This window comes from Sporanaerobium hydrogeniformans (genome assembly GCF_002735925.1).
Lineage (GTDB): Bacteria > Bacillota > Clostridia > Lachnospirales > Cellulosilyticaceae > Sporanaerobium > Sporanaerobium hydrogeniformans.
The window spans coordinates 1-57,671 of record NZ_PEDL01000006.1; the positions used below are offsets into that span (position 1 = coordinate 1).

52 protein-coding genes, 1 rRNA gene, 1 riboswitch and 1 other annotated feature (1 of these 55 running past the window's edge) are annotated in these 57,671 nt (G+C 36.0%); of the genes, 15 read left to right on the plus strand and 38 right to left on the minus strand.

All coding sequences use genetic code 11. From position 1 onward, the window contains the following. From CS063_RS07545 to CS063_RS07650, 21 genes are all read right to left on the minus strand, one after another. Nucleotides 1–172: ribosomal RNA gene (locus CS063_RS07545) — 16S ribosomal RNA — on the minus strand; the annotation flags it as partial. Nucleotides 173–537: 365 nt separating this feature from the next. After that, nucleotides 538–1,302, minus strand: a complete 765-nt coding sequence (locus CS063_RS07550; RefSeq protein ID WP_099449093.1) for a transglycosylase domain-containing protein — start codon at nt 1,300–1,302, stop codon at nt 538–540. Between the two features lie 53 nt (nt 1,303–1,355). Next, complete coding sequence (locus CS063_RS07555; RefSeq protein ID WP_099449094.1) at nt 1,356–2,279, minus strand: hypothetical protein; 924 nt, start codon at nt 2,277–2,279, stop codon at nt 1,356–1,358. Then, nucleotides 2,279–3,394 carry a hypothetical protein gene (locus CS063_RS07560; RefSeq protein WP_099449095.1) on the minus strand — a complete coding sequence of 372 codons (1,116 nt, stop codon included), beginning with the start codon at nt 3,392–3,394 and terminating at the stop codon, nt 2,279–2,281. The genes CS063_RS07555 and CS063_RS07560 overlap by 1 nt, the downstream gene beginning before the upstream one ends. Then, on the minus strand, nt 3,363–4,289 hold the full coding sequence (locus tag CS063_RS07565; protein ID WP_099449096.1) for an ABC transporter ATP-binding protein: 927 nt from the start codon (nt 4,287–4,289) through the stop codon (nt 3,363–3,365). The genes CS063_RS07560 and CS063_RS07565 overlap by 32 nt, the downstream gene beginning before the upstream one ends. Nucleotides 4,290–4,291: 2 nt before the next feature. Continuing rightward, nucleotides 4,292–4,675 carry a GntR family transcriptional regulator gene (locus CS063_RS07570; RefSeq protein ID WP_099449097.1) on the minus strand — a complete coding sequence of 128 codons (384 nt, stop codon included), beginning with the start codon at nt 4,673–4,675 and terminating at the stop codon, nt 4,292–4,294. A 597-nt stretch (nt 4,676–5,272) separates the two neighbouring features. After that, nucleotides 5,273–5,629 carry a 50S ribosomal protein L20 gene (gene rplT / locus CS063_RS07580; RefSeq protein ID WP_099449099.1) on the minus strand — a complete coding sequence of 119 codons (357 nt, stop codon included), beginning with the start codon at nt 5,627–5,629 and terminating at the stop codon, nt 5,273–5,275. A gap of 25 nt (nt 5,630–5,654) precedes the next feature. After that, nucleotides 5,655–5,858, minus strand: coding sequence for a 50S ribosomal protein L35 (rpmI, locus tag CS063_RS07585; protein WP_099449100.1), 204 nt, complete (start codon nt 5,856–5,858; stop codon nt 5,655–5,657). Nucleotides 5,859–5,905: 47 nt separating this feature from the next. Then, nucleotides 5,906–6,397 carry a translation initiation factor IF-3 gene (gene infC / locus CS063_RS07590; RefSeq protein WP_099449101.1) on the minus strand — a complete coding sequence of 164 codons (492 nt, stop codon included), beginning with the start codon at nt 6,395–6,397 and terminating at the stop codon, nt 5,906–5,908. 297 nt (nt 6,398–6,694) lie between these two features. Beyond that, nucleotides 6,695–8,668, minus strand: a complete 1,974-nt coding sequence (gene thrS, locus CS063_RS07595) for a threonine--tRNA ligase (protein WP_099449102.1) — start codon at nt 8,666–8,668, stop codon at nt 6,695–6,697. Between the two features lie 104 nt (nt 8,669–8,772). After that, nucleotides 8,773–8,995 (minus strand) — a binding site (T-box leader). Nucleotides 8,996–9,076: 81 nt separating this feature from the next. Then, nucleotides 9,077–9,901: a sporulation protein YtxC gene (ytxC, locus tag CS063_RS07600; protein ID WP_099449103.1), complete on the minus strand. Its 825-nt coding sequence runs from the start codon at nt 9,899–9,901 to the stop codon at nt 9,077–9,079. Nucleotides 9,902–9,979: 78 nt separating this feature from the next. Continuing rightward, a complete protein-coding gene (hslO, locus tag CS063_RS07605) occupies nt 9,980–10,849 on the minus strand; it encodes an Hsp33 family molecular chaperone HslO (RefSeq protein WP_099449104.1) in 870 nt (289 codons plus the stop codon). A 3-nt stretch (nt 10,850–10,852) separates the two neighbouring features. Continuing rightward, nucleotides 10,853–11,614, minus strand: coding sequence for a class I SAM-dependent DNA methyltransferase (locus CS063_RS07610; RefSeq protein ID WP_099449105.1), 762 nt, complete (start codon nt 11,612–11,614; stop codon nt 10,853–10,855). 155 nt (nt 11,615–11,769) lie between these two features. After that, nucleotides 11,770–12,156, minus strand: coding sequence for a hypothetical protein (locus CS063_RS07615; RefSeq protein ID WP_099449106.1), 387 nt, complete (start codon nt 12,154–12,156; stop codon nt 11,770–11,772). 105 nt (nt 12,157–12,261) lie between these two features. Then, nucleotides 12,262–12,765, minus strand: a complete 504-nt coding sequence (locus CS063_RS07620; protein WP_099449107.1) for a hypothetical protein — start codon at nt 12,763–12,765, stop codon at nt 12,262–12,264. A 103-nt stretch (nt 12,766–12,868) separates the two neighbouring features. Then, on the minus strand, nt 12,869–13,420 hold the full coding sequence (rfbC, locus tag CS063_RS07625; protein ID WP_099449108.1) for a dTDP-4-dehydrorhamnose 3,5-epimerase: 552 nt from the start codon (nt 13,418–13,420) through the stop codon (nt 12,869–12,871). Between the two features lie 5 nt (nt 13,421–13,425). Next, entirely contained in the window at nt 13,426–14,292 is an 867-nt protein-coding gene (rfbA, locus tag CS063_RS07630; RefSeq protein WP_099449109.1) for a glucose-1-phosphate thymidylyltransferase RfbA, read from the minus strand. A 16-nt stretch (nt 14,293–14,308) separates the two neighbouring features. Beyond that, nucleotides 14,309–16,531: a glycosyltransferase family 4 protein gene (locus CS063_RS07635; protein ID WP_099449110.1), complete on the minus strand. Its 2,223-nt coding sequence runs from the start codon at nt 16,529–16,531 to the stop codon at nt 14,309–14,311. Between the two features lie 28 nt (nt 16,532–16,559). Then, on the minus strand, nt 16,560–17,570 hold the full coding sequence (locus CS063_RS07640; protein WP_099449111.1) for a glycosyltransferase family protein: 1,011 nt from the start codon (nt 17,568–17,570) through the stop codon (nt 16,560–16,562). Nucleotides 17,571–17,581: 11 nt separating this feature from the next. Beyond that, complete coding sequence (locus tag CS063_RS07645) at nt 17,582–19,450, minus strand: glycosyltransferase family protein (RefSeq protein ID WP_099449112.1); 1,869 nt, start codon at nt 19,448–19,450, stop codon at nt 17,582–17,584. After that, nucleotides 19,443–20,591 (minus strand): DegT/DnrJ/EryC1/StrS family aminotransferase, encoded by a 1,149-nt coding sequence (locus tag CS063_RS07650; protein WP_099449113.1) that lies wholly within the window; start codon nt 20,589–20,591, stop codon nt 19,443–19,445. The genes CS063_RS07645 and CS063_RS07650 overlap by 8 nt, the downstream gene beginning before the upstream one ends. 173 nt (nt 20,592–20,764) lie before the next feature. Here CS063_RS07650 and CS063_RS07655 point away from each other — a divergent pair, with 173 nt between their 5' ends. Then, entirely contained in the window at nt 20,765–22,093 is a 1,329-nt protein-coding gene (locus CS063_RS07655) for a nucleotide sugar dehydrogenase (RefSeq protein ID WP_330400996.1), read from the plus strand. 126 nt (nt 22,094–22,219) lie between these two features. Here the strand turns inward: CS063_RS07655 and CS063_RS07660 are convergent, their stop codons facing one another. Further along, nucleotides 22,220–22,966: a hypothetical protein gene (locus tag CS063_RS07660; RefSeq protein WP_099449114.1), complete on the minus strand. Its 747-nt coding sequence runs from the start codon at nt 22,964–22,966 to the stop codon at nt 22,220–22,222. Between the two features lie 231 nt (nt 22,967–23,197). Beyond that, nucleotides 23,198–23,392, minus strand: a complete 195-nt coding sequence (locus tag CS063_RS07665; RefSeq protein ID WP_099449115.1) for a small, acid-soluble spore protein, alpha/beta type — start codon at nt 23,390–23,392, stop codon at nt 23,198–23,200. A gap of 193 nt (nt 23,393–23,585) precedes the next feature. Beyond that, a riboswitch (Lysine riboswitch) is annotated at nt 23,586–23,772 on the plus strand. A 195-nt stretch (nt 23,773–23,967) separates the two neighbouring features. Between CS063_RS07665 and dapA the strand changes: the two genes are divergently transcribed. Then, entirely contained in the window at nt 23,968–24,855 is an 888-nt protein-coding gene (dapA, locus tag CS063_RS07670; RefSeq protein ID WP_099449116.1) for a 4-hydroxy-tetrahydrodipicolinate synthase, read from the plus strand. Between the two features lie 24 nt (nt 24,856–24,879). Further along, nucleotides 24,880–25,638 carry a 4-hydroxy-tetrahydrodipicolinate reductase gene (gene dapB, locus CS063_RS07675; protein ID WP_099449117.1) on the plus strand — a complete coding sequence of 253 codons (759 nt, stop codon included), beginning with the start codon at nt 24,880–24,882 and terminating at the stop codon, nt 25,636–25,638. Between the two features lie 111 nt (nt 25,639–25,749). Here the strand turns inward: dapB and CS063_RS07680 are convergent, their stop codons facing one another. The 4 genes from CS063_RS07680 to CS063_RS07695 form a co-directional block, all read right to left on the minus strand. Then, nucleotides 25,750–26,280 carry a cob(I)yrinic acid a,c-diamide adenosyltransferase gene (locus CS063_RS07680; RefSeq protein WP_099449118.1) on the minus strand — a complete coding sequence of 177 codons (531 nt, stop codon included), beginning with the start codon at nt 26,278–26,280 and terminating at the stop codon, nt 25,750–25,752. 19 nt (nt 26,281–26,299) lie between these two features. After that, nucleotides 26,300–26,968, minus strand: coding sequence for a M48 family metallopeptidase (locus tag CS063_RS07685; RefSeq protein WP_180270725.1), 669 nt, complete (start codon nt 26,966–26,968; stop codon nt 26,300–26,302). A 101-nt stretch (nt 26,969–27,069) separates the two neighbouring features. After that, entirely contained in the window at nt 27,070–27,801 is a 732-nt protein-coding gene (locus tag CS063_RS07690; protein ID WP_099449120.1) for a dTDP-4-amino-4,6-dideoxyglucose formyltransferase, read from the minus strand. 147 nt (nt 27,802–27,948) lie between these two features. Beyond that, nucleotides 27,949–28,593, minus strand: a complete 645-nt coding sequence (locus CS063_RS07695) for a single-stranded DNA-binding protein (protein WP_099449121.1) — start codon at nt 28,591–28,593, stop codon at nt 27,949–27,951. A gap of 272 nt (nt 28,594–28,865) precedes the next feature. On the opposite strand from CS063_RS07695, the gene CS063_RS07700 reads away from it, so the two are divergent. Continuing rightward, nucleotides 28,866–31,859: a vitamin B12-dependent ribonucleotide reductase gene (locus tag CS063_RS07700; RefSeq protein WP_099449122.1), complete on the plus strand. Its 2,994-nt coding sequence runs from the start codon at nt 28,866–28,868 to the stop codon at nt 31,857–31,859. An 88-nt stretch (nt 31,860–31,947) separates the two neighbouring features. Next, a complete protein-coding gene (locus tag CS063_RS07705; RefSeq protein WP_099449123.1) occupies nt 31,948–32,127 on the plus strand; it encodes a Spo0E family sporulation regulatory protein-aspartic acid phosphatase in 180 nt (59 codons plus the stop codon). Nucleotides 32,128–32,219: 92 nt separating this feature from the next. Here CS063_RS07705 and CS063_RS07710 read toward each other — a convergent pair whose 3' ends face one another. Continuing rightward, nucleotides 32,220–33,032 (minus strand): polysaccharide deacetylase family protein, encoded by an 813-nt coding sequence (locus tag CS063_RS07710; RefSeq protein ID WP_308415453.1) that lies wholly within the window; start codon nt 33,030–33,032, stop codon nt 32,220–32,222. A 105-nt stretch (nt 33,033–33,137) separates the two neighbouring features. Here CS063_RS07710 and CS063_RS07715 point away from each other — a divergent pair, with 105 nt between their 5' ends. Together CS063_RS07715 and feoB are read left to right on the plus strand one after the other, a co-directional pair. Further along, nucleotides 33,138–33,383, plus strand: a complete 246-nt coding sequence (locus CS063_RS07715; RefSeq protein ID WP_099449124.1) for a FeoA family protein — start codon at nt 33,138–33,140, stop codon at nt 33,381–33,383. Nucleotides 33,384–33,583: 200 nt separating this feature from the next. After that, nucleotides 33,584–35,716: a ferrous iron transport protein B gene (feoB, locus tag CS063_RS07720; protein ID WP_099449125.1), complete on the plus strand. Its 2,133-nt coding sequence runs from the start codon at nt 33,584–33,586 to the stop codon at nt 35,714–35,716. Nucleotides 35,717–35,749: 33 nt separating this feature from the next. Here feoB and uvsE read toward each other — a convergent pair whose 3' ends face one another. Beyond that, nucleotides 35,750–36,652 (minus strand): UV DNA damage repair endonuclease UvsE, encoded by a 903-nt coding sequence (gene uvsE, locus CS063_RS07725; RefSeq protein ID WP_099449126.1) that lies wholly within the window; start codon nt 36,650–36,652, stop codon nt 35,750–35,752. A 345-nt stretch (nt 36,653–36,997) separates the two neighbouring features. On the opposite strand from uvsE, the gene CS063_RS07730 reads away from it, so the two are divergent. The 5 genes from CS063_RS07730 to CS063_RS07750 are packed head-to-tail and all read left to right on the plus strand — an operon-like array spanning nt 36,998 to nt 41,479. Further along, a complete protein-coding gene (locus CS063_RS07730; protein ID WP_099449127.1) occupies nt 36,998–37,555 on the plus strand; it encodes a phosphoribosyltransferase family protein in 558 nt (185 codons plus the stop codon). Between the two features lie 29 nt (nt 37,556–37,584). After that, on the plus strand, nt 37,585–39,234 hold the full coding sequence (locus CS063_RS07735) for an ABC transporter ATP-binding protein (RefSeq protein WP_099449128.1): 1,650 nt from the start codon (nt 37,585–37,587) through the stop codon (nt 39,232–39,234). 14 nt (nt 39,235–39,248) lie between these two features. Continuing rightward, entirely contained in the window at nt 39,249–40,073 is an 825-nt protein-coding gene (locus CS063_RS07740) for an energy-coupling factor transporter transmembrane component T family protein (RefSeq protein ID WP_099449129.1), read from the plus strand. 36 nt (nt 40,074–40,109) lie between these two features. Further along, complete coding sequence (locus tag CS063_RS07745) at nt 40,110–40,937, plus strand: creatininase family protein (RefSeq protein WP_308415454.1); 828 nt, start codon at nt 40,110–40,112, stop codon at nt 40,935–40,937. Further along, nucleotides 40,907–41,479 carry an aminotriazole resistance protein gene (locus tag CS063_RS07750; RefSeq protein WP_099449130.1) on the plus strand — a complete coding sequence of 191 codons (573 nt, stop codon included), beginning with the start codon at nt 40,907–40,909 and terminating at the stop codon, nt 41,477–41,479. The genes CS063_RS07745 and CS063_RS07750 overlap by 31 nt, the downstream gene beginning before the upstream one ends. A gap of 147 nt (nt 41,480–41,626) precedes the next feature. On the opposite strand, the gene CS063_RS07755 is transcribed toward CS063_RS07750, so the two are convergent. From CS063_RS07755 to CS063_RS07775, 5 genes are all read right to left on the minus strand, one after another. Further along, nucleotides 41,627–42,370, minus strand: coding sequence for a C40 family peptidase (locus tag CS063_RS07755; protein ID WP_099449131.1), 744 nt, complete (start codon nt 42,368–42,370; stop codon nt 41,627–41,629). 143 nt (nt 42,371–42,513) lie between these two features. Further along, complete coding sequence (locus tag CS063_RS07760) at nt 42,514–43,371, minus strand: C40 family peptidase (RefSeq protein ID WP_099449132.1); 858 nt, start codon at nt 43,369–43,371, stop codon at nt 42,514–42,516. Between the two features lie 222 nt (nt 43,372–43,593). Then, the gene (locus tag CS063_RS07765) at nt 43,594–44,643 is read right to left on the minus strand and encodes an aldose epimerase family protein (protein WP_308415455.1); all 1,050 of its coding nucleotides are present in this window, start codon (nt 44,641–44,643) and stop codon (nt 43,594–43,596) included. A 168-nt stretch (nt 44,644–44,811) separates the two neighbouring features. Continuing rightward, a complete protein-coding gene (locus CS063_RS07770; RefSeq protein WP_180270726.1) occupies nt 44,812–45,948 on the minus strand; it encodes an isocitrate/isopropylmalate family dehydrogenase in 1,137 nt (378 codons plus the stop codon). A gap of 151 nt (nt 45,949–46,099) precedes the next feature. Then, on the minus strand, nt 46,100–47,467 hold the full coding sequence (locus tag CS063_RS07775; protein ID WP_180270727.1) for a 2-isopropylmalate synthase: 1,368 nt from the start codon (nt 47,465–47,467) through the stop codon (nt 46,100–46,102). A 474-nt stretch (nt 47,468–47,941) separates the two neighbouring features. On the opposite strand from CS063_RS07775, the gene CS063_RS07780 reads away from it, so the two are divergent. Continuing rightward, nucleotides 47,942–48,184, plus strand: coding sequence for a hypothetical protein (locus tag CS063_RS07780; protein ID WP_099449135.1), 243 nt, complete (start codon nt 47,942–47,944; stop codon nt 48,182–48,184). A 60-nt stretch (nt 48,185–48,244) separates the two neighbouring features. Here the strand turns inward: CS063_RS07780 and CS063_RS07785 are convergent, their stop codons facing one another. Next, nucleotides 48,245–48,658 (minus strand): hypothetical protein, encoded by a 414-nt coding sequence (locus CS063_RS07785; protein WP_099449136.1) that lies wholly within the window; start codon nt 48,656–48,658, stop codon nt 48,245–48,247. Between the two features lie 129 nt (nt 48,659–48,787). Here CS063_RS07785 and CS063_RS07790 point away from each other — a divergent pair, with 129 nt between their 5' ends. Together CS063_RS07790 and CS063_RS07795 are read left to right on the plus strand one after the other, a co-directional pair. Continuing rightward, entirely contained in the window at nt 48,788–49,300 is a 513-nt protein-coding gene (locus CS063_RS07790; RefSeq protein WP_099449137.1) for a hypothetical protein, read from the plus strand. Between the two features lie 20 nt (nt 49,301–49,320). After that, complete coding sequence (locus CS063_RS07795; protein WP_099449138.1) at nt 49,321–49,596, plus strand: hypothetical protein; 276 nt, start codon at nt 49,321–49,323, stop codon at nt 49,594–49,596. Here the strand turns inward: CS063_RS07795 and CS063_RS07800 are convergent. The 3 genes from CS063_RS07800 to CS063_RS07810 form a co-directional block, all read right to left on the minus strand. Then, entirely contained in the window at nt 49,590–50,087 is a 498-nt protein-coding gene (locus tag CS063_RS07800) for a gamma carbonic anhydrase family protein (protein WP_099449139.1), read from the minus strand. The genes CS063_RS07795 and CS063_RS07800 overlap by 7 nt on opposite strands. Before the next feature lie 42 nt (nt 50,088–50,129). Continuing rightward, nucleotides 50,130–51,740 carry a vWA domain-containing protein gene (locus tag CS063_RS07805; protein WP_099449140.1) on the minus strand — a complete coding sequence of 537 codons (1,611 nt, stop codon included), beginning with the start codon at nt 51,738–51,740 and terminating at the stop codon, nt 50,130–50,132. Nucleotides 51,741–52,022: 282 nt separating this feature from the next. Beyond that, nucleotides 52,023–57,671 carry the 3' portion of a carboxypeptidase regulatory-like domain-containing protein gene (locus CS063_RS07810; protein WP_099449141.1) on the minus strand. 1,761 nt of this gene lie beyond the right edge of the window, so 5,649 of the gene's 7,410 nt are visible here — the last part of the coding sequence; its start codon lies off the right edge, out of view — the gene reads right to left on this strand; its stop codon occupies nt 52,023–52,025.

The following is a 57,671-nucleotide window of genomic DNA, read 5'->3' on the forward strand; positions in this document are numbered from 1 at the left end:
GTATTAGCGTTCGTTTCCGAACGTTATCCCCCTCTATAGGGCAGGTTACCCACGCGTTACTCACCCGTCCGCCACTAAGCTTTGGGAGCAAGCTCCCTTGGCTTCGTTCGACTTGCATGTGTTAAGCACGCCGCCAGCGTTCATCCTGAGCCAGGATCAAACTCTCATAAAAAAGTTTGTCCATGCAACTTATGTTGCTGACTTATTACTTAGTACTTTATAGTACTCACTGAACTTACAAGTAAGTTCATGAATCGACTGGTTTTATGGTTACTATTTTGTTTTCAATGTTCATTGATAGTTCTTTTAAAAACTATCATTGTGTCAGTTGCTACCGACGACTTTTATAATGTTACACTATTTGTTTGATATCGTCAACCCCTTTTTTCACTTTTTTTAATAAAAATAGATTATAAGTCTTCTATTTACATTTTAGAACACCTATAATCTACTTTTTTAAAGCTTTTTCATCCACTTTTTTATTATTTTAAAATTTTAGTCTTTACTTTTATTTTTTATAGCAACTTGTTCTACTTTTCACTTTACTTTATAAGGATTTTCACTTAACGCTACTTGCTTTTCTTCTTCTGTAATCAAATCTTGCTCAGTCATCTTTTGCAAAACAACCTGTACTCTTTCCCAATTCGCTTCTGAATCTGAAATAGGATTATAACGCGAAGGTGCTTGCGTAATAGAAGCTAACACCACACTTTCTGCCAGAGAAAGCTGCGAAACTTCTTTATCAAAATAATACTTAGCTGCTTGCTGTACACCTACTGTCCCTTGCCCTAAAGCAATTGTATTAAGATAATATTCTAAAATCTTATCTTTATCATAAATTTTCTCAAGTTGTAGTGCCAAATACTGCTCCTGTATCTTTCTCCTTATATTTTTATCTGGAGTAAGTACACAGTTTTTAATCACTTGTTGCGTAATGGTACTTCCTCCTTGACTATAACTTCCTGTCTGTAAATTAACAGCCATTGCTCTTACTATCGCCTTTAAATCTATTCCATTATGCTCATAAAAGCGTTCATCCTCTATAGCAATAAAAGCATCTTTTAAATTTTCAGGTATTGCTTCTAGAGCAACATAGCTGTTTTCTTCCTTATTAGATAAATATTTTATACTAGGACCTAATAAAACACTCTCAATGCGGGGTCCCTCTTTTATTATATAAAAAACTGAACTCCCTATGCTTACTCCCCCTATTACTATAATAACTAATGCTATTACACAACTTATTTGCCACCATTTATAGTGTCTTACTCTCTTATTTTGCTTTTTGAACTGCTCGAGCATTCATACACCTCACTTTTGATAAGCATCTTATAGATAATTACTTTTTTAAATTATTATTTGAATTCAACCAAAACTTCAATAATGTCTTCATTTTCATATTCTCTTGCTAAATAGCGCGTAATCTTATAACTACTTTTATCCACCTTACCTTTTTCTTTATCTGTTTCGTGATTAATGACCTTATGCACCTTTTGAACGAAGAACTTTTGCTGCTCTTCATCCATTCCTACTGTATCCCCTATCTTATTTATAAACTCATCATAGCTCTCTCCAATAGGTTCTTTTCCATAGTCGTAGATAAGCATCCTTATTTTTTCTAATTCGCCACTATTGGTTTTAAAGATTTGACAGCGTGCTCCGTTTCTTACATCATCATAAGAGACATGATTATTTCTTATAAGCATAGGGGTAATAGCTTCAATAAGCTGATGGTCTCTTCCTTTATAAAAATTCCCTATTAAAAAGTCATCGTTTAAAAGCTCTTGTCTACTTTTTTGAATACCTTTTTCTTCTGTTGTTTCTTCCATAATCTTTATAACACGTATACTTACTTTACCCTGCTGATTGTTACAAATAACACCGTAGTTGTTTATAATACGCTCTTGCACCGTATTTTGGTCTTTTGGTTGCCTTTTCATCTCATTAACAAGCTCTGTTAGTTCCTTACCTATAAACTTTTCTAAGACCTCACTCGCTTTTTTACCTACACTTCCATCTACGTTCCATATTGTCAGCATATTATAGCGCGTATTATAAATCTCATGCTCACCTATTTCCACATATTGTTCCCAGTTTTGAGTTATTTCAAGTCCTATTTTATAAACTTCATTTCTTAAGTTTGTCCATTCTTCTTGAAAACCTGTATCCACTTTATTCGTTACATAGACTTCATTAGGTGATTGCTCAATTTCTTCACTGATCGATTGGCATCCTACAAGTAATATACTACTTATTGCTAGAATGATTAATTTTTTCATCATTTCTCCTCCCTTTTATAACTTCCTATGCGCCCTATTTTATAGGCAATAACAAAGCCGATTAGTGCTCCAATGAGTATTAAAACCTGTGTCATTACAAAATACTCATCCATAAAAAGAGGTAAGATGAAAAGAAGTCCCATATCTGCTAACAGCAAGCCACTGCACACTGTTACACCTATAATAAATATCCATTTTGCCAAACCATGATTAAATAATTTATCACTATCCTCCATCTTTGTGTGCTTAATTAACAAATGAATAAAAATAAGACATAACCCTATAAAAAGAATCAACCCAACTACTTTTAGACCATAGTGGTTTATCTCTTGATAGCCTATAAAATGTGCTTGTTCTTGATTTTGTCTATCCAGCGCAAAACTTCCTCCTTCTAATGTTAGAGGATAACCTGGGACAAATAAGAATTCTATTATTAAATTTCTCAGCCTATGCATTCTTCTAAAAAAACTATAAATTTCAGAACCACTCAGCACAATAAATAAAGGTGCTATCAATGTTAAAATACTCATTATAATGCTACCAAGATTATTATTGGCTACATATTGAACAAGCATTAGAAACAAATAAACCGCTATAAATGTCATATACATTAACAGAAACATTTTTAACAATTCATTTATATGGATAATACGTTCAATAACTTCTTGATTCATAAACACATTATATATCTCCTGCATTTGCCCTACAAAACTTCCATGTAAAAGTAACATGCCACCTATTAGGATCAAGAAAGGAAGAGTATAGCTCAAAATTCCCATACCTATTTTAACAAACCCTCGTTGGCGATTTGTATAAGGTAAAGCTTTAAGAAATCTTCCAACCTCTAAGCTTTTATCTTTAACAAACTGAAAATAAACCAGTAATATAATACCTCCTAGAGTAAAACAGTAAGTACCTACTAATACCGGATAGATATACTCACCATTAGGCTGGGCTATATACCAACCTATACCATAGCGTAGCTGATTTACATAATTTTTATCCATTGCAATTTTACAAGCGGCAAGTCCACACAAATTAACAACCAAAAAATAAATGCTCATAAGCAGTGTAGATCTTAACTCAATTTTTATTAAAGCTTTTAACTCTTTCATCTTTTCCCCTCTCTCCCTCTATTCTTTCTACTGTACTTGTATAAATAAAGACTTCTTCTAAGTTAAGTCCAATGGGTTCAATAAGCCTTGCTCCATTTTTCCTTAATTTGTCTTCAAAGCTATGTGAATACTGGTCTGTTACAATATAATAGACACTCCCCACATGATCTAGGTTTACAATCTCTGGCCATTTACCTAGGTCTTCAGGTGCTTTCTCCTCAAATACCACTTGTAATTTCTTAACCTTTGCTTTTAAGTCATCCACCGTACTTTGATAGGCTACCTTTCCCTGATTTAAGATTGTTACTTCATCGCAAATACGCTCTAATTCTGCTAGATGGTGTGAGGAAATAACAACTGTCATTCCTGATTCCTCTACTTCTGAAATAATAAGATCCAAAACTTGTTTTTTAGCAATCGCATCAAGCCCTGAAGTTGGTTCATCTAAAACAAGTAACCGAGGTCCTATAGCTATATTAAGCATAATAGCTAAACGCATCTGCATCCCCTTGGAAAGATTTTTGACTTTAGCATTTTTCTTTAATTTAAAGACCTTATTGTAAGCTTCAAACTTCTCTACTGAAAAGCTAGGGTAAGCAAGGTCAAAGAAATCCATCATTTGCTTTACTGTATAACCTTTAAAAAATTGATTACGATCAGCCACATACCCCAAATGACGTTTCACCTCATTATTTTCGTAAACAGGTTGACCTTCTATTAAAATACTTCCTTCATCTAATGTATAAATACCAACTAAGGCTTGTATAAGTGTACTTTTACCTGCACCATTTTCACCAATCACACCATATATACAACCTTTAGGAATCTTTATAGAAACATGATCTAAAGCCTTAAGAGTTCCAAAGCTTTTGCATGCATCATTTATCTCTATCATTTTTAATCCTCCTTTATAAGTTCCTCACAAATTTTACTTACTTCTTCTAATATCTGTTCTTTATAGAACCCCATATAGTGTAGCTCAATACAGTTTCCTTTAAGTGCTTTACGAATTTCTTCTAACTTTGTTTTATTTACTTCTTTTTCTGGAAGCACTGCTATAAAAGTCCCTCTTCCTCTTATGGTTTCAATAATGCGTTGCCTTTCTAATTCTTGGTACGCTTTAGTAACCGTATTGGCATTAACAGTCAAATTACCTGCTAATTGTCTCACCGAAGGCAATTGATCACCTGGTTTTAAAATGCCTTTTATAACCTGCTCTTTAATCTGGTCAATAATTTGCTCATAGATAGGACGTACATCTCTTACATCAATGGGAAACACTCCTTATCACCTCTCTTTTATGATTTTAATTTATTTTCAGTGTATGTTTTGTATTAAGTGTACTATATCAAATAATACACTAATTGTAAAAAAAGAAGGATAGCTTGTCAAGACTTTTTTAGCTATTTTTAATATTATTCGCATATTTATTAAGTTATCTCATAGGCTATATTAAAAGATTTTCTCTTTTAGGAGGTTTATATGAAAAATAAAACAAAAAGTAAATCGATTAATTATGTACATATTTATCGTATCTTATTAATAAGCTGTATCCTCTTTTTACTTTTTATTACATTAAATTTTTTTTTATCCGTTGCTAATTTTATCTCTATACTTTTACTTATTTTAAGTCTATGTCTTTTTTTAAGTTTTTTACTCAAAAGAAGTACAGGTGTCCTTATTGCTTCACTTATTCTTTGCTTATGTTCTTTATTACATATTCTTTTCTTTCTTTATATTTAAAATTGCATTTATTATTAACAAAAAAGAGATCAATCCTTTATTAAGGGGTTGATCTCTTTTTGGCTAAAAACAAAAATAGAGCAGATGCATTAGCAGCTTACTCTATTCCCATCATTTATTAGATTATCCTAATTATTATTTTAAATTAGCTTTTGCAGTTTCAACTAATTGTGTAAATGCTTTTGCATCTGTAATTGCAAGGTCTGCTAACATTTTTCTATTAATGTTAACATTTGCATTTTTAAGTCCATTCATAAAACGGCTGTATGATAAACCATTAAGTCTTGCTGCTGCGTTGATACGAGCAATCCATAATGTTCTAAATTCACGTTTTCTTAATTTTCTACCTGTATAAGCATAGTTTAATGATTTCATAACAGCTTGTTTAGCTGTTCTAAATTGTTTAGATTTAGCGCCTCTATAACCTTTAGCTAATTTTAATACTCTATTACGTCTTTTCTTAGTGGAAATTCCACCTTTAACTCTTGCCATTTCACTAACCTCCTATCGCTGTTTCTTATAAATGTGGTAATAAACGTTTCATTTGTTTTTCATTTGTTTTATCAACTAAACCTGCATGTCTAAGATTACGTTTTCTCTTAGTGGTTTTCTTTGTTAAGATGTGGCTTGTATAAGCTTTAGATCTTTTAAGCTTTCCTGTACCAGTCACTTTAAAGCGTTTTGCCGCTGCTTTATTTGTTTTTAATTTTAATTTAGCCATTAAAAAGTCCTCCTTTATACATTAGTTTAAAATTTATCAAAAGGTAACTATTTTGGTGCTACCACGATGACCACAGCTCTTCCTTCAAGTTTAGGTTTTTGTTCTGCAACGCCTACTTCTTCTAAGAGTTTAGTAGCTTCCTCTAGAATAGTAAAACCTTTTTGCGTATGCATCATTTCACGCCCACGAAATACAACTGAAATTTTAACTTTATCCCCAGATTTCAGGAATTTTTCTGCATTTCTTATTTTCGTTTCAAAGTCATGTTTTTCAATACTAGCTGAAAGCCTCACTTCTTTCACACTAATGGTTTTTTGTTTTTTGCGCGCCTCTTTTTCCTTCTTAGCTGCGTCAAACTTATACTTGCCATAGTCCATAATCTTACATACTGGTGGTTTAGCTTGTGGAGCAATTTTAACAAGATCTAAGCTTTTTTCACTTGCAAGCTTTTGAGCTTCTTTTAGTGGTATAATACCAATTTGTTCTCCTTCTGCTCCTATGACTCTTACTTCTTTGTCACGAATTTGTTCGTTAATCATTAAGTCGTTAATAATGGGCACCTCCTAAATTTGTTTGCCTTATTTAAATCACCCTTAAGCGTATGGGTGTAACGCTTTTATCCACAAAAACAAAGTGGATAGCCTTTAGCTATCCACTTCTTCTATGCATACTAAAATTGACCTATGCCAATTGTTTGTTTGAATTAGTATGACCTTACGAACAACTAACGTTGTAAGGTGAGAAGGAATAGCCTCTACTTGTTTCGTTCACAACACATAAAATCATAGCATAACTAAAAAGTCTTGTCAACCTTATCTTTTATTTCTTTGTAAAATCTATTTCTTTTCCTCTACTTCCATATGAAGTAAATAGTTATATCTTTCTTTAATTTCTCTTTCAACACGATCTACAAAACTTACTAAATCTTGTACCCCTTCATCTCCTTTTTGACGACTTCTTACAGAAACTGTTTTGTTTTCCATCTCATCTGCGCCTACTACCAGGATATAAGGTATACGTTCCATACGTGCTTCTCGAATTTTGTAACCAATTTTTTCTGTACGATAATCGGCTTCTACTTTAAGGATGCCACGCTCTTTAAAAGCTTTTACAACTTCTGCTGCATAATCTGCATATTTGTCAGAAAGTGGAAGTACTTTAACAGCTACTGGAGCAAGCCATGTTGGGAAGGCACCTGCATATTTTTCAATAAGCATAGCCAGAGTTCTTTCATAACATCCAATAGATGTGCGATGAATGATAAGTGGATGTTTTTTCTCCCCATCTACATCCACATAAGTCATGCCTAGTCTTTCACCAAGGGCAAAGTCAATTTGTACAGTAATAATTGTATCTTCTTTACCATGTACATTTTTAAACTGAATATCTAACTTAGGGCCATAGAAAGCAGCTTCACCTACTGCCTCAGTATAATCAATTTCTAAATGATCAAGGATATTTCTCATGAGATTTTCTGTTCTTTCCCACGCCTCTGGATCATCAATGTACTTTTCAGTATTGTTAGGATCCCATTTAGAGAATTGGTAAGTTACATCATTTTCAATACCCAGTGTAGTCATCATATAGTTAATCAATTCCACAACACCTTTAAATTCATCTTCTAATTGCTCAGGTGTACAAGCAAGGTGACCTTCTGAAATGGTAAATTGCCTTACACGGATTAAACCATGCATTTCTCCTGAAGATTCATTCCTAAATAATGTAGAAGTTTCACCATAACGGATAGGTAAATCACGATAACTGTGTTGTTCTGCATTATAAACTGTAAATTGGAATGGGCAAGTCATGGGACGAAGGGCAAATACCTCTTTATCCTTTTCCTCATCCCCCAGTACGAACATCCCCTCTTTATAATGATCCCAGTGACCTGACATTTTATAAAGATCACTCTTTGCCATAAGAGGTGTCTTTGTTAATACGTAGCCTCTTTTTTCTTCTTCATCTTCTACGAAACGTTGAAGGGTTTGAATAATGCGTGCTCCCTTTGGCATAAGAAGAGGAAGTCCTTGCCCTACCTTCTCATCTGTTGTGAAAAGCTTTAATTCACGTCCTAATTTATTATGATCGCGTTTTTTAGCTTCTTCCAAGGCTTCAAGATGTGCTGTAAGCTCCGCTTTTTTAGCAAAGGCTGTTGCATAAATACGTGCAAGCATTTTATTTTTTTCATTACCTTTCCAATAAGCACCTGCTGCTGATAAAATTTTAAATGCCTCTACTGGTTTAGTATTCATTAAATGAGGACCTGCACAAAGATCTACAAATTCACCTTGCTTATAAAAAGTAATCTTTTCTCCTTCTGGGAGTTCTTTGATAAGTTCTACTTTATACGGTTCTCCTGCTTCTTCCATTAACTTAATCGCTTCTTCACGTGGAAGTTCAAAACGTTCGATTGGAAGCTTTTCTTTAACAATTTTTTTCATCTCTGCTTCAATCTTTTCAAAATCAGCTTCTACAAAGTGTCTATCTGTGTCAAAATCATAATAAAAACCCTCTTCAATAGCTGGTCCTATAGCAAGCTTTACTTCTGGATAAAGTCTTTTCACAGCTTGAGCTAAAATGTGAGAAGCTGTATGACGAAAAGCCCATTTTCCTTCCTTATCATTAAAGGTAAGAATTTCAAGATTGCAGTCTTCATGAATTTCCGTACGAAGGTCTACCATCTCACCATTTACCTTACCACAGCAAGCCATTCTTGCAAGTCCACTACTTAGTTCTTCTGCAATACTTAGCACAGTACTACCCTGTGGACATTCTTTGATACTACCATCTTTTAAAGTTACTTTAATCATCATTTTCTCCTTTCAAATTTAAACTACTCCCTCTATTTAAGAAGATCCTTTAAGCTAAGACAACTAAAAAACCCCCTCCCTTTTTTAAATAATCCTCTTATTTAAAAAGGGACGGGGCATCTATTCCCGCGGTTCCACCCTTGTTACTCTTTACCTAAGTACTACTCAAGCAAAAGTCACTCACTTTTTTGACGATAACGGGGTCACCGAATTGTTTTGCAATTACTCCGAGGTAGTCTTCACTTAAGCCCAATAAAAATGCTTCCAGCCTTGGCATCTTTTCTCTGAAAAAGGGGTATAAGCTACTCGTCTCATCATCGCTTTAACCTATTCTTTTTAATGTAATTATTGTAATCAATCCATGGGGAACTGTCAATATTGTATTTTCTTTTATTTTCCCTTGTCTATCTAGCGGCAATAATGACATCCATTACAGTAACTAACCTGTAAACCAAAAATACCTTCTAAAGCCTTAATGAATTGTGGTTTTTGAACTCTCTCTTTTTGATGAATGATAAGTTCTCTTGGACAGATGGTAATAAGCACATTCATAATCAAATCTTGCTCACTTAAAGTACTATCTTGCAAAAGATCTTGACAATACTTCTTAATAACCGCCTGCGTTACATCCTTCATCTCTTCATCTAGAAGACGTAGTCTCCCTCTCTCTTCACAAACGAGGTGCATTGTATCCTCTAAAGGTTGTGTCAAAAAGTTGATTTCACGAATAAGTTTAATCAAATTAACAAAATCCTTTTTTACCATATACTCTTCTATAAACTGCTCCAGTATATCTTGTAAAATAATTTTATACTTACTTAGTCTAAAACATAACCACCCATCTACATTCAATTCCTTCTGTTCCTTCAAAGTCTCTAATAAGGGGCTATATAAAAAATAATAGATAAGTGATGAAATACCTTCTTGCCTTGTAATATACTGCTGTGTCATAAAGTGCCTAGTAATATCTCGCTTATCGAGTACAGATAAGTCATCTCGTTTCTTTAAATACTCTCTTGTCACCTTACTAACCGCTTCTTTTTGGATAAAGTCACATAAAATATGTGCTAAATCTTCAATAGACTCCAAGCTTAGCTGTCCACACTCTATCTTATAAACATCATTCTGACAAGTTATCTTAAAAGGATAAGGGTAATACTCCTCCCTATTTTCATTTAGTTCTTCTAATAATTCCTTCTTATATTTAGTCGTATAAAGGGTACAATAGTCCATCAGCCCTACCCCTAAATCATGTTCTCCTAATTAGTATATAACTTTTATCTTGTCAGCTTTCATTGTCTTTTTGAATCTTTAACAATTTTTAATGAGTTCAAGAATTTCTGCTTGTGTAAAAGTATATTTGTCATTACAGAAATGACATACAAGTTCCGTTTCCTCATCTTCATCTGCCATTTGTTGTAAGTCTTTTTTGCCTACACTCACTAGAGCCCTTTCCATACGCTCCTTAGAACAATCACACACAAACTCCACTTCCACTTTTTCCATCAAATCAATTTCCCCTAAAAGATCCTTCATAATATCTTCTACAGTTTGTCCTTGATCTAAACATGTTGTAAGAGAAGTAAAAGCTTTTAGTTTCCCCTCTAACTCTGTAATAGCTTCGTCTGTAGCTTCCGGAAGTACTTGAATAATAAAACCTCCTGCTTCTTTAATGGAGTAGTCCACATCCACTAATACCCCAAGACTTACAGCTGTATTAGTCTGTTCTGAAATGGCAAAATAATCTGTAAAATCTTCTGCAATCTCTCCTGAAAGCATGGCAATCTGACCTGTATAAGGTTCTTTTAGCCCCATATCCTTCATAACTGTCATGATTGCATTGCCAATGGCCCCACTGACATCTAATTTACCATTAGGTTTTTTAGGCAAATCTACTTGTGGATGATATACATAACCTTTAGTATTTCCCTTTCCATTTGCTTCTACTACAATACCACCAATAGGTCCATCTCCTTTAATTAAAATACTTACACGATCATTATCATCTTTAAGCATACGTCCCATCATGGCAGCACCTGTCATGGTACGTCCTAAAGCTGCTGAAGCTACCGGTGACGTTTGATGCTTACTACATGCTGTACTTACCATATTTTTGGTATATGCTCCAAAAAATCTAAAGTTTCTTGCTAAGTCTGTTCCTCTAATAATATAATCTTTCATCTCTTATTCCTTTCTTTTCCCACATTCTCTTGCTATAAAGGTTGCACGCTGTGTTTGCTCCGTATAAGGTAAATCACTATAATCCTCATAAATAGCCAAAAGTTCTAGTCCTGCTTCCCTTAGTAAACCTTTAGTATGTTCTACTTTATAGGCTCTTTGATAATGTTCTTCCTCTGTGCGTTTATAAGAACCATCTTCTTGCTGAATAAAAAAGTTTACAATAAACTCATTAATGCCTTCTTCTTCATCATAATAGTTCTCCCAAATATAAGCAGCATCTTCGGATTGCTGAGCAAATACATTATCACCTAATATATTTTTATATTTATAGGGCATGTTCATATCAAAAATAAAAAGACCTTGAGGCTCTAAATAATTATTTACCCATTTAAAGGTTTGCTTTAAAGCTTCTTCCTCTAAAAGATAATTAAGACTATCACAACTACTATAAATCACATCTACTGTCCCGTAAAGTTCAAATTCACTCATTTCCTGTAAGAGATAAAGAATATTAAGCTCTTCCTCCATAGCTAATTCTCTAGCTTCCATTAGCATTTCCTCTGAGCCATCTATGCCAATCATTTCGATACCTTCTTTAGCAAACAAACGACTAAGTGTTCCTGTTCCGCAACCCAAGTCACACATGATTTTAGGTATCACCTTATATTTCTTCATTTGAGCATCTATAAAGTCTTTCCATTTTAAATAGGGCGTGTCCTCCATAAAAACATCATACACCTTTGCAAACGTATTGTATGCCTCCACCTTTATACCTCCCAAGATTGATTACTATTAAGTCATTTATCTTTATTTCTGCAAATGAAAGGGGGCGCCCTAAAATAGAGTATTTTAGAACAGCCCCACTTTTTAAATAGTATACCTACTTCTTCTTGTTTTTTCAATCCTCTTGCTGCCCCTGCTTATTTTATCAAGAGTTCATCATGATATGTTTCCTCTGTCATACTTAATAAATCACCTAAATCCCCAGGACATTTGATCCTCTTTTCCATAGGTATATCTAACAGAAAGTTATGAAGGCTTATTTTTTCCTCTTGCCCAAGTGACTTATCTTCAAGAGCTTTTAGGATATTTTCCCAACTATAAATTTTACAAGCATCATCTGTAGCACCTAGTGTCGTACACATATCTTCTACATTCTTAGCTGTTAATTCCCCTATATTTAAGTCTCTTTCTTCTGCATGGCTTTCTAAATCCTGTATATAGTACTCCGCTATATATCGTTTTGTAATTTCCTCACTGTCTAAACGGACAATTTGATAGTCAGGAAGCAATAAAAGATAATTCATAGCCTGTTCCTTTCTTCTCATTAGTATTTAATTCTGTAAGTAGTATGACTGTTCTTCGTCCTTGTCATACATCTTACTAAAAATTAACTTTACCGCTCAGTCATCCTAGTAGCAACCACAGTGATGTTTTTTGCAGTAATCTTGACAATCATGCTTATCAGCACATCTATGAGCTGCTATAAATAAGCCTATAGCCTCTCCAAGAGCTTGATAGCCATCATCAAATTGATCTCCTGCTAAACCTAAGGTATTCCATGCCTGTTCTAATGCTTGAAAACCTAACTCCCATTTTCCAATAGCTCTAACTTGTAAATAATCACATTTTCTACACTTGCAAGGATATTGACTACAAGGATTTTGGCAACAGCACATACATGGGCAGCAAGAAGGTTTATGATGTCCGCCACCGCCACCTTTACCATACTCTTCTCCTTCGTTTTCTTCTTCCTCTTCTGCTACTTGGTATTCCCCTTTTACCTCAGCTTGAGAAAGTATAGCCAATTCATTTCCTAATGCTTTTAAATTTTCAAAAGCAAGTTTGGCCTGTTCCATTTGTCCTTCAATTTGTTTCATTAGTTCTTCTCTGCTTTCAAATACTTGCTCACTCATTATTTCATTCCCCTTTTCAAATAAATTCAGACTTAATGTCCTCCTATAATATATTCAAAACAAAGTAGCCTGTTACATTTTTTTGTCGAATTATATAAATTTATCATTTTTGATAAGTAGCAAAACTTTGTTGCTTTTTATCCTTTTCTGAAAGAATAAGAAGCCCTATATCCTCTATAGGCCACTGAATAGCTAAAGTAGGATCATTCCATAAGATCCCTCCTTCATACTCTGGACGATAAAAGCTGGTACATTTATAATGAAAAATCACTTCTTCTGAAAGTACTAAAAAACCATGAGCAAAGCCTTCTGGAATATAGAGTTGCATTTTGTTTTCATCCGACAAAATAAATCCCTCCCATTTGCCAAAGGTAGGTGAATTTTGACGTAGGTCTACTGCTACATCAAATAGCATCCCTTTAATGACACGTACCAGCTTTCCTTGTGGTTCCTTATACTGAAAGTGAAGACCCCTTAATACATTTTTTTTAGAGCAAGACTCATTATCTTGAACAAACTGCTTTTTTACCCCTAACCTCTCAAGAAATGCTTGATTATAACTTTCTAAAAAATAGCCTCTTTCATCTTCAAATACTTGAGGTTTAATTTGTATTAAGTCAGGTAGAGTTGTTGCTTTGTACTCAAATTTCTCCATTTAACTCACCCCTCTAATAACCCTCTAAGATAGTTACCATATTGATTTCTACCCATTTTTTCTGCCAAAGCTACTAACTGACTTTTTGTAATAAATCCCTTTTTATAAGCAACTTCTTCAATACAACCAATAGCTACTCCTTGCATCTTTTGAACCATCTCAACAAAGTTAGCAGCTTTTAAAAGTGCCTCTGGCGTTCCTGTATCTAGCCAAACTACCTTTTTATCTAAGCATTCTACTCGTAAATGATTTTGATTTAAATAAACCTTATTGACATCTGTAATTTCTAGCTCTCCCCTTAGAGAAGGCTTTAAACTTTTTGCAATTTGTACAACATCTGGGGTATAAAAATACAAACCTGGAACAGCATAGCAAGATTTTGGATTTTTAGGTTTTTCCTCTAAAGCAGTTACTTTTCCTTCTTTATTAAAACTCACTACACCAAATGCTTCTGGATTTTCTACCTTGTATCCGAAAATAGTGGCTCCTTCTTGATCTCTCATTACTTTTTCTAAAGTTTTTTCAAAATCATCGCCATAAAATATATTATCTCCTAATATAAGGCTTACTGCTTCCTGACCTATAAAACTTTCACCGATAATAAAAGCTTCTGCAATCCCTCTAGGACTTGACTGTACCTTATAGCTTATAGAAAGTCCATAACACTTGCCATCTCCTAATAAAGCTTTAAAACCTTTAATATCACGTTCTGAAGAAATAATAAGAATGTCTCGTATTCCTGCGAGCATTAAGGTAGATAATGGATAATAAATCATTGGCTTATCATAAATAGGTAAAATTTGTTTAGATAAACTTTGTGTAAGGGGAAGTAGCCGACTTCCCATCCCTCCAGCTAATAAAATACCTTTCATAGTCTCCCTCCCTCTCTTACTCTAGGTATGTTTTAAAAAGTGCTTCAAAAGCCTTTGCTCCTGCCTGTGGTGAAAACTTTTCACCTACCTCATAATAAGCATTCGTCGCAATCTTCTCTCTCATACTCTTATTGTGAATGAGCTGTTCAATTTTCTTAATCCAATCTTCAGTTGTAGCTAAAGCTAATAAACCATTTATTTCAGGTTGAATAATCCGCCTGTAAAGAGGAATATCTGCATAAACTCCAGCTATACCAAATCGCGAGTACTCTAAGAATTTGTTATAATATTTATTATTATAAAAAGGCGTATCGGGTAAGAAGGCAAGCCCTATATCCCAAGCTCGCTTCTCCATAAGCCTTTCATAGCTTTCATAATCTGTATAATGATACATGGTTGCATGAATCGCTTCTGCAAAGGAACAGTTTGGTCCACAGATTTCAAATTGAATAACTTCTTTATATTTCCTGTATATTTCAAGAAATACATCTTTTTTCTCTTCTAGTAAACGCGTATAATCAATACCTCCTGCAAAACCAATTATTAGCCTTTCTTTCTTATTATGAGGGTAATATCTTGGTGGAATGGCTACTGTAGGATGTAGACACTGTGTTAGGCAATTATAAGCTTTTTCATACGCTTCCCCTAACCAAGGACTACAAGTAATAGTAGCTATGCTATTTTTTATATAATATTCCATAAGCCTTTTTTTATCGGTATTATAATAAGCATGTGCAATAACATCTTCTGGAATAGCAAATAATGCATCATCTACATAATAAAAACAAGGCTTCTTTTTTTCTAAAACCTTTTTAAAAGTATCTAGGTTTTCAGGCTCTGCTAGTCTCACAAAAAGAACCACATCTGCCCAATCCACTTCTTCAGATGCATTTTTATGATTAGCTAACCTAAACTCTAATTTATTTTGTCTTTTTAATTCCTCTAGCGTATTAACAAGTCCTACCCTTAAGCTAGAATTATTTAAATTTTTAGCAACAATTAACCAATGCTTTAAGCGTCCCTGATTTTTAATAGTCTTTTGAGTAGTAGCCTTTTGGGAGTTAGTCTTTAAATACGGAATTTCTTTAAGGCATGTCACCCATTCTTGAAGTACTTTGTCCTGGCTATATTTTTCTTCCCAACGCTTTCTCCCTTTTATGCCCATTTCTCTTAATCGCCCTGTGTCACTCATTAAACTTTCCAATAATCCTGCCAGTTCTTTAGAGGCATTATTTTCTATTAATATGCCTGTTTCTCCATTCACAATAATCTCCTCAGGTCCTCCACTCTTTGTACTAATAACAGGACGATAACTTTGCATTGCCTCTATGGCCGTCGCTCCAAAACTTTCTAATTTAGAAGTCATAAGCATCATATGATGTGTTTCTATAAGTTTCTGTATATTTGCTTCATAAGAATGTATATGAATATACTCCTCAAGCCTTTGTCTAACAATTTCACTCTCTACCCAGTTTTTATAAACCTCATCCCCATGAATACCATAAATATTAAAAATTACTTTTTTACCTCTACTTTTAAGTAAAGCTGCTGTTTCCAGTAGCATTCCTTGGTTTTTATTGGCCTCCAAACCTGATAGTAATAGCACCTTCAAAGGACCTTTCTCTAATTCAAGAGGCTGGCAAGTGGTATTTAATTGGCACCCTAGGGGAATCACTTTGTAGTGCAAATAAAACTGATGATCTAATCCCCAGAGCTTTGCAGTATATTCTGATTGAGTAACAATGAGATTTGCATTTTCTAAAACAATTTTCTCTATTTCTCTAAACTGGGTAAAATCTTGATAGTCCTTTGGGAAATTTACTGGATTTAAAATACCTCTTATAAAAAGCACATACTTAATACCTAACTCTTTAGCTACAAAGGCTACTTCTGTTACAAGTGTACAATTGGCAACCAATATATCTACTTTGATTTTTTGACAAAGTACTTTTAAGGATTCTATATTGTTTTTTAAAGTCTGCCGTGCTTGATTTTTCACTTCTTGATTAACACTGTTAAAATATAAGGCATTACAAATAGGTGTTAAATAATACTCCACTTGATTTTCTTTAAAAATCTCATAAATAGCATCTTCTTTATTATATTCTGGGAAAATAGCTACAAACCGAATGCCCTGCTGTTTTCCTAGCTTACTTAGTCCCACTAGATACTCTACATATTTCTTATTGGGTCCTCTTTTATTACAACTGGTATAATTAACCCACCCAACTGTTAACATAACCTTCTCCCCCCTTCTTCTCTATGCCTTATTCTAAAAGTTCATATGCTTTAAAAAGCTTTTTAAAGTCTTCTGCCCCCCTATTAGGTAAAAAGTTGTTTTGAAGTGCTTGATAACTATTATTTAAAATAATCGTTCTTAAGGCTGGTTGGGTAATGAGTTCTTCAAGACATCTATACCAAGCTTCCTCTGTGTTTTGTGCTAATAATCCATTTACTTTATGCGTAATAACACGTCTATAAAGAGAAATATTTGAATAAACACCAGCTATACCAAAGCGTGAGTATTCAAGATATTTGTTATAATACTTAAAATTATTAAACTCTGTATCTTCTAAAAGAGCGATTCCTATGTCCCATTGCCTAAATCTTAAAATTCTTTCATAAATATCATAGTAGGTAGGTGCATAGTAAATGGCATTTAATGGTTCCATATAGCTTATGGCCGGACCAAATATCTCAAATTGTATTTGCTTCTTATAGTTTTTATAAATTTCTAAAAGAGGATTTTTAAGTTTTTCCAAGGATTGTTTGTAGTCAATATTTCCCGCAAAGCCAATAGTAAGCTTTCCCTGCTTATCTCTTTTAGGCAAAGGTTCTGGTAAATAAACAGTCGGCTCAATAACAATACAGTTTCTCTTAAAGCGCTGCTCATAAATCTCCTTTAACCATTGATTACATGTAATGACCACTGTTGCCTGCTCCATAAATTGTTTTAATACATCCTGTGCTTCTTGAGATCTATAATAGGTTGCACCAACAATATACTCTGGTAAATCAAATAATTTATCATCTATATAATAAAAAACTTGCTTTTTAGCCTTTAAAGCTTTCTTCATTATATCTATTAATTGAGCATCCATAATACGTGAAAAAACAAGGCAATCTGCCTCTTCTATAGCTTCTTCTTTTACATTTAAGCCTTCTACACAATAGGTGCATTTACCTTGTACTTGCAAAGCACTCAGACTGTGGGTCAGCCCTAACAGTGTGCTAGGACTTTCTGGATATTTCGCAACAATCAGAATATGAAGTGCCATTTCCTTACCTCCTAAAGCTTCCTTCCCAATACTTGTTGTAAAAATAAAATGAAGTAAGATGCAACTGCTTTAGTATCATAATTTTTTTCGATATCCTCACGTGCATTTTTAACGATTGCTTCCCTAAGACTTGGTTGAATAATTAGTTTTTTGAGTGCTTGGTACCATGCCTCTTCTTTATTTTCTATCAGTAAACCTGTTCGATTGGGTTTAACAACTTTACGCATCAATTCTGTGGTAGCATAAATACCTGCCGCTCCTACAGCTGTTGCATCAAAATATTTACAAGGACATTTGCTATTCGTATAACGTGTTTCATCTATAGGACTAATCATAATATCATATCTCCATTTACTTACTTCATTTGCATAATCCTTATAATTATGAGAATAGGAAGTTTCTATAATTCTATCTCTGAAAGGAGTAAATTCAGGTGGTAGCGGAATACCTTTAAAATACAGCTTCACCTCTGGATATTCGCTTAAAATACGATAAAGTGCTTTAAAGGCTGGACCAAAGTGTTGAAGTTTCGAGCTACTTCCTGTGAATCCAATGCGAATACTTGTATCTTCTTCTAAAGCTTCCGGTCTATAAAAATGCTCTAGATTTACATTAGGTGGGAGTTTAAACACATTATGATTATATTTTTTCGTATCTTCATATAAAATGTCGTTATACGTAATCACGTAATCTACTGTTGTAAGAATTAAAATAAAATACTGATAGTAGCTCGTATCCTTTCCTAGCTGAGATGCTAACTGTGGATAAGTTTCTGTAACATAAAACCAATTATCATCTAAAATATAAACCGTTTTAATTCCTTCTTTATAACAGTATTTAGCTAACTCTAAAGCCTCTCCTGTTCGACTTCTAATAAAAAATACTATATCATAGTTCTTTAATTCCTCCGGCATCGTTTGATTTTCTATAAAACGTCTCCAACTTATAGGATAAGTGAGCCCCAAAAATTCTAGATAATTCAGTACTTCTATTTGCACTTGTGCATTTTCTAATAGTCCTGAAACGATTCCTATTTTAATCTCTTTATGAGGTTCAAATTTTATCTCTGGAAGTAGTGTTTCTTTACGACTTCCTTTGGGCATAAGTACATTAAAAAAACTACTTGTTTTACTAATAAAAACTCTTACTAAATCATCCCATGAATAACGGAAAGGATAACCGTAATCTATATCCTGTAAACGCTTTTGTAAAACGAGATAACTTCCCAATAAACCATCTGAACGATATTGACTAAAAAGACGAAGCATCAATTCCCAGTCAGCAATTTTAGCAAACTCTCTATTTTCACAAAATCCACCCAATTCTTTCACCACTTCTGCCTTTATTATCGTATAGTTCAAAGGAATGGATGGAGTAAAGGAAAGGAAATGAATAGATAGATCTTTTTCACCGACTAAAATACTTTGTACCTTCCCATTAGCTGTAGGAAGCTTATAAACTGCTCTACTATAAGCACAGTCCAATTCCCCTGTCTTTATCATTCTTACAAGGTGCACTGAAGTATCTAAAAACCATTTGACCCCCGTCCATGTAAAAGTGACTAATTCACCTCTTGCTATTTTAAAGCCTTCATTCCACAGTGCTCCTGGGCCCTTAAACTCCTCTCCCCCTTCTATCACAATTAACCGTTCCTCAAGAGGTAAAGTGGCATGCTCTAAGATAGGTAGCTCTTGTAATTGAATTTCATCTAATAGAACAATCACTTCAATGGAGGTAAGAGGGTCTAAATATTGCTGTTTTAAATACGTATCAATCGTTAATAAAAGTTCATCTTCTCCCAAGCTTTTATGATGGTATAAAATAAAAGAAATAAGGGTTTTTTTTTCCTGCGTGGTAGGTATTCTATAGATTTTAGACATGATCCTCTACCCCCTTTAATGCTTCCATATGCCTTTTTACTTCCTCACAAATCCCTTTAATATCCTCTTTTGTTAGCCTTAAATGGAGTGGTAAAGAAATGAGATGGTCACTATAATACTTAGCCTTTGGACAACTCCCCTTAGCATAAGCATAAAGACTATACTCTGTATTATCTCTGTAATGAACTCCTGGATAAATCTCTCGTTTATTCAATACCTGTAGTAATGCATCTCTTTCTGGTACCAAGAGCATATAGAGATGCTGAGAACTTAGGCACTGTTGTGGTATAGAAATTTTTTGAATTCCTATACACTTTGCTAATTCTTCGTCATACCACTTTGCTAATAAACGTCTATAGGTATTATCTTCTTCTAGGTATTTAAGCTGTACGAGTCCTATAGCTGCCATAATGGAGTTCCCATGGTATTTATAGCCTAAATATTCTACTTCATAGTGCCACTTATAATTCCCTTGATCTCTCATATAAGTATCCTTATCAATACCTAGCCAACTGAGTTTTCTACATAAAGTATCTGCTTCTTTTTCTTTAAAGCAAATCATCCCACTATCTGCCGTAGGTAGATTTTTAACTGCTTGAAAAGAGTACACCACTGCATCTGCTTCTTTTCCTGGTATCTCTCCATTTAGTTTTGTACCTGCCATATGTGCTGCATCTAATATTAATTTTAAATGATATTTTTTACAAAGCTTTACCATTCCCTCATATTGTCCTGTACTTCCTCCTAGGCCTACAAACATAATAGCCTTTGTACGTGATGTAATGTGACTTTCTACACTTTTAGGGTCTAGGCATAAATACTCATCTACATCTGCAAAAACAACCTTTAATTTTTCATAAGCAATGGCATGATTAGTAGAAACAAAAGTTAAAGGAGTAGAGATAATCTCATCTCCCTCCTGCCAGCCTTCTAACATTTTAAAAATCTTAACTGCCAAATGTAAGCCTGCTGTTGCTGAGTTTAAAAAATGTGCATTGCAAAGCCCAGTATAAGCCTTCCATGCCTCCTCAAATTCAAATGTTTTAAAGCCTATTCCTGTCCACCCTTTTTCCAAACACTTTTCTATCTCTTTTAAACACTCTTCAATATGAAAAGTAGGTGTAAAGAGCTGAATTCCCATAAAGGTTCCCCCTAAACTTTAAGTCTTATCATCACATCATATGTCGTAATTTATCAAATCGTTCTAGTATTTTTACATCTTTTTTTGTTATTTACGTTACCTCTGTGTCTTTTATAGAATACTAATATAGAGAAATGTAAATAATAGTTTTGTATCTATAAGGAGTTGTTGAGATGATATCATTATATGAAGATTTAATTCAAAAAAAAGAAACCTTAGCTGTTACAGGCCTTGGTTATGTGGGGCTTGTATTAGCTCTTGGTTTCTCCAAAAAAATCAAGGTTATAGGCTTCGATATCAATGAAACTAAAATTAATCAGTATTTAAACGGTATAGACAAGACCAATGAAGTAGGCTCTGAAGCACTTAACCAAGCAACCCTACTGTTTACAGCTGATGAAACTTCTTTACAAACTGCTACCTTTCATATTATTGCTGTACCTACTCCTGTCCATTCGGATAATACCCCTGATCTTTCCCCCCTCATTCATGCTTCTAACACTGTAGGGAAATATCTAAAGCCTGGTAGCATTGTTGTTTATGAATCTACCGTTTTTCCAGGTGTGACAGAGGAGGTTTGTGTTCCTTTACTGGAAAAAGCTTCTGGATTTACTTGTGGTAAGGATTTTAAAGTAGGTTATTCTCCTGAAAGGGTTAATCCAGGGGATAAGGTGCATACAGTAGAAAAAATCGTAAAAATTGTTTCCGGTATAGATGAAGAAACACTTGATACCATTTCTAGGGTTTATGAATTAGTTATTGAAGCAGGTGTTTATCGTGCACCTTCTATCAAAGTGGCCGAAGCTGCAAAGGTTATTGAGAATGCACAGCGTGATATTAATATTGCTTTTATGAATGAACTTTCTATCATTTTTGAGCATTTGAATCTTGATACATTAGAGGTATTAAAAGCCGCTTCTACCAAATGGAATTTTCTTTCTTTTTACCCTGGCCTTGTAGGTGGACATTGCATTGGTGTGGATCCTTATTATCTTACTTATCGTGCCAGTCAACTTGGCTATACTTCTAAAATCATTTTGGCTGGTAGGTCTTTAAATGACCAAATGGGTTCTTATGTAGCTGAAAAAGTGGTTCGCCTTCTCATTGAAGGCAATCGTCTTGTGAAAGGAGCACGGGTAGGGATTTTAGGTATTACCTTTAAAGAAAATTGTCCAGATACACGTAACTCTAAGGTTGTAGACCTCCTAACCACCCTCCTTAGCTATGGTATTAACCTCTTTATTGTAGATCCAGTAGCAGATCCAGAAGAAGTAGCTAGTCACTACCCCTTCACACTGACTAGCTATCATGAGCTTCAGAGTCTAGATGCACTTGTTATAGCAGTAGCTCATGACTGCTTCAAAGCCCATTCACTGGAAGATTTTCTTACACTTTTTAAAAAAGAGAAAGATAAAGACTATCCCCCTCTAATAGCTGATATTAAAGGAATCTATGATAAGAAATTAGCTCATCAATTAGGCTATCTTTACTGGAGGCTTTAAGTTTTTAATCTCTCTTTTTAAAATTTTATTTTTTTAGAAATAAGAACGCAACTAAAAAGTACTTTAATGTCAGATTTTTATAATCCGATATAAAGTACTTTTATTTGTACACTATACTTATATGGTTTATGACCAGTATAAATCAGCTATTTTATAAACAGTTAAAGAACCCGCATAATAGACACTTAAATCTCCCTCTTTATTATAAGCACTTGCAATAACAATATCACCACTGGAGCGGTTTACCAGTCGGTAATCTTTGCTTCCTCCTAACTGATAACTTGTATTTTCTAGTAATTCATGGTTCATACTTGCTGTTAAGGGAATACTATCCACTAATACTAAGGCTGTTCCCGTTATAATACTTGGATTATTGGACATAGCCGCACTCTTACCATATACATTAGGAAGAAAACCTGTATCTTCTAGTCGAACAATAATGTGCCTTTCTGTCTCCAGCGGCCTTGCTATGAATTCCCAACTAAATAAGTAGTAACCCGTTGAATGAATATGAATCTTTCCATCGCTGTATGTTACTCCATTAAATCCCTCTACTACCGTATCAAAGGGAATAACCTCTCCTGTATGAATAACAAGTTCCTCTCCTGCTCGTGGTTCCTTATTAATAAGTTGGATACCTGCTGATTCCCAAACTCCCACTGGACCTGCTGGACCAACTTCTCCTTGTGGACCTCTAGGTCCTCTACAGCAACAGTAATAGCATCCCTTATCCACTGGAGTATGTTCTTCTACTGTATTTATGTCATCATTTTCTATAGTGCTTTTAACATTCTCTTGGAGATCCTTTTTCTTTCTGAAGTTATTTCTATATCCTCTTCCCCAGTAGTTTTCTTTATTGTTTTTAATTTCCATTTTCCTCCTCCTTATTCTATAGACTCCATCCTAGCCCTATCTTTTAGTGTTTCTAGTTATATACTATGTTATATTACCTCTTAGCGTGTCATAACATGTCGCTAATTGCTGTAAAAATTCGTTATTAACACCTTTAGCCACTTTAATTTAAGCCTACTAAAAAGAGCATTGCACTCCCTATCCATTTACTGTTTAGGTTTTGCAATGCTCTTTATTTACCTATTTAAACGCCTACTCTTCTGTTTGTTTAGCGAGTTCACGTTTTTTCTTAGTCATTAATCCACCAATTCGCCCAGTTTCTTTAGCTGATAAGCTTTTCCAACCACCTGCTTGCACCTTACCAAGAAGACCAAGCTCCTCTGCAATTTCTAACTTCATCTTTTCATCTGGTGATAATGCATCAAATAACTTCTCTTTGTTTTTCATCTTCCCTTACTCCTTTTTAGATTTTCTAAAGTATGTATCAAAAAAATAAATTTTATACACTAGGCCCCTATTTATTCTGTTTCGCATCCTAATAAAATATAATTATTATTGGACTTTATTATAATTTTATAAATAAATACAATTCATTCTTGACATTATTCTTTTAAAGTGCTATAGTTAGCGCAATATAATACTTAATTGTAGAGGCGCAGTGCTCAGGAGTAACTTTTTAGATTCTAGCAAGAGAAGTTGAAAAAAAGTGAAAGGGTGGATTGCCGAAGATTTAAATACCTTGCTGTATTTATTTCTGGTTGTATGGTTAATAACTATACAACTGTCACCACTTATTATACAATAGGAGGTGGAGTGCTACGTTATCATTACATCATTTTTAATGATTTTTGATTTGACCTAGTATCCAGCCTCTTGTGCTGGTTTTTTTATTTTAAAAAGCAAAAGGGGTACCCTTTACAACGTTCTATGAATAGAATGGTAGCAAAGGTAAAAGTTTACAGGTCTACTGCAGTATACGGTTAAGTCATTATAAAAAACATTATGGTGAGAGGATTGGTATTATGACAATTTTTGAAGGAGCTGGTGTAGCTATTGTTACACCTTTTCACGAAAACGGAGATATTCATTTTGGAAAACTTGAGGAACTCATTGATTTTCAAATAGCTAACAGCACAGATGCTCTTATTATTTGTGGTACAACAGGTGAGGCTTCTACTATGACAGATGCAGAACACCTTGAGTGTATCAAGGTTGCTGTGGACCGCGTGGCTGGTCGCATCCCTGTTATAGCTGGTACGGGTAGCAATGATACCCGTCATGGTATTGAACTTACTAAAAATGCAAAAGCACTTGGTGCTGATGCAACACTTCAAGTTACACCTTATTATAATAAATGTACACAAAGAGGTCTCATTGAACATTTTACAGCCATTGCAAAAGCTGCAGACCTTCCTATGATTTTATACAGTGTACCTAGTCGTACAGGTGTAAATATCACACCTCAAACAGCACTTGAACTCTCTAAAATAGACCTTATTGTAGGTCTTAAAGAAGCGACGGGTAATATTTCGCAAGTAGCTGAAATTGCAGCACTTTGTGGCGATAAACTTGATCTTTACTCAGGTAATGATGATCAAATTATCCCTCTTTTATCTTTAGGTGGTAAAGGGGTTATTTCTGTACTTTCTAATATTGCCCCAAAACAAACCCATGATATCGTTAGCCTTTATTTAGGTGGACGCACAGCTGAAGCCCTCAAGCTTCAGTTAGAATTACTCCCTCTAGCAAATTCACTCTTTTGCGAAGTAAATCCTATTCCTGTAAAAGCTGCACTTAATATGATGGGCTTTGGCGTAGGACCTTGCCGCTTACCACTTACTACTCTTGAAGAAGCTCATGCTCCAAAACTTCGTGAGGCTCTTGTAAAAGCTTCTTTAATAGCTGAGTAGTTACTCGTAGAAAGGATGAGACACATGATAAAAGTATTAATGCATGGTTGTAATGGGAAGATTGGTCAAACCATCTCTCGTATAATAAAAAATCAGCAGGATATGGAATTAGTAGCAGGTGTAGACCCTTACCTTCATATTGTTAACCCTTTTCCCGTTTTTGCTACTATTGATGAATGCCCTACTCCAGCTGATGTGATTATTGATTTTTCAACAGCTTCTGCTGTTCCTGCACTTTTAGAGTATGCACGTCAAAAGAAAATGCCTCTTGTAGTATGTACAACTGGTCTTTCTGATGAAGTTATTGAAGATCTCAAAAATAGCAGTCATGAAATTCCTATTTTCTTTTCTGCTAATATGTCACTGGGTGTTAATCTTCTCATTGCTCTTGCCAAAAGAGCAACTGAAATATTGGCAGATAGTGGTTTTGACATTGAAATTATAGAAAAACATCATAATCAAAAAATAGATGCACCGAGTGGAACGGCATTAGCTATCGCCGATGCCATCAATGAAACCTTAGATAATAGTTATACTTACCGCTACGACCGTTCTACCGTACGTGAAAAACGTCCACACAAAGAAATTGGTATTCATGCAGTGCGTGGTGGTAGTATTGTAGGTGAACATGACGTCCTCTTTGCTGGTAACGATGAGTTTATTACTTTAAGCCATCAAGCTACCTCAAAAGAAGTTTTTGCTGTAGGTGCCTTAAAAGCTGCTAGATTTTTAGTAACGAAAACACCTGGACTTTATAATATGGATCATTTATTACAGGCTTAAAGATTCCTTTAAAAAGACCTGGACTCTTTAAGTAAAAAGAACCGTGTATGCTTGTTCACTCATACACGGTTCTTTTATTTTGCTTTTTTGCTAGACAAATCTCTAACCTTTCTAAAACTCTATTCCTTTTCTAGCCGCTATACCCTTTTCCATAGGATGTTTAATAGCATCTATACAACTGATATAGTCTGAGCGTCTTGCTATTTCTTCATTTATTTGGCGCCCTGTTAAAACTAATTCTATTTCTTCTGGTTTATTATCCATTAAATCATAGAGCTGCTTTTCTGGGATAATACCTAACTGCACTGCATTCAGTATTTCATCTAAAATAAGCACATCACATTCACCTGTATCCATCACTTTACTAGCAAATTTTAAAGCGATTTGACATTCTCCTTTAAGTTCCTCTTTTTCATCATCTGTTAACTCCCAAGTAAAGCCTCTCTTTTTCTCAAAGTGAAAAACCTTAAAGTATGGCTCAAGTCCTTTTAGTACCTTACACTCACATGTATCATCATTCTTTAAGAACTGAATCATAATAACTTTATATTGATTGCCTATAGCACGCATACCTAAACCTATGGCCGCAGTAGTTTTTCCCTTTCCATCTCCATAATATACTTCTATAAGTCCATTTTCCACATCTTTTCCTCCTAAAAAACTATATACTAAAGTTTTGTCCAAATAGCTTTAAGTCATTCATGCGCTGCTTATAATCTGGCATTATTTCTTCTATCCCTTTCCAAAAACTTAAGCTGTGATTAAAAAAGCGAAGATGCATCACCTCATGAAGCACAACATAGTGTATGCAAGCTTCAGGGGCTCCGATTAAATGGAGGTTATAAGCTATATTCCCTCTAGAAGAGCAACTCCCCCACCTTGTTTTTTGCTCACGAATGGTTATACGATTCACATTTACACCTAGTAATTGCGCATAATACTTGGTAAACTCAGGGAGCAGTTCCTTAGCTTTTTCACGGAAGAATTCTTTCATTTGTAAGCGCAACCTTTCTTCTGATTGCCCTTCTTTAGTTGTTAAAATAAGCCATTCATCTTGAATTTCTATTTTCTCTCTTGAGCTATATTGGATTTTCACCTTTTTATAGTCCCCTAGATAAAGTATTTTTCCGGTTGTTAGCCAATCTCTTTGTAGCTTTTTATCTTTTTTTTGTTCAATTGTTCGCAAAATCCATGCCTCATGCTGCTCTATAAAAGTATGAAGTTCTTTTTCCTTCATGAAATAAGGGATCCTAACACTTACTGTCAAATCCTCTTCTACACGAATACTAGCGGTTTTTCTATTTTGTCTTATAATCCTGTAATTAATCACTTCTTTCCCTTCTAATTGCTTTTCTTTTATAGGTATTATTATTATAGCACAGTTTAAAAGATAGTCTAGTTGTTTACACTATGTTCCAAAAATTTATGCATTTAGTTTTCTTTATCTAAAAAGATTTTTACAAAAACTTTATTCTTCTTACTATCATAAAAATAGGCATTATTGATATCCTTATGAGTCAAGGCACGTAGTAAATCAATTGCTTCTCCTAATGTCATTTCTTGCTCTAAATCTAATGCTTTAAGCTGATGAAAATCTTTAGCATAGTTAATATTTCCTTCTTCTTCTGGTAGAAAGGTTGTAAAAGTTCCATTTAACAGGCTCTCTATATGCGCCTCAAGTACTTCTACTTCTAGCTGTAAGAGTTTATCATAGAGTGTATCCATTGTATCCCAAGCTTCTATTTCTAGTTTCTTTCTCACAATAATAGGTCCATGATCAAGTTCTTCGTCCATTAAATGAAGTGTCACCCCTAAAGCTTTTTTATTCAATATACTAAATACATAAGGGAATTTGCCTCGATTACAAGGATTATAACCAGGATGTAAATTGACACAAGGTAACTGATTGACGAGAATAGCTGGTAATTTGTCATTACAGTGTAGAGACAACACTAAATCATACGTCTTTAAAATAGCTTCTACACTTTCTTTAATAGAAATAGGACCAATATCTGTACGTCCTTTATATCTTTCTAGAAATGCCTTATTAGAGGCACAAAACCGTATATCAAACTGTTCTTTATTATAATGTCGCTCCTCACAAATACGATAAAAATTTTGAAGTAAAAACAGACTATCTGAAATAACTAATATCTTTTTCATACTAACTCCCCCTCTCTATTTGATACATTCATTTTATTCGCTCCCTTTCCATCTTGTAACACCTTTATTTTCATTACTTTTATATAACTTAAAAGGAAAGCTAGTAAATTGGATTTTACTAACTTTCCCTTTTATACATGTTAGATTTTACTCTGCCTTATTATTGTCTTCTGCGATTTCCATCTTACCTATTGAAATCTCATAAGCCACCTTAGTAGCTATTTCTCCACTTTCAGATTTTTTTTGATAAACTCTACTTTGGATGCGTCCCCATACCTCTATATGATCACCAATATTTAAACTTTCTGCAAATCTAGCATTCCTTCCCCAAGTAATACAGGGTATGTAGTCTGATTTATGATAAGAACGATTAACAGCAATTAATAAATCTGTGATTTCTCTTCCAAAGGGTGTTGTACGATAAACAGGTTGCTTACATACATAGCCATTAAGATAAATACTATTTTTATTTTTGGCTAATTCTTGTTCACTTACTTCTTTAGCTTCTAAAATAAATACTGTAAGAATAAGCCTATTACGTCCTTCTTCATATTGATTATACGAACGGAATTGTCCTAATATTTCAAGTACTTTACCTTGTATATTACCTATAGTAGGTAGTAACCTCTCTGATATTGTAAGAGGTAATATATCCGCTGAGTCACTAAGCCTCGGTACTTCTAAATCAAAGGTATAGAAACCTTCCCCATATACTTTGTGACTAAATCTTATATCACTTACTACTTTACCTATTAATATCACTTCATTGTTTTCTAATATGTGCTCTACCATCCCTTTACCCTCTCCTTATCCTCGTTTTGTTCTTTAACAGCTTCATCTGTCATTAACATAGTATTCAGACAAGTAGTACTTTATTCCTATTATCTCTTTTTGTTTTTCAAGGCTTTTAATTAAGAAGGTTTTGAAGTGTTATATGTATACCTTTCAATTTAAAAACATACAATATATTGTACTTTTGTCTTGATTAGGTGCTTAAAATATGCTACAGTAATAACACCCATAAAGTGGCATTTGCCCTTTTCGTTAAATAAGGAGGATGTATTGTGGTTAATAAATTAAAAGATTTACTTTCACCCTACTACACAAAACAATTAGATACTAGCACTCAAACAGTCTACGATTTATTTACTTGGCATACTATTGACGTAAATATTAAAGATTACAAAACAGGTGCTTCTATTATACATATGGAAAACCTCGAATTTCCTACTCATTTCTCGAGTAATGCTTGTGACATTATTGCAAGTAAATATTTTAGAAAAAACGGCCTTCCAGAAGCACCTTATCATGAAACTTCTTTTAAACAAGTTGTTCATCGTATGGTTAATTTTTGGGTTATAGCAGCTCTTGATGAAGGTCTTATTGATGAAACTGAACGTCAAACCGTTTACAACGAGCTTGCTTATATGATGCTGAGTCAAATGTGGGCACCTAATAGTCCTCAATGGTTTAATACAGGTCTTCAATCTAGCTATGGGATTACGGGTCCTAGTCAAGGTCACTTCTATTATGATACTACCCTTAGGAAAGTAGTTGAAGCTGAAGATGCCTATTCACGTACCCAAGGTTCTGCTTGTTTTATTGTGAGTGTCGAAGATTCACTTCTAGGTCCTAAATCCCTTACAGACCAATTAACTACAGAAACACGTCTTTTTAAATATGGTTCAGGAGTAGGCTCCAACTGGTCTTCTATCCGAGGTAAAGGTGAAAAATTATCTGGAGGAGGAATGTCCTCTGGACTCATGAGTTTCCTTAAAGTATTTGATCGTAATGCAGGAGCCATTAAATCAGGTGGTACCACCCGTCGTGCAGCTAAAATGAATATCCTTAATATTGACCATCCTGAAATAGAAGATTTTGTAAATTGGAAGGCCTATGAGGAGGACAAAGTAGAAGCACTTGGCAAAATGGGCTACGATACACATTTTGATGGAGAAGCCTATGAAACAGTTTCAGGTCAAAACGCCAATAACTCGGTTCGTATTTCAGATGCCTTTATGAAACTCATTCATGATGAGGAAGCATCTTATCCCCTCATTGGGCGCTTAGAAGGTAATGTTTTAGGTACCGTTTCTCCTAAAGCTCTTTATGAAAAAATGTCTTATGGTGCTTGGCGCTGTGGTGACCCTGGTGTCCAATTTGATGATACCATTAATGCATGGCATACCTGCCCTGCCGGGGAAGATGGCAAAGCTTTTGCTCCTTATAATCGGATCAATGCCAGCAACCCTTGCTCTGAATACATGTTTTTAGATGATACAGCGTGTAACTTAGCAAGTATTAATATTACCCAGTTTTATAATGTAGAAACAAATACCTTTGATTTAGAAGGCTATATGCATTGTATTAAGATGGTACAGATTGTACTTGAAGCAACTATCCACCACGGGCAGTTCCCTACACCAGAAATCGCTCGTCGTTCTCATCTTTTCCGCACAACAGGTTTAGGTCTCACTAATTTAGGCGCACTCTTTATGCTGATGGGGCTTCCTTACGATAGTGAAGAAGCAAGGCAGGTAGGTGCTTCCTTAATGAGCTTACTAACAGGCTATTCTTACTATGTTTCTAGCTTATTTGCTAAAGAAATTGGTGCCTTTGAATGCTTTGAAGCAAATAAGTCTTATATGCTAAAGGTACTTTATAATCATGCTAAAGCAAGTGCCCCTACTACTTTCTCTAAGGCTTTTAAAGGCTTAAATTATAGTCCACTTACTATTAATCATGAGCTTTTAAATACACTTGGCCTCAAAGAACTAGGAGAGTGCCTTACAAAAACCTGGAAAATGACACTGACTTCTGGCGAGAACTATGGTTTTCGTAACGCACAAGTTTCTGTTTTAGCACCTACTGGTACAATTGCCTTTGCCATGGACTGTGCAACAACTTCTTCTGAGCCATTCTTTAGTCATGTTGTTTACAAGAAACTAGTAGGTGGTAGTAGCATGGAGATTGTGAATCCCCTCATCCCAACTGTTCTAAAAAAGCTAGGCTACACCGAAGAAGAAATAACTGCTATCACCGACTATATTTTACGTAAAGAGGATAAAGGTGACTATAGAGTACTTTTAGATGGCAAGATAGAAGGAGCACCTTATCTTAAAGAAGAGCATTATGCTATTTTTGATACAGCTAATAAATGTGGCAGTGGTGAGCGTTATATTCCCCCAATGGGTCACGTTAAAATGATGGCTGCCCTTACTCCTCATGTATCTGGTGCCATATCTAAAACAGTTAATTTGCCAAATACAGCAACGGTTGCTGATGTAGCTGCTATTTATGAAGCTTCTTGGCAATTAGGTGTAAAAGCAATAGCTCTTTATCGTGATGGCTGTAAAGTATGTCAACCTCTTACGACAACTTTACAGGAGGAAGAGGCTTCTACTCGCCTTGAGAATCTTTCCTACCAAGAATTATTAGCCTATGCAAAGTCCAAGGTGTCAGTTCCTCAAGTGCCACTTCGTGTCAAACCAACGGGTATTCGTAATGCACATGTACATGAAGCAGAAATCGGAGGATTAAAGCTCTATATTACCGTTTCCTTCTATGAAGACGGTAGACTGGGTGAAGTTTATGTTTCAGCAGGTCGCCAAGGCTCACTCGTAAAAGGATTACTTGATAGTATTTCCACTACTGTTTCTGAAATGCTTCAATACGGTGTTCCAGCTCGCGATATTGCCTCTATGTATCGAGGTCAAAAATATGAACCTAGTGGTTTTGTTTATGGTCACCCTTATATCAAAATGGCTGATTCAATTTCCGACTTAATTAGTAAGATTATTGATAGCGAGCTTGGAGACTTTACTTACTGTCAAGTAAAACCAGAAGCAAGCTTTATCAAGACACTTCATGATTCCAAGCCTTCTATTCCTCAGCAAAAGACTCTTATTTCTCCAAAAAACTTAAAGTCACCCTCTTCTCAAGAAGCTGCTACGCTCCTTTATGGTGAGACATGTCCAACTTGCAAAAGTTCACGTCTTATTAAGAATGGGACATGTAAAGTGTGTATGGAGTGTGGAACAACAACTGGTTGCAGTTAAAAAGTCACTTTTTTATCTGAAGTGCATATTATATAATTAGGCAATCCATTGCCTAATCTTGCTCATAAAGGAAAGGCGAGTATCTCTCATGAATACGCCCAACATGCTTATTATCAATAAACTAAAAAAAGAACTCAATGTACTTGTTGTACAAAATAACTACAATCTTTTAGCCCCAGATGTTTTGCAGTTAAGCAGACTCCTTGATGAACTCATGTTACCCCTTTTTGAAGATCAATTAGCGTCTACTTTCTTTGAGTTCTGTTAGTATCAAAGGTACTATCCTTTAAATAAAAGCAAAGACCGTCCCTAACACCAAGTGTTTAGGAACGGTCTTTTTTATAAAGACCTTACTTTTAATTAATGAATGGGCTGACTACTCTTTTGTCTTCCCTCAAAATCAATCGAATACTCTTCATCTGCCAAAAGAAGCTCCGATACAGGTACAAAGATAAAACCTTTGTCTTGTACACCTTTTATAATAGCTTCTAGTGCCTGCGCTGTATATTTAGCACCATTATGCATTAATATAATAGACCCTGGTCTTAAATTTTTATGATTAACCACCTTATCAATAAGAGGTTGTACACCATAATTTTTCCAATCCAAAGAATCCACATCCCATTGGATGCAATAATAGCCACATTCCTTAGTTGCTTCTACTACCGTATTATTATATTCTCCATAGGGAGGCCTAAAAAGTTTTGTTTCTTTACCAGCTATTTCTTTAATAGAAGCATCTGCTGCCATAATATCTTTTTTGATTTCTTCTTTGCTCATGCTATTCATATGAGGATGTTTATTAGAATGATTAGCAACATCATGTCCTTTTTGAATAAGGAGCTTAACCTCCTCTGGATATTTTCTTGCCCAATCTCCTACCACAAAAAAAGTAGCACGTACCTGATATTTTTCTAATATCTCCACAATTTGAGTGAGGTCCTCTGCTCCCCAAGCTGCATCAAAGGTAAGAGCTACCTTCTTTTCTCCATTTGTATCTACACAATAAATAGGTAGGAGTCTTTTAGCTTCTGCTACCTCTATTTTAGACTTGTAAAACCCATGAATACTCGCTCCTTGGCTCACTAGTGAACAGCTTAGAAGAGTTCCAAATGTTAGCATAAAAAGCTTTTTTCTCAGTATTCTTTTCTTAAATAAACAGAATGATTTCATTGTTTTTTCTCCTTTGCTACCTTTCTTTTTGTAACCATTTTTTTCCATTTAGCATATAGTAGTAAAGAAACACTACTTTATTATCTGCTTGAGGAGATACATCTTATGCAAACTTCTTTATTTTCTCTTAATCAACTTGCCATTGGACAGAAAGCTCAGATTGTTAATGTAGAAGCACTAGGACCACTTATGCCTCGGATGCTAGACTTAGGCGCTATTAATGGAACGCCTATTGAAGCTTTACATCGTAGTCCAACTGGTGACCCTACTGCCTATTTCATTCGAGGTACTGTCATTGCTTTACGCCAAGAAGATGCCCAAAAAATAGTTATTCAATCTTTCCTCCCTTAAATAAAATAGTTATTTGCTAAAAATTTTCATACCCTCCTACTCCTCAGATGCCTTGTCTTATCCTATGTTTTTCCACAAGGCATCTTTTTTATTGAATACTTTTAAAATACGCATCCTCACTTACCTTTTACTTTTGTATGTTATACCTTTAAAACTTTCATTTTAATCCCATTTTTTATTTTTACTTAAGGAGGTCATTTATGGGACTTACCAATCAATCTACAGGCTTTAGCCTTCATTCTACAACCTCTGAACTCCTCACGTCACACCCCGTCATTGCTTTAGCTGGAAATCCTAACGTGGGCAAAAGTACCCTTTTTAACGCTTTAACAGGCCTTAATCAACATACTGGTAATTGGCCTGGAAAAACTGTATCTAACGCTCGTGGTACAACTACTTACAACAATGAGGTTTTTTCCCTCGTTGATTTACCTGGTACTTATTCTTTAATGGTCAGCTCTGTAGAAGAAGAAATTGCGAGAAACTTTATTTGTTTTGAAAAACCAGACGTTACCATTATCGTTGCTGATGCTACTATCTTAGAACGTCATTTGAATTTAGCTCTTCAAATTTTAGAGGTTACTCCTTATGCTATCTTATGTGTTAATCTCTTAGATGAAGCCCAAAAAAAAGGAATTCATATTGATTTAGATAAGCTTTCTAGTTGGCTTCATATCCCTGTTGTAGGAACAAGTGCCCGTTCCTCTGAAGGGTTAACTGACCTAATGGCCACTGTAAGTATGTGTTGTAAAGAAAAGAAAAGTACCTTCTTTAAAGTTGACTATCCAGCACCTGTTGAAAAAGCTATTACTTGTTTATTACCTGCCTTTGAAGAACTTGCTCCTCTCTTTCCAAGCCGCTTCCTTGCTCTTCGTTTACTTCTTCAAGATCAAAGCTTTTTTAACTCTCTAGAAGTTTACCTAGGGCAAAACATCTTAGATACTCCCACCTTGAAACACGCGCTTAGTACAGCCAAATGCATACTTGAACAACATACTCTCTCTAGTGAAAACTTACATCCTCTTTTAGTTGAAAGTCTCGTATATACTTCTGATAAAATCTACCATCAATGTGTTACCTTGGAAAATAGTAACTATCACCAAAGAGACCGCCGCCTAGACCATCTTCTTACCTCTAAACGAACAGGACTTCCCATTATGCTTCTTCTTTTAGGTTTTATTTTTTGGCTTACCATTGTAGGAGCTAATTATCCTTCTGAATGGCTTGCTTCTATTTTATTTAGTTTACAAGATAAACTTTTACTTTTATTTAATGACTGGGGAATGGCTCCTCCTTTAACAAGCCTTCTTGTACTAGGTATTTATCGCACACTGGCTTGGATTATCTCTGTTATGCTTCCTCCTATGGCCATTTTTTTTCCTCTCTTTACACTTTTAGAAGACTCAGGTTACCTCCCTCGTATCGCCTTTAATATGGATCAATACTTTAAGAAGGCTTGTGCCCACGGTAAACAATGCCTCACTATGTGTATGGGCTTTGGCTGCAATGCTTGTGGAGTCATAGGCTGTCGCATTATTGATTCCCCACGGGAGCGACTTCTTGCCATCCTTACTAATAATTTTGTTCCTTGTAATGGACGTTTTCCAACGCTTATTGCTCTTATTAGCCTTTTCTTTGTAACAGGTATTGCTTCTCCATTCCAATCCTTAGTAGCCACACTTATTCTTCTTTTTTTTATTTTATTAGGGGTAGGAATGACTCTTTTAAGCTCTAAACTTCTTTCACTTACTTTTCTAAAAGGACTTCCCTCTTCTTTTATACTGGAATTACCACCTTATCGAAGACCTCAGTTTTTCAAGGTATTAGGACGCTCTCTTCTTGACCGTACACTGTTTGTTTTGGGGCGAGCAATCATTGTAGCTGCTCCCTTTGGATGTATCATTTGGCTTTTTTCTAATACTTATCTGGGTGGTATCAGCTTACTGCAACTCTGTGCGAATTTCCTTGATCCCTTTGCCCGCCTTATAGGTCTAGATGGTATCATTCTGATGGCCTTCCTCCTAGGCTTTCCAGCTAATGAAATTGTCATACCGCTTATCATTATGGGCTATTTAGCAACTGGAAACCTGACTGATCTAACACATTTATCTGCTCTTCGTGAGCTCCTTGTGGCTCATGGTTGGACTTCATTAACCGCACTCTGTACAATGCTCTTTTCACTCTTTCACTTTCCGTGTGCCACTACTTGTCTGACTATTTATCATGAAACAAGAAGTTTAAAGTGGACGGTTTTTGCCTTTCTTTATCCTACTAGCATCGGTCTTCTATTTTGCTTTTTTATTACCCAATTGAGTCGCTACTTTATAGGTTAGCTCCTCCTCAAAAAGACACCTTACAAGGTGTCTTTAATCCTTCATTACCCAATAACCCCCTCCTATCGGTTTTAATAGGTGGGTAATAGCTAAATTTTTCTTTTTTGCTTCAAAAATCACATCTACTTCTCTAATGCCTATCGTTTCTAAAAAAGCCGTAAAAGCTTTGTAGTCTTCTTTTGAAATATAATCTGCATGGGAAGGCTGATGTGGTTGAGGAGTACCTGTTGAAAGATGGTATTTATGAGGAGGATAGGCTTTAATGAATGCACTTACCTCTCGTCTTTGTGAGGGATAACAGCGGTCATGATGGTAGTCATAGACCCACTTTAATCCAAGCTTATTACACAGAGGCCAAATATCTTCTACACTATAACATTTATCATCATTTTCTATACTTAAAAGTTCTGTGTCTACATAGGCTAGATTTTCTTCAAAACGCTTTAAAGCCTCTTTTTTATTACCATAAACACCTCCCACATGTAAAACAACATTATCACCTTCTAACTCCTTCATCCATTTTGTTTGTGCATTAATTTCTTCTATAGACCGTTCTACTACCTCTTTTTTAGGACTAGCTAATACATTGAACTGTCCCGGATGGATACTAAGCCTCAGGTTATAGAAGCTTTTAAGTGCACGAATACGTCCTAAATGTTCTAGCATTTCATTATTTTGAAAAATAACCTCTTCACTTAAGGCTTTGATTAAGGGATGGCTACAAAATGGTATAAGATCAGAAGTTAGACGATAGACATAAATCTGATGTGCTACGTTATATTCAATAATTTTTCTTAATAAACGTATATTAGCATGCAATACTTTTGTTAACTTCTCCACTTCCTTCTTTTCTACCGTAGCTCGTCTAAAGCTCTTGAAATTTTCTCCTATGGAAAGATTAATGCATGCATAACCAGGTCTTACTTTTACACTCATTCTAAACTCCTTTTAGGTATTCTATATTATTTAATCTTTCATCTCTACTTTCTTATTATCTACTCATTCAAGTGTATCTTATGCATTTTATCTTTTAATCACAGTACTCTCTTATTCTCTTTAAGTAAGTTCCATAATCTCTGCATTTATATGTAAAATTATATAATTATTATATAATTTTATAAAAATAACTCTAAAATATATATTCTAAAATTAAATTATAAAATAAATATATAAAATATATTGATAACAAAAATAAATTAGTGCATAATCTTGTTGTGGAAATTAATTGATGTTTGTCGAAAAATCAAATAAATAATTTCAAGAAAGGATGGATGCTTTAAAATGGAAAAAAATTTTTATGAAATGAATATTGTAGGTTGTATTCGTCAACTACCTCGTGTTAGAGTTGCTGACCATTTTGAAATTGCTAGCTTTGTTCTATTAGGAGATACAGAATTGGTGGTAAAAGCTGCTGCTGCATTAGCAGAAAAAATACCTGAGGTAGACTACCTTATTACAGCTGAAGCAAAGGGTATTCCTCTTGTCCAAGAATTAGCGCGTATTTTAAATATGAAAAGATATTTTGTTGCTAGAAAAAGTATCAAGCCTTACATGACAGACCCTTTTATAACAGAGGTTTATTCCATTACCACTCAAAAAAAGCAAATTTTATGTCTTGATAAAGAAGAAAGTAACATGATTCGTGGTAAAAAAATCTTAATTGTAGATGATGTTATTAGTACAGGTGAATCTTTAAAAGCCCTTGAAGCTCTTGTAACAAAAGCAGGGGGGAAAATCGCTGGTAAAGCAGCTATCCTTGCCGAAGGAGACGCTGCTCATCGTGAGGATATCTTATTCCTTGAGCCCCTGCCTCTTTTCCCTGTTACTGTTTCGAGATAACCAAATATATGGAGTTAGGAGTATAAGTAGTGAATTATAAAGTAAAAGATATTAGCTATCGCTATTCAGAAGATGGAAAGAACGTCTTGAATCATGTCAATTTTACAATTGAACAAGGTAAAGTGACTGCCATTGTCGGTCCTAGTGGTTGTGGTAAATCCACACTTATTCAAATTTTCAGCAAGGTCATCCCCTCTCTTATTATGAATGGTGTATTAGAAGGTTCTTTTGATATGCCTGAAGGCACCTTTGTAAGTGTGGTTAGCCAAACTCCTGAAAACCAACTATTTGGTTATGGTGTAGAGGATGCTATTGCCTTTGGTATGGAAAATTTAGGTATCAGTCAAGAGGAAATCGTAGAACGTATGGAATATGTTCTGGACCTTCTTAATCTTCAGCACCTTAGAAACCGTAGTGTTGCTACCTTATCTGGAGGACAAAGACAATCTGTTTGTATCGCTTCTGTCCTTGCCATGAACCCTGATATTCTCATTATGGATGAGCCTGTAAGCTCCTTAGATCCTAATGGCAAATTAATGGTTCAAAGCATACTCGGTCAATTGCGCGTAAGTGGCACAACAACAGTACTTGTAGATAACAATCTGGTTTGGTCTGCTGATATCGTAGACCACGTCATTGGGCTCTTAGATGGTGAAGTAGTCTTTGATGGTACCCGTGATGAATTCTTTAGAGATTTTTCATTACAAAAAAAATTAGGGGTTATCATCCCTCAAGAAGTGGAAATCTACCGTGAACTTTCTAAATATTTTAAGGAAATTGACTTATTCTATACATTAGAAGAAGCTAAAACTCAAATTGAGCAACTAATTACTAAGGGTTCTGGCTTAAAAAGCTTTAGTGAATCTTGTAGTTGTGCTCCTATTATTACAACTCATAACCTCACTAAAACCTTTTCAGATGGGTTTCATGCCTTAATGGATGTAAATGCCAATCTACCAGTAGGTCAAGTCATTGCTATTTTAGGACAAAATGGATCGGGTAAAACAACTTTTGTTAAGCATCTTAATGGCCTTTATAAGCCTACTTCTGGTGATGTACGTTATAAAGGTGATTCTACGCTTAAAAAAACGGTAGCTCAAATTTCTAAAGATATCATTTTAGTATTTCAACACCCTGAACATATGCTTTTTGAAGAAACCGTTGAGAGAGAACTTACTTTTTGTGCACGTATGCAAAATGTACCTTTTACCGAGAAACAACTCGAGGAGGTACTTAACCGTTATGACTTATCAGATGAAAGAGAAACCTTCCCTCTCAATCTCTCAATGGGTAAGAAACATATGCTCACTATTCTTTCTGTTCTTTTCTCTAGTGCAGATGTGATTATCTTAGATGAGCCTACTTTAGGCATGGATGACTTTCTTGTAAAAGATTTAGAGCAAATGATCCATACGCTTACAGCAGCTGGTAAAACTGTTGTTATTATTAGTCATGAGATTCCTCTTGTCTTTAAATTAGCAGATAGTGCCATCCTTTTAAATCAAGGCAAAAAGCTATTTGAAGGCTGTAAAGAAGAGTTATCTCGTAAAGAAGAGTTGTTTGATGCCATTCATATTGCTCTTCCACCTGTTGTTGCGTTATCTAAGTCTTTAGGCTTAGAGCAAATCTGTTATACTGTTGAAGAATTTGCAGAAAAAATTAAAAAACTTAAAAAGTAGTAAGGAGGAAAAAGATGGATTACTTACAATATGTAGATGGCAACTCCTTACTTCACCGTTTAGACCCTCGTACAAAATTTATGTTTTTTGTGGTCATGGCAGTTGTGACAAGTGTTATTAAATCAGGAGTTGCATTACTTTTCTTATTTGGCTTTTTTATGATTATGTGGCATATAAGCCACATTCAGAAATACATTTTAGTACTAGCAGGAAAATTAAAGGTTTTACTTGTGTTTATTTTCTTTTTATGGCTTATTTTAGGTCTTTTTGAATCACCTATTGTGCCTTATGGTCCGATTTTTTATAAAAGACTTCTTCCTTTTATAAATGGTCAAGAGCTTTATATTTGTTTTGATTGGTATGACTTGTATAAAGGTGGCGTTTATGCCTTACGCATCTTCCTTATGATTTCTTCTTTTTATACAGTTTTACTTACTACTAACTTTAGTGAAATTATACTCGGTCTTCGTAAGTGGCATATTCCTTATACTGTTGCCTTTGCTATTGGTCTTATTTTTCAAATTATCCCTATTGTCATCTCTGAGCTTAAGGCCATTATGGAAGCTCAAAGCTCTCGTGGCTTAGAGATTGAGGACTGTGGATGGATGACAAAGATTAAAAACTATGTGACCTTTTCACTTCCTTTACTGTTTCGTGTTATTAGCAAAGGACAAGCTATTTCACTTGCTATGCACTATTATCAGTTGGATTTTAAAGTGCATCGTACAACCTATAAAGGTATTAAGGCAACCTACTATGATGCTTACTTTGTTATCGCTAATAGCCTAGCTATTAGTATTACTATTCTATTACGTATTTATTTCTACATACCTGTTTAAATAGGGGATTTAAGCCCCATTACAAGGAGGATTATCATGATTACAAAATGGGAAAATCTTACCCGAGATGAAATTGCAGCACTTGATAAGAACAAAACACTTATTCTTTTACCGACTTCTGCTACTGAACAACACGGTGCACATCTTCCTGTTGGCACAGATGCTATTATCCTTTCGACTCTTATTGATAAACTCGTTAAGGAGCATAGGTTTGAAGCAGGTAATCTTGTTTTTGCCCCTCAACTTAATGTGGGCAAAAGCAATGAGCACATGGGATTTGCAGGTACCCTTACTTTCGGTACTCAAACCTTTTATGCTTTACTTCATGATTTAGCCAGCGCTATTGCTGCAAGTGGCTTTAAAAAGCTTGTGCTTTTTAACAGCCATGGTGGTAATACTGATATGCTTAATATGATTAGTAGAGACTTACGTATTGATCTCAATCTTGATGTTTTTGTTTTCGACTGGTGGTTTACAGATTTCTGGTCTGAAGGACTTCAAGGTCTTCAGGAATCTGATAAATATGGTGTTTTCCATGCCTGTGAATTAGAAACCTCTCTTATGTTAGCAGCTCGTCCTGAAACTGTTCATATGGAACTTGCAGTAGATGAAGCACCTAATCCCTGTTTTACAGGTGATAAATTTGTTACGGTTTTCGGTCCTTATAATGCAGGCTGGAAAACCAAAGATGTTACTAAAAGTGGTGTAATTGGGGCCCAACCTATGCTACTTGTGAAAAAGGTCATAAGCTTTTTGATTACGCGTGTAAGAAGCTTCTTGATATATTTAAAGAAATGGCAGAAATTAATTATTAATTCTAAGGAGGATTTACAGTGCAAGACAAGAAGAAATTTTCATTTGTAAATATTATTTTCTTTGTAGTATTTGGGGTATTAACAGGTGTTTTATGGGCTTATCTCTGTCCCATTCCTTTAATTCCTGGTGCCGTTCATTTTAGAACCTTCGCCTTTATTATCGTTGTAGTTGGTTATCTTTTCGGACCTGTTACAGGCTTCTTTGCTGGTTATATAGGAACTATCGTATGGGCTTTACTCTCTGGTAACTTTATTCCACTCCATTCCCCTTTAGCAGACGGTATTACCGTAGGACTCTCAGCAGCTCTTCCTGCTTTGATTCATTTAAAGAATGGTAAAGTTGATTTACTTCAACTTATAGAAAACAAAGGTAAATTTATTGGTGTTTGTTTATTCTGGAGTATCTTATTTGGAGTTCTTATGATTCTTACAACAAGCCTATCCCTTTCTTACTTCGCAGGTTTAGACTATACCTTCTGCATCCTTTGGATTGGTATTGCAGATGTTGTACCAATTGCCCTTACACCTTTTGTTATCTTACTTCTTGCTAAGAGAATGAAAAATATCCGCAATATCGTTCCTTATATTTAGAAGTACATAAAAACGCGTAATCACTAAAAGGGAGTTTATGAGTGAATAAGTAATTCACTCATAAACTCCCTTTATCTCATTTAATAACTACTCACAAGCAATAAAAAACTAGCTTAAAAACACTCTCTAAGCTAGTTTTTAACCTTATTATTCAATAACACGCTTGTAGCCCATAATAGGTGCCATACCCCTTTGCATCATTGGACTTACTTTTACTGTACTGCCTGGTACTGTGGCATGGACAACTGTATCATTACCTACATAAATTGCTACATGATTGACTGTACCATAACCATAAAATACTAAATCTCCAGGTTTTAATTGTTCACGTGATACTTTGTAACCATTTGATGCAAACTGTCCTCTAGAGCTTCTAGTTAATGTCACTCCAAAGTGCTTAAAAACAGCTGTTGTATAACCTGAACAATCAACACCTTTATTTAAATCATTACCTCCTGAACGATAAGGAGTACCAACAAATTGTTTGGCATAGTTAACAACTTGCTCCCCTATAGATAGTTCTTGCTTTTTAGGTGCCTCAACCTTTTCTTCTTTTGTTACTTCCATATTTACTTCTGGTGCTACAGACACCTCTTCTTCTGCCTTCACTTCTACGGAGCTAGCAGCTTCCTTTATATATTGTTTTTCCAAATAGACAATCTCATTCTCTTCGATTAAAACCCCATAATAACCTTCTGTTTCTTCTACAATAACTATTTCTTCACCTTCTCTTATATAACAGGCTACTTCTCCGTTGTTATCAGGTATGACATAGGCATAGGCTGTTTCTGTGGCTACACCATTTTTTTCTTCTGCAGCTAATAAACTTGTTGAAAGAATTGTAAAAGACATGAATACGGTGGCTAAAATCTTAAGAGTTTTGCTTTTCACTATTATTTCCCCCTGAATGTTTATCTATTTATCTTGTACGTTAATATATTATTTATAAATGTTACGAACTTATTATAAACTATAACTTTTTGTATGTCAACTATTGACTAAATTATTAAAAATTATATTTAAAATTTATCCATTTAGTCTAAAACACGTTTTATACCAATCATAGGCTTACCATAATAAAGCTTACTCATCTTAATTCCTGATTTAGCATCACTTGCGTGGATAATTTGTCCCCCACCTGCATAAATCGCAACGTGATCAATTGTTTTCCCATTGGTACCGTAGAACACTAAGTCTCCTGGTAAAATATTATCTACACTTACACGGTAACCATTTGTACTATATTGAGCTCTTGAGCTACGTGCAATAGAAACTCCAAATTTTTTCATAATTTGCTGTGTAAAGCCTGAACAATCCACTCCTGTGGTTAAGCTGTTACCACCATAGACATAACGTCCACCTAGAAATTGTTTGGCATAATTTACAACTTCCTCACCAATATAAGTTTTTTGCTCAATTGGTTTTTCTACTACCGTTTTCTTATAAGGGAGAAGCTCTAAATCTGTTTCATCAATTTGACTTTTATAAATATAACCTTCCCTATCTTCTAGTTTTACTTTATAAAAATTATCTTGTCTCTCAAGAGCTAAAACAACTGTTTCTGCATCAAGAAAATCGATAATATCTGCCTCTGGACTTGCAGCTACTCTTACTTTCGTATCTTCAGCCGTAGCTTTTGTCAGACTTCCTAATATCTGAACGGCCTCTTCCTCTACTTCGTAAGTACTTTCATCTTCTAAAGTTACTATGTACTTACCCTCCTCTTTAGACACAATATTAACAACGTCTCCTTTTTCCTTTATAACAGGTTCTTTACCTTCTGTTTGAAGTAAGGTTTCACTTTGTAATGTACCATAAACAGCTGCCTGTGCTGTTCCTACTAAAGCAAATACACTTAGTCCTGTAATAAATAATAAACGATATAATCTCATGTTATTCCTCCAAAACTTATTATAAGTTATTACTAACTTGTTATATTTGTTAAGTAATTGTTACAAACTTATTATATAAGCTTAAGACCCATTTGTCAACAGCTTCCAGTCTTTCTTTATTTTTGTAAGTTAATTCATAAAATAAAAGAACCTATTAAAAACTATATTTTTAGTCTTTAATAGGTTCTTAATTTATTTCTAAATGGATTATCCTATCTCTCTTTAACGTATTCCAAACTTAAAGACAGTCTTTTGTCTATAAGTATCTTCTGGTTTTAAAATAACTCCTTCTTTAAAAAGTTCATTACGCCCAATAGGTAAACATTGCGTTTCAAAGCAAACACCATAACGAGGCTTTTGAGATTCACCATTCTCTAATAAAAGAGGAGCATCTGCATGATTCATAGTATACATAACCACACCTGGTGCTGTTGTAGTCACTTCCATATATCTTTTTGAAACCTTATCATAAAACTCAACGGCTACTTCATCATCATTTAGCACCCATGGGTGATCATATCCAGCTCCATTAACAAGCTGCTCATGCTTTTCATTAATATCTCTACCAATAGCTTTTGCCTTTCTAAAGTCAAAAATACTATCTTCATTAAGTGCAATCAGCTTACCCGTCGGAATAAGCTCTGAGTCTAATTCACAATATGTATCACTATGAATAACTACTTCTTGCTCTAAAATAGGACGTTTAGCATCACCTGATAAATTAAAGTAGGTATGGTTCGTAAGATTAATAATGGTTTCTTTATCTGTTGTAGCTGTATAATCAATCGTTAAAGAATTATCATTTTTTAACACATAGTCTACCTTTATATCTAAATTCCCAGGAAAACCTGCTTCTCCATCCCTACTCCAATAAGTAAAGCTTACTGTTGCTTCCTCTGCATCACTCGTCCCTTTACCTTCCCATAGCTGTGTATGATAAGCTACTTCTCCACCGTGAATAGTATTTTTACCATTACTATTCTTGGCAAATTCATAAACTTTATCTCCTAGCGTTACTTTTGCCTCACCGATCCTTCCAGCAACTCGCCCTATAATAGACCCAAAGCAACCTGGATTTTCCTCATAAACACTCTTGTCTTGCCAGCTTAAAACTACATTTTCTAGCTTTCCTTCTTGATCAGGTACTAAAACCTGAGTTAATGTTGCCCCTAAATTAATCAGTTCTACTACCATGCCTTGATCATTCATAAGCTGAAATTTTTTAATTTCTTTTCCACTTTTAAGCACTATACTTTCCTCTGTAAACTTCATAAAATTCCCCCTTAGTATTTCTAAATAGCATTTCTCAGTTCTTATCATATCAAATATAACTATAATTTTCAATTTTGTATTAGATTTATGAATCTTATTTTTCTAAAATTAAAACTCCCTTTATCTAAAGAAAATACTTTCTTTAAAATAAAGAGAGTTCTATTTAGTTTATAGGTTAGCAATTACGCAGTTAGCAAATTCTTCACCCGTTGCTCCATCACTTCTACCCGTCATTTTAATTGTATCATTGGCTATTTTAAGTGCTGTAAGAACATTATCTGCTTCTTTTACATAACCAATGTGACGAAGGAGAAGCTCTGCTGCTTTAATCATACTAGCTGGATTAGCATACATTTGCCTTCCTGTTTCTAGCATACGTGGTGCACTACCATGGATTGCCTCAAACATAGCATATTTATTACCTATATTTGCACTTCCTGCTGTTCCTACCCCACCTTGGATTTGAGCAGCTTCATCCGTAATAATATCTCCATAAAGGTTAGGAAGAACAAATACTTCAAAGCCTGTTCTTACTTTTTCATTAATAAGATTGGCTGAGATAATATCTACAAACCAGTCATCTACTTGAATCTCAGGGTAATCTTTTGCTACATGATAGCAAAGCTCTAAGAACTTGCCATCTGTCTTTTTAAGAATGTTTGCTTTTGTAATAATAGCTACATGTTTTTTACCATTTTTACGGGCAAATTCAAAAGCTTGACGTGCAATTCTTTCTGTTCCTTGAGTAGTGGTGACTTTAAAGTCAAAAGACATATCTTCATCAATCACTATCCCCTTACTTCCAAGAGCATATTCACCTTCTGTGTTTTCACGGAAAAAAGTCCAGTCAATGCCTAGCTCTGGTACAGCTACTGGGCGTACATTAGCAAAAAGATCTAATTCTCTTCTCATGGCTACGTTAGCACTTTCAATATTAGGGCCATCCCCCTTGCTTGGTGTAGTTGTAGGACCTTTAAGGATAATGTCACATGCCTTAAGCGCTTCTAATACATCGTCTGGAATAGCTTTGCCAGCTTCTATACGATTTTCAATGGTGAGTCCTTCAATTTGCCTAAATTCAATTTTACCTTTTTCTATTTCTTCTTTTAAAACTGCACGAAGTACACGTTCTGCCTCAGCAGTAATTGCTGGTCCAATTCCATCTCCACCACAGCATCCAATAATGATTTTATCCATTTGATGATAGTCTATGGCACCCGTATCTTGTTTCATTCTCTCTACACGTGCAAGCTGAGCTTCTACAAGTGCTGCAAAATGCTCTTTTGCCTTTTGTATCTTATCCATCTTCAAAATCCTCCTTCACTTATATCCGAAACCTTTACTTTTCTATTATACCAAAATAAGTTGGTTTTTGTCCAAATATTATTTTACTTTATGTATTTTTATAAACAATTAAAGAGGTAGTTTTATTTTCTATCTACCCCTTTGAAAAATTTTATTGATTCGTAGTTAAATAGCTAGAAATAAAATGTTCAAGTTCCTCATCACTCATAACCGTTGTACGTCCATCTTCATACTCTTTATCTACCCATTCTTTGATTTGTATACAAAGTGGGTCGTTTTTATCAATATCCTTCAGTTCTTTAAATTTAGGACTGGTGCTAATCCAATGGGCAATACCAGCAAGACCAGACGTATTGCTTACAGATACACGCACAGGACGATTAAGGAATTTATCTGTATCAAAAATATTATAAATCTCTTCGTTCTTTAACAAACCATCCGCATGAATCCCTGCACGTGTTACATTAAAGTTCCTTCCTACAAAAGGTGTGCGCTCTGGAATTTTTTCTCCAATAACATTTTCAAAATACTCTGCAAGTTCTGTGATAACAGTTGTATCCATACCATCTAATGTGCCTCTTAACTGTGCATACTCAAAAATCATTGCTTCAAGAGGTGTATTGCCTGTTCGTTCACCTATACCAAAAAGTGAACAGTTAACCCCTGAACAGCCATACAGCCAAGCAGCAGTTGAGTTACTAACTGCTCGATAGAAATCATTGTGCCCATGCCATTCAATCCATTCATTTGGCATACCTGCATAATGGTGAAGGGCATACATAATGCCTGGAACACTTCTTGGAATCATGGCACCTGGATAACTCACCCCATACCCCATCGTATCACATGCACGTATTTTAATAGGAATCCCCGCTTCATCACTTAGCTTTTTAAGCTCTGCAGCAAAAGGTACAACAAAGTTATAAATATCTGCTCTCGTAATATCTTCAAAGTGGCAACGAGGTACAATTCCTCTCTCTATGCATTGCTTAATAACCTTTGTATAATGTGCAATAGCTTCTGAACGTTTCATATGTAGCTTATGGAAAATATGATAATCTGAACAGCTTACCAAAATTCCTGTTTCTTTAATCCCTATTTGCTTAACAAGTTCAAAATCCTTTTCAGATGCACGGATCCAAGAAGTGATATGAGGAAATTCATAACCTAATTCCATACATTTATAAACTGCTTCTCTGTCTTTTTGACTATATAAAAAGAATTCGCTTTGTCTCACAATTCCTTTGGGACCACTTAAACGATGAAGCATTTTATAAATCTCTACAATTTGTTCTGTTGTATAAGGTGCTCTTGACTGTTGGCCATCCCTAAAAGTAGTATCTGTAATAAAAATTTCCTCTGGCATATCCATTGGAACACGTAAACTATTGAAGGCAATTTTAGGAATTTCGTCATATGGATAGAACTCCCTAAACATATTAGGCGTTTCCCTTTCTTCTAATTGATACCTAATCTCAGGGCTTTCAAGAAGATTGGTTCTTTTATTCATTTCAAACATTTTCATCACCTCTTGAATTTTATTTGAAACAATCCTTTAATTGTCAGACATTTCATAGGTATAATTGTATACAATGATACATACTCTGTCAATATTATTTTTAAAAAAATACTTAGGATTTTATTTTTTTACTTTTATTTATATTTTAAAAATGATTTAACAATAGTAACATTTTTTCCCATGCCTCATACTATATTAGTGAAGATACTAAGATAATTGCTTGATGAATTTCTACAATATTTTTTCGAAAACCAAAAAAAAGGATACAAGCGCTAGAAAGAAATAAATTCTTTTCTATTTTTGGTAATTATAGTCATTTTTCTTCTCCTCACGTAATAAACTAGAATATGTGAACTTAATTAGAAGGAGGGTAAATAGGTGACTTAAATCTAGCGTCTTAGCCTACTTTTATTCTACTTGGTATCATCTATAAGAAACTTATTACATTATTTAATTATATAGGAGGTAAATAGAATGGATGATTTTAGACTTTTAGACAATGGCAATATGTGGATATGGATAATTATAGCCTTTTTACTTTTCTCTGGCTGTGGTAGCTGTGGAAATGGTCTTTTAAATGGTTCTGAATGTGGTATTGGCAATTTGTTTGGTGGCTGCAATAATACTTGGACTTGGATCATTATTGCTGTTATTCTCTACTGGTTATTCTGCAGCAACAGCTGTGGTGGCGGTGTTTTTAGAAACGATATCCAATAATAATAAATAGAAAAAAGCCAAGGCGTTTAGCCCTGGCTTCTTTCTATTTATTATTATTTTTTAAGAGTGTTCACCCTCTAAAGTATTCCTCTCTAGGCTTCCTCTTTCAATAGCTGTTATTAGTTTGTACATAATAAGCTTATAAGTCAGCTTTTTTAACAGCTCCCTATCTTTGTTATCATCTCGATAAAGTGTTTCTAAATGTTTATACTCTGTAAAGCTTTTTTCAATTATATCATTATAAATAATAGCATCTAGTATAAACTTAAGAATAGGTTTTTCCTCTGGCATAAAGGGAATGATGGCTCTTAGAAGTTGTGCTTCCTTTCCTAAATTATTTTCACATTCTGAGCGATAGCCCTCTATTTTCGTTTTAAACTGTGCTAAATAGGTTTTATCCATATAGCCCCAAATAAGGGCTGCGATTTCATCCAAATCCCTCTCAATATTTATAGATGTACTTTCTTTACTCATAAAAAACCATCCTCTTTTTTAGTTTCTTTATAGTGTATTCCTATTTCTTTACAAAAATAACCAAATAAGTTCTATTACTTTACATGTCTGACATACATTATAAAAGAAACTGTTAAAGGTGGTTTTCCTATGAATTCTTTAGATAACGCTACTCGAAATGATTTCCTACTTATTTCAAAATCACTCATTCCCTATTTAAATCCTAACAATCAACGTTCTGCAGCTATTTTTATTAAAGCTATAGAGCTCCTTTATACGGTAGAAGTCTTTTCAAAAGAAGATTTTGTAAGAGGCTTTAGTCGTTCTACTGAGCAAGGCTGGGAAAAAAGCTTTTTACGTGATATACGTAAAGACCTTTCAGATGAACGTGGCTATTTTATAGATGTTTTATTAAAACTTTCTGAAGCAAAAGATATTTTTGCAATGCGTAACCAGTCCCACTCTCCTATGTCGTCTAGTACAAACCTCGACTCTGGTATTCCTGTACAAGAAAGTATTACACCAGAAGAGCCCAAAATGCAGACAAACGCCAATACTACTCATCAAGGGCCTAATCCAAGTGATATCCTGAGTAGTCTATCCAGCTTATTAGACCCCAATCAACTGCAATTACTTAAAGTACTTTCAGGCTTTATGAAATAAAAATCAGAAAGGAGAACCCTATGAATCTTTCAACTCATCCTGCTTTTTCTCATGTTGATCCTAACTTTTTGCAGACACTACAAAAAACCATCGATCATACAAGCGGTAAGTCCGAACTTGAAATGCTTGGTACAATGATGGCTATCTCTAATGAGGCAAAAAAGAAAAACATCTCTTTTACTCCAGAGATGCAAACAGCTCTTTTAGATTATCTTAAATCACACCTACCTGTTGCAAAGCGCAAGCAATTTGATGCCTTTCTCTCTATGTTTTTATCTAAAATGAATACTCAGTAGTCTGCTATTAGCCTTTCATAGTGTTTAGCTGACTCTACTAAATCTTCCTTTTGGGCTTCAGTTAATGGTTTTATCACCTTGGCTGGAGCCCCTAATACGAGCATCCCATCTGGAATAACCATGCCTCCCGTTACTAGGCTCCCTGCTCCTATCAAACAATTTTTACCTATCCTTACTCCATCTAAAACAATACTTCCCATCCCTATTAAACTATAGTCTCCTATCGTACACCCATGTAGTGTGACATTATGCCCAATAGTTACTCCCTCACCTATACATAGCCCCTTATCCTCTCCTACGTGTAAAACACATCCATCTTGTATGTTTGTCCTTTTTCCTATCTTAATCTCATGGACATCCCCTCTTAAAACAGCATTATACCATACACTGCACCCTTCTTCTAACCAAACCTTACCAATAAGCTGGGCTCCCTCTGCAATAAAGCACCCTTCCTTTATTTGCGGAAAGTAACCTTTATAACCATGTAACATGCTGTAATCTCCTTTTTTAATCCTTATTTAACTTTTTGCTTTTCAGTTTTCCTTATCAGTATACACTATATTATTTGATTTACTCTCCTCTTTTGGGTTATTTAATATGTAATGCTCAAGCATTCTTACCTTTATCTTATCCTCCTCATAGCTTATGTAGATTTCTCTTGGGGTTTGATTATCAGTTTGTTGATTTTCATATTCTAAAAAATGCGTCGCTTGTCTTTCCTTATAAACTGCATCATATATTTCTTGCATTACTAAAGTATCTTTTATACTCCGGTAAAATCCTCCCGTATTATTAGCAAGTGCTTGTAGTATAGCTCCTTCTTCTCCTATATCAATGATAAAAATAGGTATCTGATAATGTTTAGCTAATTCAGTTAGCATTTGAGGTGTACACTTACTTTCTCTTTCCCTGCCATCACTAAAAGCTATGATACATTTAACTCCCTCTTGTTGAGCCATTTGATTGATAGCTACATAAAGTGTATCATAAATTGAATCCTTAGCCTCTTTCATTTCCATCATTTGATCTATAGCTTCTAAATAGTTCTTTTCTTCTAAGCCCTCAAGAGTTACCTTGTCTCCTTCTTGAAAATGTACTTGACTCATCAGTTGCTTTATAACCTCTTGTCTATTCTTTAAATCCTCTTCTCTTATCTCTTCACTCACATCTAAAACTAAACCTATATTTAGTTTCTCTCTCTCCTTTAGCAAGCTCACTTTTTCAACTCTATAAGTAGTATAATTTTTTTCGCCTATTAATCTTTCAGAAAGATAAAAGGCTTCAGGTATTAATTCTTTTTCTATTTTCTTATCTTTGTCATCCTTTAACGTAACATAAAGCTTCATGGTAGGATAGTTAGAAGCATCCACTTGATTAATGGTTAACGTATAGGGAATGTAGCTATTTATTAGTTCAGCTACTGCTTTACTTTTCTTAAATTTTCTAAGAGCATCCCCATACTTACCACTTTCAAATAATGCCTCTCCTTGTTGTTTTAAATAAACTAGGTGCTCTAATTCTGCTTGATAGGCCCTTGATAAATTCATTTCTTCTAGCTTTTTCTTTAAGAGTTGAATTTGTTTTTTATTATCCTCTATAATATACTTTTTAAAAGCTTTTAAATCTCTCACTGCTAATTGTCCCGCTTCTAAGTCTCCTTTTTCAATACTGGTATTTAAATCCCTATTAAGTTCCTCTAGCTGCCTTTCATTTTCTTCACTTAATACATAGTTCTTACTTAAATCGTCAAAGGCGCCTTGATACTCTTTAAGTTGAGCAAATTCCTTACTATAGTTTTCAACCTCTTTCTCTATTTCACTGAGCTTAGCTTGCTTGCGCTCTAGTTCTCTAATATTTTTTTTCTCAAGTAATGCATAATAATTATCTAAGGATTTTTTATACTCTTCGCCCTTTACTCCTACTCCATAATCTTCTATGTTTTGGCTAAGTGTCGTTAATCTTTGACTATAAACCTCTATAGTCTTTTTTTCCTGTAGCTTAAAAACGAGAAACCCTCCCCCCATGGCAAGTACAAAAAAAACTAAACTGTTTTTCATATACTTATAACGTTTTGCCTTACGTAATCCCTTTTTCCCATTATTAGAACTTTCCCCTTGTTCTACTTTATATTTCGGGCAAAACATATTCACCTCAGCTCCTTTATACAAACTCAATACCTACTCACGTTTTCTATCTGTTTATATTTTATTATATATATTAAAATATTTCCACTTTTTTGTTTAATTTTTCTATAAAATAATACCTTCTGGATAATTTCTCTTATAACTCCTGAAGAATTCTCCTTATACTAACTATACCCCTTATATCTTTACCGCGCTTTGTCACGGAACTCTGGAAAATAAAGGAGGCGGTAAGCAAAATGCTTACCGCCTTCAGTTTAAATGAGCTTTTAGTTTATGCCGTTATTATTTGTTAGAGAACAACTCATAAAAACGAGTTAGAATAGCTGCTACCTCTGCGCGAGTAGCACCTGTTTTTGGATCAAGCCTGTTGTTTCCTTTGCCAGAAATCAGTCCGTTTGCAACAGCCCAAGTCATTGGAAGCTTTGCATAACCAGAAATAGTGCTGGCATCGGTAAACTGAGACAAGCTAGAGGTTTTACTTACATCATACCCCTTAAACTGCGCATAGCGATAAAGAATAGCTACCATTTGCTCACGAGTGATATTGTCCTGTGGTCCATACTTGCCGTTACCATAACCCTTGACAATCTTGTGTTCCTGTCCCCAGGTCACACCGTTATAATACCAGCTTCCTATTGTTACATCATCAAAAATAGATGTCACAGTTGCTCTTGGCTCGTTTTCCATACGGTGTAATACCGTCACAATCATACCACGTGTGGTGTCAAGATAGGGGCTGAAGGTCGTATCAGATGTCCCTTGAAACCATCCTTTTCGAGTTGCTGTATAGACAGCAGCTGCAAACCAATCTTCATCTTTCACATCATCAAACTTGACATCATTAGGCTTTTCATCGGTTTTTGGATTTTCCAAACTGCTATCTTTCCTGAAAATAACTTTCAATGTATGCTCTTTTGTTATGTTCTTAAAGCTGTAGCTTGTGCTCGCACCAACGCTTTTGCCGTCTACTAAAACATCGAAAACCATATAGCCCTTTTCGGGGGTAAAGGTGAAGGTTTGATCACTCCACTCAGGAATGGTCACCTTATTGTCAGCGCCTGGATCAGGAACTATGGTGCCATTGCCTTCCTTGGTGATTTGAATGTCATAGGCGTTGTAGCTGCTACCGCCGGACGAACCGCCGCTGCTACTACCACCGCCACCGGTATTGCTTTGTAAGTTATTGTACACTATAGCGTAGGTAGAGAAGGCATCGGCATCAAAGGCTAATGTCTGCATCACTTGATCATAGTTCGGTATAATGACCTTTATGCTGGTGATACCGTTTTCGCTATGGGCACGAATGACTTGATAGCCTTCTTTGCCCTGCAAGGCTGTTGGCAAATCAAGTACAATATGCAAGGTTTGACCAGACGGTGGTTGAATATTTTCTGTGGCGTTATCCACTACTGTTCCTGTGATGATTTTGACTAGCTTTGCTTCGAGATACATTCCCACCTCTTGATTTTGTCCTAAAGCAGCATCCATTTCTTCTTTATCGGCGGGTATATCTTTCTTTTCCACTAGCAGCTTGATTTCCACCTGTGCCCCTGACTGTTTTGCAATCGCACTATCCTGTGGGGTGAACATCTCATCCAAATTGCGCACGGCTACAGAAGGGGTGCTGCTGCCTTGGATTGTAACCTTGGTAAGCTTGCCCCCGTTTGGCAAAGTAAGATTTTCTGTGATGCTAACTTCTTTTATGGTAACCTGCTTGGTTACAATCTGAGCATTCTTTTGGGCAACAAGGCTGTAGCTACCGTAAGGAATGACTTGAAACTCGTATTTTCCATCTTTACCTGTAACAACAGTACTGCCAAACTGTGTGCCATCGGTTCCGTACTTCATCAGCTTAACTTCCGCCCCTACTACAGGCTTTCCATCCTCATCCTCTACTACGCTGCCATTCAAATCCCCTGTCTTGTCGGGAGCTTTGGTAACAGTGAGCTTTGCCGGATGTGTGACTTTGTCTGATGCCCCTTGGGAACTAACTACACAGTAATAGTAGCTGACACCCGCAGGTTGCTTATCCAGGGTAAGGGCAGCAGTGGTTTTGTCTTCTAGCTTTGTACCACCATTGTTTGCATTAGTAGTATTTTTGTACCACTGATAGGTAAGCGTAGCTGACTTGGTGGCAACTGCTTTGACAGCGAAGCCAGCAGTCATCTCACTAGTAACCTCAATAGCCTTAGGCTGCTGGGTGATAGTGATACTATTGGTTGCTGGGACAACAATGTCCACCTCGCCATTGGGATAGGTTGGGTAGTTAGGATTGTCAGGGTCGCCGGGGTCAATTTCCTTGATGAGGGTTCCGCCACCTGACAGCGTAATGGTAAGGGTATATTTGCCTAGAGGTAGCATTTCAAACTTGTATTTTCCGTCTACTTTAGTGGTTCGCGGATTTGGACTAATGCCTGCAGTCGGTGCAAGTATTACCGTTGCATCCTTTACTGTGTTGCTGCTATCATCCTTTACTGCACCTTCAATAGTCATGTACAGACTGTTACGTACGGTTACCTTTGCCACATTAGAGGTTTTTGGTTCTGCACCGCTGGCTTTCACCTCACAGTAGTAGTAGGCAATGCCTTTTGCTGCAGTAGGTGCTAAATAACTGCTGCTCGTTGCCCCGCTGATTGCTGTACCCCCTGTGGTGCTACTTACTGTGTTTTTGTACCATTGGTAAATCACTGCGTTGCTATTAGACACACCTGCCGATATGCTAAGCCCTGCTGTATCGCCCAGTGCCACTGTCATAGACTTGGGCTGACTGGTAATGCTGATGGTGGGCTTTGCAGGAGGGGTAATTGGAAGATCTGGGTTGACGTTAGGCACGCTAATTGGCTGCTCCTCGAATACCTCTCCACTTGGAAGGGTGATTTTTAGTTTGTAAGTGCCGTTAGGTACTTCAATAAACTTAAATTTACCATCTGCAGTGGTGGTCTGTGGATTGCTACTTGTGGTGAATTTTTCTGGTGGATTGGGGTCGGTACAGGTCAGCTGTACAAGCTCTACCGTTGCACCTGCAATCGTTTGTTTGTCGTCGGTTTGTACGGTGCCTGCAAGGATGCCGTAGGTAAATACCGTTACCTTAACAGGACGTGTAGTAACTGATTCTAGACCTGTTCCTGATACCACGCAGTAGTAGTAGGTTGTGCCCTTGGTTTCTGTAGGAGACTTGTAGTCCTTGGCAGTGGCACCGCTGATTTCAGTACCCCCGCTGTTGGCATTTTGGGTATTCTTATACCACTGGTAGGTTACTGCCGTGCCATTGGTGGCATTGGCTGCTGCTGTTAGCGTAACAGCTGTGTCCTTTTTCACAGTGGCATCCTGTGGCTGTTCACTGATTTGGATACTTGCCTCATCGGGAATCACGATGTCCGGGTCGATGGGCTCAGATGGGTCCGTGGGGTTCACACCTGGGAAAGCGTATGGTCCATAGACAATCTTGCCACCGTCTGGCAGGGTAATGGTAAGCTTATAGTTGCCATCCGGCACAAGTTTAAATTGGTATTTTCCGTCTGCTAATGTAGTCTGTGAATTGCTGCTGCTCGTGATAGCACTACTGCCATAGGGCCAAGTGCCTACGTACTCCAACTTGACAGTTGCGCCCTGTACAAGGTCACCGTTCTCCTTTTTCACCTCGCCTGCAATGGTGTTGGTCCCCACTACCTTTAGGGCTGCTACGCGGGTATAGGCGGTTAGCTCAGGTGGTGCAGTGACGGGTGATACATATGCATAGCCGTAGAGCTTATAGATGCCACGCTCTGTAGGAATATTGTTGTTCGTTTCATTAATGGTCAGTTGACTGCCGGTCTGCTCAATCCGCTTATCCTTGTCTACGTCTGGCTTGTTATTTAGGAGCCAATACCAATAATGTGCCACGGAATCCGCAAGGTGCGGCGTGCGCTCGCCCAGCATTTCAAAGACAGCATTCTGCCCTGGGATGCCCTTGATGATGTAGCCATCTTGAGGCTGTCTTGTAATGGTTAGATAAGGCTTTGGCTTCACAAGCTTCACATTGCTGTAGTCGCCGGTGACATTGGCGGTCACACTACTTGTATCCTCAAATGTAGCTGTGACGGTGAAATAGTCCTCTGGGATATTGTCGAAATGGAACTTGCCGTCTGCGCCGGTGATTGCCGCAGCCGTACCGTATGTAGGTAAAAGTGTCACGCTGACTCCAGAAATAGGAGTGTTATCTTCTTCCACGACTATGCCGGAAACAGTAACGAGCTTCGTCCACTTGGCATAGACGGTTATGCTAGTATTCACAACCGTTGCACCAGTAAACTGTTTTCCGCCTCCGGTTTTCTCAGTATACCACCCATCAAAGCGGTGGTTTTCCTTGGTAGGAGCGTTTGGCAGCGTAATGAGACTGCCCTCCTCGATGCCACTGATTGACAATACGGTGCTGCCGCCGTCGCTGTCAAAGGTAACCGTGCAGAGCTTTGGTGCGTCGGTCACCGTGACGGTCGCCGTCGCTGACTTTGTGCTGTCCGCCTTGGAGGTTGCCGTTACTGTGAGGGTATTTGCTGTTTCAAAGGCATTCACTGTCAGCAAGCCGGTTGCATCAATAGTACTTTTTGTGCTTCCACTTACACTCCACGTTACACCCACTTCACCTGTACCTGTACCCGTCACGTTGGCGGTAAATTGCTGGGTTTTCGTCTTTTTAACGGTTGCAGTAGACGGGGTTACCGTCAAGCCAGTGATGTTAGAGGTTACCGTGATGGCAAGTTCCTTGGTGTCACTGCCGCTGGCATTGGTTACTTTGACGGTAAAGGAAAAGGTCCCGCTCTTTGTTGGTGTGCCGGTGATTTTACCCTCACTGCTGAGCGTTAAACCATCTGGCAAATTACCGCTTGCTTTGCTCCATGTTGGCGTAGGGTAGCCCGTTGCTTGTAAGGTTTCACTATATGCCGTGCCCACTATACCACTAAGTAGGGTTGTTGGGGTTATACTTGGCTTGGCTGGTGTCTGGACATTGATAGTCATACTTGCCGTGCCATATTTTTTAGGATTTTGGGTTGAAGTTGCCTTCACCACATAGATTTTACCGCCTACTGCACTACTTGTCACAGTCACTTTGCCCGCTGAATCGATAGAAACGTTCTCATCATCGTTTAAAATGGACCATGTGACAGTTTGGTTCGTTTCATCCGTCACAGTGGCGGTAAACTGCTGTGTGCCGCCCTGTGCAACGGTGGCATTTGATGGGCTGACCGTCACACCACTTACGATAGGATTGCTACTGTTGCCAGTACCGGTACTGGTGCCGATGCTATAGCCAATGAGGTGTCCAATATATATTGGGTTATCAGAGCTAGTTCCGATATCTCTGGTAGCAAGCTCGCCAGTTTTCTTTATTGTAAGGCCCTTAGGGGAGTAACAGTTTTGCATTTGTACAACACTCCCCACTAGCCCGCCGCCTCCTATCACGCCGCCTACGAAGGAATCTCCTATGACCATACCACTGTTTTGGCAGTTTTTTACTCCTATACCGTTGTTTCCATTACAGTCCTTTCCCACCACGCCACCGATGTACGATCTTCCTATGACCCTGCTACTGTTTTGGCAGTTTTCTACTATTCCATATACAGCATTTACTGCTGTCACACCACCAACGCATTCACTGTACTCACTGTCGATGATGCCACTATTTGTGCAGTTTTTTAATATGCCTGCGTTGGTTCCCACTATGCCGCCGAGTTGGCCACTTTGTGAGTAGGTATTTACGTAGGTTCCTCTGACCGTACCGCTGTTGGTGCAATAATCTACTTTTCCACTATTACATCCCACAACACCACCGCCGTTGTCGCCCGAGCCCGCGTTAATGACCGTGCCGGTGTTTTGGCAGTTCTGTACTATTCCATAGTTTAATCCCACTACACCGCCGACCATGCTGTTGACCGTACCGTTGCCTCCTATGTT

What these genes read in the sequence shown, in the direction of transcription:
- CS063_RS07550 (WP_099449093.1), bottom strand. Translation starts at nt 1,302, where the DNA reads ATGCTCGAGCAGTTCAAAAAGCAAAATAAGAGAGTAAGACACTATAAA.
- CS063_RS07555 (WP_099449094.1), bottom strand. Translation starts at nt 2,279, where the DNA reads ATGAAAAAATTAATCATTCTAGCAATAAGTAGTATATTACTTGTAGGA.
- CS063_RS07560 (WP_099449095.1), bottom strand. Translation starts at nt 3,394, where the DNA reads ATGAAAGAGTTAAAAGCTTTAATAAAAATTGAGTTAAGATCTACACTG.
- CS063_RS07565 (WP_099449096.1), bottom strand. Translation starts at nt 4,289, where the DNA reads ATGATAGAGATAAATGATGCATGCAAAAGCTTTGGAACTCTTAAGGCT.
- rplT (WP_099449099.1), bottom strand. Translation starts at nt 5,629, where the DNA reads ATGGCAAGAGTTAAAGGTGGAATTTCCACTAAGAAAAGACGTAATAGA.
- rpmI (WP_099449100.1), bottom strand. Translation starts at nt 5,858, where the DNA reads ATGGCTAAATTAAAATTAAAAACAAATAAAGCAGCGGCAAAACGCTTT.
- infC (WP_099449101.1), bottom strand. Translation starts at nt 6,397, where the DNA reads ATGATTAACGAACAAATTCGTGACAAAGAAGTAAGAGTCATAGGAGCA.
- thrS (WP_099449102.1), bottom strand. Translation starts at nt 8,668, where the DNA reads ATGATTAAAGTAACTTTAAAAGATGGTAGTATCAAAGAATGTCCACAG.
- ytxC (WP_099449103.1), bottom strand. Translation starts at nt 9,901, where the DNA reads ATGGACTATTGTACCCTTTATACGACTAAATATAAGAAGGAATTATTA.
- hslO (WP_099449104.1), bottom strand. Translation starts at nt 10,849, where the DNA reads ATGAAAGATTATATTATTAGAGGAACAGACTTAGCAAGAAACTTTAGA.
- CS063_RS07615 (WP_099449106.1), bottom strand. Translation starts at nt 12,156, where the DNA reads ATGAATTATCTTTTATTGCTTCCTGACTATCAAATTGTCCGTTTAGAC.
- CS063_RS07620 (WP_099449107.1), bottom strand. Translation starts at nt 12,765, where the DNA reads ATGAGTGAGCAAGTATTTGAAAGCAGAGAAGAACTAATGAAACAAATT.
- rfbC (WP_099449108.1), bottom strand. Translation starts at nt 13,420, where the DNA reads ATGGAGAAATTTGAGTACAAAGCAACAACTCTACCTGACTTAATACAA.
- rfbA (WP_099449109.1), bottom strand. Translation starts at nt 14,292, where the DNA reads ATGAAAGGTATTTTATTAGCTGGAGGGATGGGAAGTCGGCTACTTCCC.
- CS063_RS07635 (WP_099449110.1), bottom strand. Translation starts at nt 16,531, where the DNA reads ATGTTAACAGTTGGGTGGGTTAATTATACCAGTTGTAATAAAAGAGGA.
- CS063_RS07640 (WP_099449111.1), bottom strand. Translation starts at nt 17,570, where the DNA reads ATGGCACTTCATATTCTGATTGTTGCGAAATATCCAGAAAGTCCTAGC.
- CS063_RS07645 (WP_099449112.1), bottom strand. Translation starts at nt 19,450, where the DNA reads ATGTCTAAAATCTATAGAATACCTACCACGCAGGAAAAAAAAACCCTT.
- CS063_RS07650 (WP_099449113.1), bottom strand. Translation starts at nt 20,591, where the DNA reads ATGGGAATTCAGCTCTTTACACCTACTTTTCATATTGAAGAGTGTTTA.
- CS063_RS07655 (WP_330400996.1), top strand. Translation starts at nt 20,765, where the DNA reads ATGATATCATTATATGAAGATTTAATTCAAAAAAAAGAAACCTTAGCT.
- CS063_RS07660 (WP_099449114.1), bottom strand. Translation starts at nt 22,966, where the DNA reads ATGGAAATTAAAAACAATAAAGAAAACTACTGGGGAAGAGGATATAGA.
- CS063_RS07665 (WP_099449115.1), bottom strand. Translation starts at nt 23,392, where the DNA reads ATGAAAAACAAAGAGAAGTTATTTGATGCATTATCACCAGATGAAAAG.
- dapA (WP_099449116.1), top strand. Translation starts at nt 23,968, where the DNA reads ATGACAATTTTTGAAGGAGCTGGTGTAGCTATTGTTACACCTTTTCAC.
- dapB (WP_099449117.1), top strand. Translation starts at nt 24,880, where the DNA reads ATGATAAAAGTATTAATGCATGGTTGTAATGGGAAGATTGGTCAAACC.
- CS063_RS07690 (WP_099449120.1), bottom strand. Translation starts at nt 27,801, where the DNA reads ATGAAAAAGATATTAGTTATTTCAGATAGTCTGTTTTTACTTCAAAAT.
- CS063_RS07695 (WP_099449121.1), bottom strand. Translation starts at nt 28,593, where the DNA reads ATGGTAGAGCACATATTAGAAAACAATGAAGTGATATTAATAGGTAAA.
- CS063_RS07705 (WP_099449123.1), top strand. Translation starts at nt 31,948, where the DNA reads ATGAATACGCCCAACATGCTTATTATCAATAAACTAAAAAAAGAACTC.
- CS063_RS07710 (WP_308415453.1), bottom strand. Translation starts at nt 33,032, where the DNA reads ATGAAATCATTCTGTTTATTTAAGAAAAGAATACTGAGAAAAAAGCTT.
- CS063_RS07715 (WP_099449124.1), top strand. Translation starts at nt 33,138, where the DNA reads ATGCAAACTTCTTTATTTTCTCTTAATCAACTTGCCATTGGACAGAAA.
- feoB (WP_099449125.1), top strand. Translation starts at nt 33,584, where the DNA reads ATGGGACTTACCAATCAATCTACAGGCTTTAGCCTTCATTCTACAACC.
- uvsE (WP_099449126.1), bottom strand. Translation starts at nt 36,652, where the DNA reads ATGAGTGTAAAAGTAAGACCTGGTTATGCATGCATTAATCTTTCCATA.
- CS063_RS07730 (WP_099449127.1), top strand. Translation starts at nt 36,998, where the DNA reads ATGGAAAAAAATTTTTATGAAATGAATATTGTAGGTTGTATTCGTCAA.
- CS063_RS07740 (WP_099449129.1), top strand. Translation starts at nt 39,249, where the DNA reads ATGGATTACTTACAATATGTAGATGGCAACTCCTTACTTCACCGTTTA.
- CS063_RS07745 (WP_308415454.1), top strand. Translation starts at nt 40,110, where the DNA reads ATGATTACAAAATGGGAAAATCTTACCCGAGATGAAATTGCAGCACTT.
- CS063_RS07760 (WP_099449132.1), bottom strand. Translation starts at nt 43,371, where the DNA reads ATGAGATTATATCGTTTATTATTTATTACAGGACTAAGTGTATTTGCT.
- CS063_RS07765 (WP_308415455.1), bottom strand. Translation starts at nt 44,643, where the DNA reads ATGAAGTTTACAGAGGAAAGTATAGTGCTTAAAAGTGGAAAAGAAATT.
- CS063_RS07770 (WP_180270726.1), bottom strand. Translation starts at nt 45,948, where the DNA reads ATGGATAAGATACAAAAGGCAAAAGAGCATTTTGCAGCACTTGTAGAA.
- CS063_RS07775 (WP_180270727.1), bottom strand. Translation starts at nt 47,467, where the DNA reads ATGTTTGAAATGAATAAAAGAACCAATCTTCTTGAAAGCCCTGAGATT.
- CS063_RS07780 (WP_099449135.1), top strand. Translation starts at nt 47,942, where the DNA reads ATGGATGATTTTAGACTTTTAGACAATGGCAATATGTGGATATGGATA.
- CS063_RS07785 (WP_099449136.1), bottom strand. Translation starts at nt 48,658, where the DNA reads ATGAGTAAAGAAAGTACATCTATAAATATTGAGAGGGATTTGGATGAA.
- CS063_RS07790 (WP_099449137.1), top strand. Translation starts at nt 48,788, where the DNA reads ATGAATTCTTTAGATAACGCTACTCGAAATGATTTCCTACTTATTTCA.
- CS063_RS07795 (WP_099449138.1), top strand. Translation starts at nt 49,321, where the DNA reads ATGAATCTTTCAACTCATCCTGCTTTTTCTCATGTTGATCCTAACTTT.
- CS063_RS07800 (WP_099449139.1), bottom strand. Translation starts at nt 50,087, where the DNA reads ATGTTACATGGTTATAAAGGTTACTTTCCGCAAATAAAGGAAGGGTGC.
- CS063_RS07805 (WP_099449140.1), bottom strand. Translation starts at nt 51,740, where the DNA reads ATGTTTTGCCCGAAATATAAAGTAGAACAAGGGGAAAGTTCTAATAAT.